This is a genomic window from Lachnoanaerobaculum sanguinis (assembly GCF_033242365.1).
Classification (GTDB): Bacteria; Bacillota; Clostridia; order Lachnospirales; family Lachnospiraceae; genus Lachnoanaerobaculum; species Lachnoanaerobaculum sanguinis.
On the sequence record NZ_BTHK01000019.1, the window covers coordinates 1 to 57671 of the forward strand.

42 protein-coding genes and 1 tRNA gene (1 of these 43 running past the window's edge) are annotated in these 57671 nt (G+C 36.6%); 26 read left to right on the forward strand and 17 right to left on the reverse strand.

Features of this window, described 5'->3' with window-relative positions; all coding sequences use genetic code 11:
- Positions 1-170: 170 nt before the first annotated feature.
- The 9 genes from SBH76_RS11350 to dnaA all read right to left on the reverse strand — a co-directional run bounded on the left by SBH76_RS11350 (position 171) and on the right by dnaA (position 12494).
- The gene (locus tag SBH76_RS11350; RefSeq protein WP_317977885.1) at positions 171-1829 is read right to left on the reverse strand and encodes a Na/Pi cotransporter family protein; all 1659 of its coding nucleotides are present in this window, start codon (positions 1827-1829) and stop codon (positions 171-173) included.
- A gap of 299 nt (positions 1830-2128) precedes the next feature.
- On the reverse strand, positions 2129-3400 hold the full coding sequence (locus tag SBH76_RS11355; RefSeq protein ID WP_317977886.1) for a diaminopimelate decarboxylase: 1272 nt from the start codon (positions 3398-3400) through the stop codon (positions 2129-2131).
- A gap of 12 nt (positions 3401-3412) precedes the next feature.
- On the reverse strand, positions 3413-5887 hold the full coding sequence (gyrA, locus tag SBH76_RS11360; protein ID WP_317977887.1) for a DNA gyrase subunit A: 2475 nt from the start codon (positions 5885-5887) through the stop codon (positions 3413-3415).
- 16 nt (positions 5888-5903) lie between these two features.
- On the reverse strand, positions 5904-7817 hold the full coding sequence (gene gyrB, locus SBH76_RS11365) for a DNA topoisomerase (ATP-hydrolyzing) subunit B (protein ID WP_009662016.1): 1914 nt from the start codon (positions 7815-7817) through the stop codon (positions 5904-5906).
- Between the two features lie 156 nt (positions 7818-7973).
- Positions 7974-8237 (reverse strand): SemiSWEET family transporter, encoded by a 264-nt coding sequence (locus SBH76_RS11370; protein WP_007594929.1) that lies wholly within the window; start codon positions 8235-8237, stop codon positions 7974-7976.
- Between the two features lie 278 nt (positions 8238-8515).
- Positions 8516-9607, reverse strand: a complete 1092-nt coding sequence (recF, locus tag SBH76_RS11375; RefSeq protein ID WP_315034418.1) for a DNA replication/repair protein RecF — start codon at positions 9605-9607, stop codon at positions 8516-8518.
- Complete coding sequence (locus tag SBH76_RS11380; RefSeq protein ID WP_007594926.1) at positions 9582-9794, reverse strand: RNA-binding S4 domain-containing protein; 213 nt, start codon at positions 9792-9794, stop codon at positions 9582-9584. The genes recF and SBH76_RS11380 overlap by 26 nt, the downstream gene beginning before the upstream one ends.
- A gap of 9 nt (positions 9795-9803) precedes the next feature.
- Entirely contained in the window at positions 9804-10913 is a 1110-nt protein-coding gene (dnaN, locus tag SBH76_RS11385) for a DNA polymerase III subunit beta (protein ID WP_317977888.1), read from the reverse strand.
- Between the two features lie 192 nt (positions 10914-11105).
- On the reverse strand, positions 11106-12494 hold the full coding sequence (dnaA, locus tag SBH76_RS11390) for a chromosomal replication initiator protein DnaA (protein WP_007594923.1): 1389 nt from the start codon (positions 12492-12494) through the stop codon (positions 11106-11108).
- Between the two features lie 520 nt (positions 12495-13014).
- Between dnaA and SBH76_RS11395 the strand changes: the two genes are divergently transcribed.
- The 13 genes from SBH76_RS11395 to SBH76_RS11455 all read left to right on the forward strand — a co-directional run bounded on the left by SBH76_RS11395 (position 13015) and on the right by SBH76_RS11455 (position 24716).
- On the forward strand, positions 13015-13644 hold the full coding sequence (locus SBH76_RS11395) for an ECF transporter S component (protein WP_007594922.1): 630 nt from the start codon (positions 13015-13017) through the stop codon (positions 13642-13644).
- Between the two features lie 118 nt (positions 13645-13762).
- Complete coding sequence (rpmH, locus tag SBH76_RS11400; protein ID WP_007594921.1) at positions 13763-13897, forward strand: 50S ribosomal protein L34; 135 nt, start codon at positions 13763-13765, stop codon at positions 13895-13897.
- Between the two features lie 166 nt (positions 13898-14063).
- On the forward strand, positions 14064-14417 hold the full coding sequence (gene rnpA / locus SBH76_RS11405; protein ID WP_315050727.1) for a ribonuclease P protein component: 354 nt from the start codon (positions 14064-14066) through the stop codon (positions 14415-14417).
- Positions 14398-14634 (forward strand): membrane protein insertion efficiency factor YidD, encoded by a 237-nt coding sequence (yidD, locus tag SBH76_RS11410; protein WP_317977889.1) that lies wholly within the window; start codon positions 14398-14400, stop codon positions 14632-14634. Before rnpA ends, yidD begins: the two co-directional genes overlap by 20 nt.
- A gap of 56 nt (positions 14635-14690) precedes the next feature.
- The gene (locus SBH76_RS11415; protein ID WP_317977890.1) at positions 14691-15947 is read left to right on the forward strand and encodes a YidC/Oxa1 family membrane protein insertase; all 1257 of its coding nucleotides are present in this window, start codon (positions 14691-14693) and stop codon (positions 15945-15947) included.
- A gap of 10 nt (positions 15948-15957) precedes the next feature.
- Complete coding sequence (gene jag, locus SBH76_RS11420; protein ID WP_317977891.1) at positions 15958-16890, forward strand: RNA-binding cell elongation regulator Jag/EloR; 933 nt, start codon at positions 15958-15960, stop codon at positions 16888-16890.
- 100 nt (positions 16891-16990) lie between these two features.
- On the forward strand, positions 16991-18361 hold the full coding sequence (mnmE, locus tag SBH76_RS11425; protein WP_317977892.1) for a tRNA uridine-5-carboxymethylaminomethyl(34) synthesis GTPase MnmE: 1371 nt from the start codon (positions 16991-16993) through the stop codon (positions 18359-18361).
- A gap of 32 nt (positions 18362-18393) precedes the next feature.
- Positions 18394-20283, forward strand: a complete 1890-nt coding sequence (mnmG, locus tag SBH76_RS11430) for a tRNA uridine-5-carboxymethylaminomethyl(34) synthesis enzyme MnmG (RefSeq protein WP_317977893.1) — start codon at positions 18394-18396, stop codon at positions 20281-20283.
- Positions 20276-21001, forward strand: a complete 726-nt coding sequence (gene rsmG / locus SBH76_RS11435) for a 16S rRNA (guanine(527)-N(7))-methyltransferase RsmG (protein WP_034211191.1) — start codon at positions 20276-20278, stop codon at positions 20999-21001. The genes mnmG and rsmG overlap by 8 nt, the downstream gene beginning before the upstream one ends.
- Positions 21002-21388: 387 nt before the next feature.
- Positions 21389-22333 (forward strand): alpha/beta fold hydrolase, encoded by a 945-nt coding sequence (locus tag SBH76_RS11440; RefSeq protein WP_317977894.1) that lies wholly within the window; start codon positions 21389-21391, stop codon positions 22331-22333.
- Positions 22334-22505: 172 nt separating this feature from the next.
- A complete protein-coding gene (locus tag SBH76_RS11445) occupies positions 22506-23276 on the forward strand; it encodes a ParA family protein (protein ID WP_317977895.1) in 771 nt (256 codons plus the stop codon).
- A gap of 2 nt (positions 23277-23278) precedes the next feature.
- Positions 23279-24208 carry a ParB/RepB/Spo0J family partition protein gene (locus tag SBH76_RS11450; protein ID WP_317977896.1) on the forward strand — a complete coding sequence of 310 codons (930 nt, stop codon included), beginning with the start codon at positions 23279-23281 and terminating at the stop codon, positions 24206-24208.
- A gap of 4 nt (positions 24209-24212) precedes the next feature.
- Positions 24213-24716: a DUF4446 family protein gene (locus SBH76_RS11455; RefSeq protein WP_007594907.1), complete on the forward strand. Its 504-nt coding sequence runs from the start codon at positions 24213-24215 to the stop codon at positions 24714-24716.
- Positions 24717-24754: 38 nt separating this feature from the next.
- Here the strand turns inward: SBH76_RS11455 and SBH76_RS11460 are convergent, their stop codons facing one another.
- The gene (locus SBH76_RS11460; RefSeq protein ID WP_007594905.1) at positions 24755-25297 is read right to left on the reverse strand and encodes a biotin transporter BioY; all 543 of its coding nucleotides are present in this window, start codon (positions 25295-25297) and stop codon (positions 24755-24757) included.
- 496 nt (positions 25298-25793) lie between these two features.
- On the opposite strand from SBH76_RS11460, the gene SBH76_RS11465 reads away from it, so the two are divergent.
- Positions 25794-32237, forward strand: a complete 6444-nt coding sequence (locus SBH76_RS11465; protein WP_317977897.1) for a MucBP domain-containing protein — start codon at positions 25794-25796, stop codon at positions 32235-32237.
- A 49-nt stretch (positions 32238-32286) separates the two neighbouring features.
- Here the strand turns inward: SBH76_RS11465 and SBH76_RS11470 are convergent, their stop codons facing one another.
- On the reverse strand, positions 32287-32559 hold the full coding sequence (locus SBH76_RS11470) for a type II toxin-antitoxin system YafQ family toxin (protein ID WP_317977898.1): 273 nt from the start codon (positions 32557-32559) through the stop codon (positions 32287-32289).
- Positions 32552-32812, reverse strand: a complete 261-nt coding sequence (locus SBH76_RS11475) for a hypothetical protein (RefSeq protein WP_317977899.1) — start codon at positions 32810-32812, stop codon at positions 32552-32554. Before SBH76_RS11475 ends, SBH76_RS11470 begins: the two co-directional genes overlap by 8 nt.
- Before the next feature lie 420 nt (positions 32813-33232).
- On the opposite strand from SBH76_RS11475, the gene SBH76_RS11480 reads away from it, so the two are divergent.
- From SBH76_RS11480 to tuf, 5 genes are all read left to right on the forward strand, one after another.
- The gene (locus tag SBH76_RS11480; protein ID WP_317977900.1) at positions 33233-39679 is read left to right on the forward strand and encodes a MucBP domain-containing protein; all 6447 of its coding nucleotides are present in this window, start codon (positions 33233-33235) and stop codon (positions 39677-39679) included.
- A 220-nt stretch (positions 39680-39899) separates the two neighbouring features.
- Positions 39900-40319 (forward strand): 30S ribosomal protein S12, encoded by a 420-nt coding sequence (gene rpsL / locus SBH76_RS11485; RefSeq protein WP_007594901.1) that lies wholly within the window; start codon positions 39900-39902, stop codon positions 40317-40319.
- Positions 40320-40459: 140 nt separating this feature from the next.
- The gene (rpsG, locus tag SBH76_RS11490; protein ID WP_007594900.1) at positions 40460-40930 is read left to right on the forward strand and encodes a 30S ribosomal protein S7; all 471 of its coding nucleotides are present in this window, start codon (positions 40460-40462) and stop codon (positions 40928-40930) included.
- Between the two features lie 14 nt (positions 40931-40944).
- A complete protein-coding gene (gene fusA, locus SBH76_RS11495) occupies positions 40945-43062 on the forward strand; it encodes an elongation factor G (protein ID WP_317977901.1) in 2118 nt (705 codons plus the stop codon).
- A gap of 106 nt (positions 43063-43168) precedes the next feature.
- Entirely contained in the window at positions 43169-44368 is a 1200-nt protein-coding gene (gene tuf, locus SBH76_RS11500; protein ID WP_290651068.1) for an elongation factor Tu, read from the forward strand.
- A gap of 116 nt (positions 44369-44484) precedes the next feature.
- On the opposite strand, the gene SBH76_RS11505 is transcribed toward tuf, so the two are convergent.
- The 4 genes from SBH76_RS11505 to SBH76_RS11520 all read right to left on the reverse strand — a co-directional run bounded on the left by SBH76_RS11505 (position 44485) and on the right by SBH76_RS11520 (position 47514).
- Entirely contained in the window at positions 44485-45348 is an 864-nt protein-coding gene (locus SBH76_RS11505; protein WP_007594896.1) for a DUF3881 family protein, read from the reverse strand.
- Entirely contained in the window at positions 45348-45884 is a 537-nt protein-coding gene (locus tag SBH76_RS11510) for an acyl-CoA thioesterase (RefSeq protein WP_007594886.1), read from the reverse strand. Before SBH76_RS11510 ends, SBH76_RS11505 begins: the two co-directional genes overlap by 1 nt.
- Before the next feature lie 75 nt (positions 45885-45959).
- A complete protein-coding gene (locus tag SBH76_RS11515; protein WP_317977902.1) occupies positions 45960-47261 on the reverse strand; it encodes a DUF1576 domain-containing protein in 1302 nt (433 codons plus the stop codon).
- Positions 47262-47434: 173 nt separating this feature from the next.
- Positions 47435-47514 (reverse strand) — tRNA-Leu (locus SBH76_RS11520).
- A 203-nt stretch (positions 47515-47717) separates the two neighbouring features.
- Between SBH76_RS11520 and SBH76_RS11525 the strand changes: the two genes are divergently transcribed.
- Entirely contained in the window at positions 47718-48332 is a 615-nt protein-coding gene (locus SBH76_RS11525) for a uracil-DNA glycosylase family protein (RefSeq protein WP_317977903.1), read from the forward strand.
- Positions 48333-48355: 23 nt separating this feature from the next.
- Here SBH76_RS11525 and SBH76_RS11530 read toward each other — a convergent pair whose 3' ends face one another.
- Positions 48356-48700 carry a choline-binding protein A gene (locus SBH76_RS11530; RefSeq protein WP_007594869.1) on the reverse strand — a complete coding sequence of 115 codons (345 nt, stop codon included), beginning with the start codon at positions 48698-48700 and terminating at the stop codon, positions 48356-48358.
- Positions 48701-49017: 317 nt separating this feature from the next.
- Between SBH76_RS11530 and SBH76_RS11535 the strand changes: the two genes are divergently transcribed.
- The 6 genes from SBH76_RS11535 to SBH76_RS11560 form a co-directional block, all read left to right on the forward strand.
- Positions 49018-50952, forward strand: a complete 1935-nt coding sequence (locus tag SBH76_RS11535; protein ID WP_317977904.1) for a thiamine pyrophosphate-binding protein — start codon at positions 49018-49020, stop codon at positions 50950-50952.
- Between the two features lie 3 nt (positions 50953-50955).
- A complete protein-coding gene (locus SBH76_RS11540) occupies positions 50956-51906 on the forward strand; it encodes an NAD-dependent epimerase/dehydratase family protein (protein ID WP_317977905.1) in 951 nt (316 codons plus the stop codon).
- A 21-nt stretch (positions 51907-51927) separates the two neighbouring features.
- Positions 51928-53052, forward strand: a complete 1125-nt coding sequence (locus tag SBH76_RS11545) for a class I SAM-dependent methyltransferase (RefSeq protein WP_317977906.1) — start codon at positions 51928-51930, stop codon at positions 53050-53052.
- A 25-nt stretch (positions 53053-53077) separates the two neighbouring features.
- Positions 53078-54013, forward strand: a complete 936-nt coding sequence (locus SBH76_RS11550) for an AEC family transporter (RefSeq protein WP_317977907.1) — start codon at positions 53078-53080, stop codon at positions 54011-54013.
- Positions 54014-54043: 30 nt separating this feature from the next.
- A complete protein-coding gene (locus SBH76_RS11555) occupies positions 54044-54424 on the forward strand; it encodes a DUF1304 domain-containing protein (protein ID WP_317977908.1) in 381 nt (126 codons plus the stop codon).
- A gap of 431 nt (positions 54425-54855) precedes the next feature.
- Positions 54856-57671, forward strand: part of the annotated coding region (locus SBH76_RS11560; RefSeq protein ID WP_317977909.1) for a hypothetical protein (this coding region is incomplete at its 3' end). 687 nt of the annotated region lie beyond the right edge of the window; 2816 of its 3503 annotated nt are in view.

The following is a 57671-nucleotide window of genomic DNA, read 5'->3' on the forward strand; positions in this document are numbered from 1 at the left end:
TACAAAAACAAAGCAAAGGAAAATAAAATACTATTTTTTTATTTTCAAAACGAAATAAAAATGCCCTGAAAGCCAGTAAAATACTGGGGTTCAAGGGCATTTTAACTTTTGAAACTGTCAAAGACAGGATTATAAACATAATTGCAAGTAAATCTTTAAAACTTCTTATTTTATATTTCGTTCTTTACATATCCCGCAATATTTGTTGCATGATCCGATACACGCTCCAAATTACTTATGATATCAAGGAAGGCAATTCCTGCCTGTGGATTACAATCTCCCTTTGATAATCTCTCGATATGCTTTTCTCTCATTTCATCCTCAAGCATATCCACTTCATCCTCAAGCTTATTGACCTTTCTCACAGCTCTAAGAGCATCACCGCTTCTTGCATTAAGTGCAATCTCAAAGGCTTCAATACTGTCTTTTGAAATTTCTGCAAGGTCTTCTTTACCTAGATCACTGAATTCAAGATTATTATCTATCATATACTTTGCATTTTCAGAAAGGTTGTCCGCATGATCACCGACTCTTTCTATATCTGTTACCATATTGAAGAGATTGTTAATATGCTTCTTCTGACTTTCACTCAGTGAAAGATTGTCTACCTTTATAAGAAATTCAGTCAAAGCTTCCTGCATATCATCAAGCTTCTTTTCACATTTTGCAACTGTTTCTATATCTTCAAGGCTTTTATTGTTGATGGCACTCATAGCCGCATTTAAACTTTTTAGAGCAATTTCTCCCATGCGGGCAACTTCATTATTTGCAGTCTGTACAGCAAAAGCCGGGCTTAGAAGAACTCTTTCATCAAGCTGTAGTACAGGCTCTTTTACCTCTTCCTCAACTTCATCATCCTTACCTCTTATAATCATTCCTGAAAGTTTTACAAGAAGTCCCGCAAAAGGATAAAGTAGTGTAGTCATTGTAAGATTAAAGAATGTATGAAATATTGAAATCTCTACAGCATTGATAGTATGATTTGCGAGTTTTACATTCACTTGAAATACAATAAATCCAAGTATACCGAAGACTATAGCACCTATTGTATTGAATAAAAGATGTATAGCTGCGGCTCTCTTTGCAGTTCTTGAGCTTCCCAAACTTGAAATAATAGCTGTAACACAGGAACCGATATTTTGTCCGAGAGTTATATATATAGCTGCTGCAGTATTTACCACACCGTTAAATGCAAGTGTCTGTAAAATACCTACAGATGCTGATGAGCTTTGCATAAGAGCTGTTACTACAATACCTACTATTATACCGAGTATCGGATTACCTCCAAGTACTCTGAACGCTTCCGAAAATATAGGAGCACTTGTGAAAGGTTTTATATTGCCTGCCATAAGATCAAGTCCCAAAAACAGCATTCCAAGTCCCAGAATTATTTCACCTATAGTTTTTTTCTTGTCGGATTTTGAAAACAGTATAAATATCGCACCTATACCAATCATTAAAGGTGCATAGAATCCCGGCTGAAAGAGCTTGAGTGAATCGCCTATTGTTCCAAGTGATACTACCCACGCTGTAATTGTAGTACCTATATTGGCACCCATGATTACACCTACAGCCTGGACAAGGCTTAACATTCCGGCACTAACAAAACCTACTACCATTACAGTGGTAGCACCTGAGCTTTGTATTATGGCTGTTATTACCGCACCCAGTAAGATGGCTGTAAACCTGTTATCCGTTATCTTACTGAGGAACTGTTGCATCTTCCCTCCGGCAGTCTTTTGCATACCGTCCGCCATGATATGCATTCCGTATAGGAAAAGTCCAAGACCGCCTAAGAATCCAAAGAGATATGATACATTATCAATCATTTTTGTTCTCCTCTTAAAACATACCTACTGATATAACCTCTGCAGGATCAAAATCCAAAAGCTACATCCTGTACATTCTATCAAGTTCTAATATTTTAAGCAATACAAGAATGATATTTCAACAAATTAAAAAAGCACCCTTTTTACGGGGTGCCTTCTTAAGGATTTCTATATATAGGATTCATTGTAAGTGCTTCGTTATGATGATGTAATATTATCATACTTCTTCGTAAAAGAATTGAAATACTGTTGAACTTATTATGAATTATTTCTTAAACCTGAAAAGAATGTTTTTCATTTTATTTCAAATATTTATCCATAATGTCACAGAAATCAAAGGTTGCAAAGTAATCCTTATCAGTCTCGGCTCTTCTTATAAGTTTTACATTTCCGTCTTCCTGTAATAAAAGCTCTGCCGACTTTAATTTTCCGTTATAATTATATCCCATTGCAAATCCATGTGCTCCTGTATCATGAATATAGATATAATCACCCTTGTCTATCTTTGGAAGTTTTCTGTCTATAGCAAACTTATCATTGTTTTCACACAGTGAACCTACAACATCATATGTATGATCTGAAATTTTTTCTTCCTTACCAAGTACGCTAAGGTGATGATATGCTCCATACATGGCAGGTCGCATAAGATTTACCGCACAGGCATCCACACCTATATATTCCTTATGTGTATGCTTTTCATGTATTGCCTCCGTTACCAAAGCTCCATATGGTGCAAGCATATATCTACCAAGTTCCGTAAAAATAGCCACATCTTTAATACCGTTTGCTACAAGTACTTCATCATAGACCTTTTTTACACCTTTGCCTATTTCAAATATATCATTAGGCTCCTGATCGGGTGTATACGGTATACCGACTCCACCTGACAGATTTATAAAGCTTACGCATATACCGCATTCATTCTTTATTCTTACGGCAAACTCAAACAGTTCCTTTGCAAGCTTAGGATAGTACTCATTTGTAACCGTATTACTTGCAAGAAATGCATGAATACCGAAGTACTTTACACCTTTTGACTTCATTATATTGAATGCTTCTATAATCTGATCGGGAGTCATGCCGTATTTGGCATCTCCCGGATTGTCCATTATACCGTTTGACATAGTAAAGAATCCACCCGGATTGTATCTGGCACTCATAGTCTCAGGCAATTTTCCACAAGCCTTTTCAACATATTCTATATGTGTGATATCATCCAAGTTTATTATTGCTCCGAGATCATTTGCAAACTTAAATTCTTCTATAGGAGTTTCATTTGAGGAAAACATTATATCTTTTCCGCTAAAACCGCATGCATCACTTAATTCAAGTTCTGTCATAGAAGAACAGTCCATACCGCAACCGCATTCTTTTAATATTTTCATTATAAAAGGGTTCGGAGTGGCTTTTACAGCAAAGTATTCTTTAAATCCCTTATTCCAACTGAACGCTTCATTTAATCTTTTTGCATTCTCTCTGATTCCTTTTTCGTCATATATATGCCATGGAGTCGGATATGTTTTTACAATTTCTCTTACTTTATCTAATGTCAAAAATGGTATTTTTTGCATTTTATTTCCCTTCTATGTATTGCTTTCTTCTTCAGATTCGGTGTTTTTCTCCTCTCTGACCTTAGCAATACTTGCAATCTTGGTATCGCTATCTCTGTCTATATTCATAAGCTTAACACCTGATGCGGCTCTTCCAAGCACTGATATTCCGCTTACTTCTATTCTGATAATGATTCCCTCTGTGGTTATAAGCAAAAGCTCTCTGTCTTCATTAACAAGTTTTGCTCCGACCAACTTTCCGGTCTTTTCATTATCTTTATAGCATATGATACCTTTACCGCCTCTGTTTTGGACTTTGAACTCGGATATCCTTGTTCTCTTTCCATACCCATACTCAGAAACAAGAAGCAAATACTCCCCTTGAGATGCCAGCTGCATTCCGATGACCTCATCATCTCTATTCAGTCTCATACCACGAACACCGGTAGCACCTCTACCCATAGCTCTTATATCCTTATCATTGATTCTTATACACATACCGTCTTTTGAAACTATGATAAGATCGTCATCACCATGAGTTACCTTAACCTCTATCAGCTCATCATCTTCTGTGAGATTTATGGCCGCAAGTCCGTTCTTTCTTATATTGTCAAACAGATTAATCTGACATTTCTTTATAGTACCTTTCTTGGTTACCATAAAGAGATATCCGTCCTTTGACTTTGCTTCACTTGGTATAATAGCCGAAATCTTCTCATCAGGCTGCAAATTCAATAAGTTTACTATTGCAACACCTCTTGCAGTCCTTGAAGCTTCCGGAATCTTATATCCCTTTATATTATATACTCTACCCTTATTTGTGAAGAAGTATATATCGTTGTGAGTAGTTGACATAACAATGTCTTCGATAAAGTCGTCATCAATGGTCTGCATTCCCTTGATGCCCTTACCTCCTCTGTTTTGGACATTAAAATTGTCAGGACTCATTCTCTTTATATATCCAAGCTTTGTCATTGCAATGATGATATCTTCTCTTTGGATAAGGTCCTCATCCTCCATATCATCATCCTGTATAAAGCCTGTTCTTCTGTCATCCTTATACTTATCTTCAACTACAAGGATTTCTTCTCTTATCACACCCAGAAGTTTCTTCTCGTCTGCCAATATTCCCTCAAAATATGAAATCTTAGCCAAAAGCTCATTGTACTCGGACTCAAGTCTTTCTCTTTCCAAACCTGTAAGAGCTCTAAGACGCATATCAACTATAGCCTGAGCCTGTACATCGGTAAGTCCGAATCTTTTTATAAGTTCTTCTTTTGCAACACTTACATTTGCACTGCCTCTGATAATCTTTATAATTTCATCAATATTATCAAGAGCTATAAGCAAACCTTCCAAAATATGAGCTCTCTCCTTAGCTTTATTGAGATCATACTTTGTTCTTCTTGTTACAACATCCTCCTGATGTGCAAGATAATACTCAAGCATCTGTAAAATATTAAGTACCTTAGGCTGATTATTTACAAGTGCCAGCATATTTACACCGAAAGTTTCCTGTAACTGTGTATGCTTATATAATCTGTTTAATATAACTCCGGCATTTACATCTCTTCTAAGTTCTATAACGACTCTCATTCCTTCACGGTTTGATTCGTCTCTAAGATCTGTAATACCGTCTATCCTTTTATCTTTTACAAGTTCGGCAATCTTTTCGATAAGCTTTGCTTTATTTACAAGATATGGAAGCTCGGTAACTATAATTCTGTTTTTGCCGTTTGGCATGGCTTCTATTTCAGATACCGCTCTTACCTTTATCTTTCCTCTACCTGTAGTATAGGCTTCTCTGATTCCTCTAAGTCCAAGTATATGTGCACCTGTAGGGAAATCAGGTCCCTTTATGATATCAAGCATCTCATCGATAGTAGATTCTTTTTCTTCTATCTTATTATCTATTATCCTTACTACAGCATCTATTACCTCGCTTAAATTGTGAGGTGGAATATTTGTGGCCATACCTACCGCAATACCTGTAGTACCGTTTACAAGCAGGTTCGGATATCTTGACGGCAATACTGTAGGCTCTTTTTCAGTCTCATCAAAGTTCGGAGCAAAGTCAACAGTGTCCTTATTTATATCGGCAAGCATCTCCATTGCGATTTTTGAGAGTCTTGCCTCTGTATATCTCATGGCAGCCGCGCCGTCTCCGTCCACAGATCCGAAGTTTCCATGTCCGTCCACAAGAGGATATCTCATGGACCAGTCCTGAGCCATATTTACCAATGATCCGTATATTGAAGAATCTCCGTGTGGGTGATATTTACCCATTGTATCTCCGACAATACGGGCACATTTTCTATGTGGCTTATCAGGACCGTTATTCAGTTCTATCATAGAAAAGAGCACTCTTCTTTGTACAGGCTTTAAACCGTCTCTTATATCAGGAAGCGCTCTTGCTGCAATAACACTCATTGCATAGTCAATATATGACTTTTCCATGGTTTTCTTTAAGTCGATCTCATTAAACTTGTCGAAAACATTTGGTTCCATATTTTAACCTACCTTTTTAAATATCCAAATTCGATACGTACTTCGCATTTGTCTCTATAAACTCTCTTCTCGGAGCAACCTGGTCTCCCATAAGAGTATTAAATGTTAAATCTGTTTCTGAAAGCATAGACTCGTCAAGTACCACTTTTTTAAGTACTCTTCGTTCAGGATCCATGGTTGTTTCCCAAAGTTGCTCGGCATCCATCTCTCCCAGACCTTTATATCTTTGTATCTTATTATTCTGATCTCTTCCGACTTCTTTTAAGATATTGTCAAGTTCTTCGTCAGAATATGCGTACCATACCTTTTTATTCTTCTCTAACTTATACAGTGGAGGCTGAGCCAGATATACATGACCTTCCTTTATAAGTTCAGGCATAAATCTGTATATAAATGTCAGCATCAAAGTATCAATATGAGCTCCGTCCACATCTGCATCAGTCATTATAATGATTTTATTATAGCGAAGCTTGCTGATATCAAAATCTTCCTGTATACCTGTACCGAATGCTGTAATCATTGACTTAATCTCGGCATTTGAATATACCTTATCAGGTCTTGCCTTCTCCACATTGAGTATCTTTCCTCTAAGAGGCAAAATAGCCTGTGTATCTCTCTTTCTTGCAGATTTTGCGGAACCTCCCGCAGAATCTCCCTCGACTATAAATATCTCACATTCTTCAGGATTCTTACTTGAACAGTCAGCCAATTTACCCGGTAAACTCATACCGTCAAGTGCAGACTTTCTTCTTGTAAGATCTCTTGCCTTTCTTGCCGCAGCTCTTGCTCTTTGTGCTGTAATAGCCTTATCACTTATAAGCTTTGCTATTCCGGGATTTTGCTCAAGGAAATAAGTAAGCTTCTCACTTACTATAGCATTAACTGCAGTCTGTGCCTCGGAGTTTCCAAGTTTTTGCTTTGTCTGACCTTCAAACTGTGGGTCCTGTATCTTCACAGAGATTATAGCTACAAGTCCTTCTCTTATGTCTTCTCCTGAAAGATTATCCTCATTTTCCTTCAGCAGTTTATTGTTTCTGGCATATTCATTAAATGTCTTTGTAAGTGCATTTTTAAATCCTGAAAGATGAGTTCCACCCTCAGGAGTATTTATATTATTTACAAAAGTATAAATTCCCTCTGTATAAGTGTCATTGTGCTGCATTGCAACTTCAACAACCACCTTTTCTTTCACACCCTCACAGTATATTACTTCATCGTATATAGGTGCCTTACCCTTATTGAGATAGGTAACAAATTCCTTGATACCACCCTCATAGTGGAAAGACATTTCTTTTTTTTCTACTCTGTCATCAATCAAAACAATTTTTAATGCCTTGGTAAGAAAAGCTGTCTCTCTCAATCTGACTTTCAATATATCAAAGTCATATACTGTTTCCTCAAATATAGTTGCATCCGGTAAGAAGCTTACCTCGGTACCGCTTTCACCGGGATCACATTCACCTATCACATGCATATTTTCTACGACTTTACCCTTTTCAAATCGCATATGATAAATTTTGCCTTCTTTATAAACCTTTACATCCAACCATGTAGATAATGCATTTACTACAGATGCACCTACTCCATGCAGTCCGCCTGAGGTCTTATATCCTCCGCCACCGAATTTTCCTCCTGCATGCAGTATTGTAAATACTACCTCAAGCGCCGGCTTTCCTGCCTTTTGCTGAATGTCTACCGGTATACCTCTACCATTATCTCTTACAGTGATTGAATTATCTTCATTTATTTTTACCTTTATCTCGGTACAAAATCCTGCAAGAGCCTCATCTACAGAGTTATCTACTATCTCATAAACAAGATGATGAAGACCCCTTGATGATATTGAACCAATATACATTCCGGGTCTTACTCTAACGGCCTCTAAACCTTCCAGTATTTGAATTTGGGATGCATCATACTCTGTACTCATACTATCTCCTTTAAATCATCTGAGAATACATTCTCAGGAAAATTTACTCTTAATGTCATATCGATATATTATAACATTTTTTTTGAAAATGTGGAATAAAATTACTACATATAAATAAGAAAAAAGGGGTGCCACGCACCCCTAAAATATACATTATTACAAAGCTGTTATAAAAGTCAAAAATCCGAAAACTACACCTGCCGCATTCGGTATAATAAGGATATAATCTATTTTATGTTCATTTGTTAAGCCATATATAACCCATAACAAACAAGATATTGCCGCTACAAGCGGCTGCAGCGGTTGAGATTTCTCACCACCTATATTTGCTATAATTTGCGGTATATAAGATAAGAATACTAAAACTCCGATAAATGCTCCTATAGATCCTATGAATGTATTAATTCTCTTTTTTGTCATTGAATATTACCTCCGAAATCAGTTTATAAATATACATGTGTGAATTTATGTGTGATAATATAACACACAATTTTGAAGGTTGCAAATTTTAACAGAGTTTTACGAAAATTTTAACATTATTTTTTTATATATTATCATTTTTGCATTCTATATTTTTATTAGTTTTTAACAAGGTGTAAATTTTTTATTTTTATTTACATCCAAATAACACCACAAAAAAGAAATTTTTTGATTACTCAAAATTTAAACAATTTTATAAAATACTTGTATACAATGAGTTAATTATATTCGCTTTCTTTTATTGTACCGTTTGTTACTTTAAATACCTTTCCAATATCCAAAGATTTATTCAAAAAATCTTCAACACCTGTACAGGTAATAAGAGTTTGAATATGTTTTATGGACTCCAAAAGGTGAGACTGTCTTTTTCCGTCAAGTTCGGATAATACATCATCAAGTAAAAGTACAGGAAATTCTCCGTATCTTGATTTTATAAGCTCTATCTCGGATAATTTTAATGATAAGGCAAGACTTCTTTGCTGCCCTTGAGATCCGAACTTTTTCAAATCCATTTCACCGTTTAGAAAAAATGAAAAATCATCTCTATGTGGTCCTACATTTGTAGTCTTATACCTTATATCACTTGTTCTTGATTTTTTCAGTTCTTCTTCAAAATCATCTTTTTCAACATTCTTTTCATATACTACATTTATCTTCTCACCACCTGAGAGTAAAGAATGTATACCGAAAATGACCTCATTTAATTCCTTTATAAAGGCTTCTCTGTAAGCAATCAAATCCTTACCGTATTTTACAAGCTGCATATCCCAGATATCCAAAGTATCCTCAACACCGCTCTTAAAACCGATTTCTTTTAAAAGCTTGTTTCTCTGATCAAGCACCTTATTGTAGGTAACCAAAGTGGAAACATAGAGCTTATTTAACTGACAAAGCTCCATGTCCACAAAATTTCTTCTTTCCTTAGGACTTCTCTTGATAATATTCAAATCTTCAGGAGAAAAAAATACAACATTACAAGTACCGAAAAGCTCACTAAGCTTTCTTATCGGAATACCGTTTATAGCAACTCCCTTAGACTTGCTCTTTTTCAAATGCATATCAAGCCTTACCGATGAGTTATTTTTTTCTATCATCAGCTTAATATGCGATTCATTGCTTCCGAATTTTATAATATCTTTATCTTTACTTCCTCTATGAGACTTTGAAGTGGTGGCAAGATATATTGACTCCAAAATATTTGTCTTTCCCTGCGCATTGTCACCGTAAAATATATTTACACCGCTTGAAAGCTGGATATTCAAACTCTCATAGTTTCTATAGTCCTTAAGCTCCAACGATTCTATAATCATTGTTCTCGTATGTAAATATATCGCCGTCTCTAAGCTTCTTACCTCTTCTAAGCTCCACCTCGGAATTTACCAAAACCTCTCCGGCCTGTATTACCATCTTGGCTTCCGAACCCATAGATACAGCACCTGCAAGCTTCATAGCCTGCTCCAGCTTTATATATTCATCTCTAATTTTAACTTCTTGCATATTTCACCTTTATCCTACAAAATTTACCGGCAATATCAGGTAAGTGTATGAATTTTTATCGTCTCTAATAAAGCATGGCGATTTTGCGTTTGTAAAATAAATATCTACAAAATCATCATCAATTACCTTTAATGCATCCACTAAGAACTTAGGGTTAAAGGCAATCTTTAAATCACTTCCGCTTTTTTCAATATTTACTTTGGCATCCATAAATCCAAGTGATGAATTTACGGACAATGTAAGTATTCCGTTTTCTATATTGAGAATCAAAGGCTTATGTTCATTTTCCCTGATAAGTATCATAGCCTGCTCTATAGCACTTTGAAATCTGTTTCTGCTGACGGTAACCTTGGTATCATAATCACTTGAGAGCATGGTCTCAATTCTGAAATATTCACCGTCAAGTATTCTTGACAATACAAGTGTTTTATCAAACTCAAAGAGTATATGATCCTTTGAAAAATAAATATTAACATCTTTTTGAGTATCGCTGTCAATTATCCTCATAACTTCCTGTAAGGACTTTATAGGAACCACACATCTTTGATTTTCAAAATTCCCGTTCAATTCAATATTTCTGATAGACATTCTATGTCCGTCAAGAGTAACGAATTTAGCCACATTGTCTTTAATATCTATAAGCTCTCCACCCATCATTCGGTTGATATCGCTTATAGCTGTTGAGAACTCGGTCTGTCTTATAACTTCTTTTAAACTGAACTGTGAAAGCTTGATAAAATCATCCCTGTCTACCTTCGGCATCGGTATAAACTCTACGGGATCAATTCCCATAATATTAAATACCGCCTGGTCACATCTGATAGTTGTCTTGAAATCCTTATCTACATCAAGCTCTATTAAAGAATCCGTATTTTCAAACTTTCTTACAATCTCTGAGAATAGTTTTGCATTTAAAACTACTCCACCCGGATTTACTATAATCGCATCCACTTCTGTTTGAATTGAAAGTTCCGTATCTGTAGCGTCTAAAACAACTCTGTTATCAGCTGCCGTTATAAGTATTGATTCTAAAATAACACTTGAAGTCTTGGTAGATATAGCCTTCATTACAATGCTTAAAGCATTTACCAATTGTGCTTTTTGAAATTTTAAATTCATTGTTCCTCCGGTTGGCGATTTTTTACTCAGGAAAGAGCTCGCTCGCCATGATAAATAATTAAATATATTTTAGTATTAGTATTATTATAGTGTGTGGATAAGTGCAAAAGTCTTAAAAGCCTTGTAAATACTTGCTTTTTAGCTTATTTTTGTAAACATCACCATGTTTGGGAAATACCCGTATAATTTGGATTACTGTGGAGAAATCTTCTTTTTGATAGTTTCAATTGTCTGATTCAGCTCACTGTCAGAGACGATTCTCTTAGTAATTACATCCTCGGAATTGACTATCGTGGAGTGATCTCTGTCACCTAAAAACTGACCTATTTTAGTTTGAGTATCATTGGTCATTTTTCTGCAAAGATAAACTGTAATATGTCTTGCAGTTGCTACCGGCTCTTTTCTTCCCTTGGCTTTTAATTCCGCCACGGTGATATTGAAATGATCGGCTACCACAGTTGCGATATATTCTGAAGTTATTTTTGTAGGAGCATCGGGAGTAATCATATCCTTCAGTACAGTTTTTGCCAGCTCTATATCAATTTCCTGATTTTTATTAAGTCTGCTCATAGCGTAAAGCTTATTTAGTGCTCCCTCAAGCATTCTGATATTACTCTTTATATTGGTAGCAATAAATTGAATAACTTCATTATCAATGTTTTTGCCGTCTCTTTCTTCCTTACTTCTAAGAATTGCCATTCTTGTTTCAAAGTCCGGAGAAAAAATCTCTACTGCCACACCCCAGGCAAACCTTGAACGAAGCCTCTCTTCAAGGTTTTTAAGCTCCATAGGAGGTCGGTCTGAAGAAAGTATTATCTGTTTTTTCTGCTCATACAATGCATTGAAAGTATGGAAAAGTTCTTCCTGTATTGCATCCTTACCGCCGATAAACTGAATATCATCAATAAGAAGTACATCTACATTACGATATTTTGAACGATATTCCTGTAAATTGCTGTTTTTTAGCGCATCAATATATTCATTAAGGAATTTCTCACTGCTGACATATAAAATGATTGCCTCCGGATTGTGTTCCAATATGTAATGTGCAATGGAATGCATCAAGTGAGTTTTTCCAAGACCAACGCCTCCATATATAAAGAAGGGATTGTAATGCTCCCCCGGATTTTGACTTCCCGGAGATTCCGCTACAGCTATAGCGGTTGCATGTGCCAGATCATTACTTTTGCCTACTACGAATGTATCAAAAGTATAAAGCGGATCCAGATTTGCACTTAAAAGCTTCAGGTTGTTTACCGGATGCCGCTTATTGTCTATCAGCGTATTTGGATATTTTTTTGTTTCCTGCTCCGACTTTTCTATAAAAACGACATTACATTTTATTAAGGTAACTTCCTCTATGGATACCGAAAGGTACAGGGAGTATTTTTTTGTAACATAAGTTTTAAAAGGTTGTGAAGGAACAGTGATGACCAAGGTATAAACTCCCTTTGAATCCTTATCGATTGATGTCGGAATCATGGGTTTTATCCATGTATTGTATGATACAGGTGAGAGCTCATAATCATCCCTTAAAAACGTGATTATTTCCTCCCAACTGGATTTTATCTTATCTATCATCCTTTTTACTCCTTTAGGATAAGTATAAACTAGGTAAAGTATATCAAAAAAAGGTATTCATATCAATGTAAAGAAAAAGTAAAAAAGAAAATTATCAACATAGATATTCACAAAGTTATGGACAACGTAGTTGATTAAAAATTGTAAAATAAATTATCCATATTAAAAAACGATAAAAATAGATGTAAAAAAGCCTTATACACAGAATGTTGATAACGATGTTGACAAAGAGAAACGGCTTAAAATAAAGCAAAATAAGAAATGTCAACATTGAGATAAAATAAAATATCCACACACTATCAACAAAATGTGGATAACTAAAATATAAACATTTAGATTTTAAACAATGAAAATATACAGGTGAATGTGGATAATTATGTTGATAAGAATTTTAACAGTCGAAAATCCGGGGAACAATATTCTTACTTTGAGATAATAAAAATATTGATAAAACGGAGTATTAAATATATAATATTAAGTGCATTATATCCAATAGGAGTAGTAGCGAGAGGAGAAAAAAATGAAGAGAGATTCTTATCAGAAGACAAAAAGAATGGTAATCATGGCTATCTTCATAGCTATAATTATTATTCAGACATTGGTACCTATTTTGGGATTTATACCGCTTGGTATAATGAACGCAACTATCATTCATGTAACGGTAGCCATTGGGGCAATTTTACTTGGGTGGAAAGAGGGAGCAGGACTGGGATTTGTATTCGGACTTGGCAGTATGTGGAAGAATACATTCATGCCGAACCCGACATCATTTTGTTTTTCACCGTTTGCACCGGCCATAGCAGGATACACAGGCGGAATAAGATCTGTAATAGTATGTTTTGTTCCGAGAATACTGGTAGGTATAGTGGCTGCACTTGTTTTCAGAGCAATAAGAAAAACAGGTAAGGTGAAAATAGCACTCCTGGTATCAGGTGCCATGGCGGCAGTAACAAACACCATATTGGTAATGAGCGGTATATACTTCCTGTTCGGAGAGCATTATGCAAGTGCAACAGGGAGAGAGTTGACACAGTTGCCTGTTGTAATAGTAGGTATAATAGGAACACAGGGAGTAGCAGAGGCGATAGTTTCTTCAATCCTTACTTTAGCTGTAGCAGGTACATTATTAAAAATCAGTGAAGAGCGATAAAGCTATTGACTTGTATACCTTCTTTATATATAATACTAGGGTGCGTTCTTTGGAAAAGTAAAGAACATAGACTTAAAAAAGACTGGACAAACGAAAAGAAATAAGGAGGTATCAGATCATGAAGATGACATTCCAACCTAAGAAGAGACAAAGATCTAAGGTTCATGGTTTTAGAGCAAGAATGAGTTCAGCAGGCGGTAGAAAAGTTTTAGCTGCCAGAAGAGCAAAAGGAAGAGCTAGATTATCAGCTTAAAAAAATAAGGCAACAAACAGCCGGAAAACAGATGAGTACTACATTATGTAGTAAAGAAATTATCTGTCGAAGATTACTTAGGGATAGTCTTATGACTATCCTTTTAGTTTATAGTAGTATTACATTTAATCTAATATAAGATGCGTTTTGCATTTGAGGAGTTTATGTGAAAAATTTTCCTTCTTTAAGAAGTAATGCTGATTTTCAAAGGGTATATAAGAACGGAAAGTCATATGCCAATAAAACTCTTGTTATGTATGTATATGGAAATAATTTGGATTACAACAGGATAGGGATATCGGTTTCAAAGAAAAACGGTAACAGTGTAGTCAGACATACATTTGCAAGAAAATTGAGAGAAATTTTCAGATTGAATAAGATAGAGAAAAAGGGATTAGATATAATAGTAGTAGTACGAGTAGGCGCAGATGTAGGGGATTACCATAAATTGGAGAGTGCCTATTTACATTTGTTGAAATCACATAGACTGGATAGAGAAAATGTTGAAGAAAATAAATAGCTTGGTATTAAAGGGTATGATTAAGCTTATTAGATTCTATCAAAAATATTTGTCACCGCTAAAGGTAAGAACACATTGTATTTATACTCCTACCTGTTCACAATATGCCATAGAGGCTTTAAAAAAGCATGGCATAATAAAGGGATCAGTACTTAGTATATGGAGAATACTCAGATGTAATCCTTTTGCAAAAGGTGGATACGATCCTGTGCCATAAGTATATTTATGGAATTTAGTAAGTTAGAAAATCTAATGAAATTTGGAGGAATTAGCTTGGACGTTGTACTGTTAACAAAGTCATCCACACCTATTATAGGTTGGTTTGCTGAAATACTTGGATTTATAATGAATCTGATATTTGATTTGGGAATTACAAATATCGGTGTCGCTATTATAATTTTTACACTTGTAATTAATATAATAATGATACCTTTGACTATAAATCAGCAGAAGTCACAAAAACTTATGGCTGTAATTCAACCTGAAATAAAGGCCATACAGGATAAATATAAAGGAAAAACAGATAATGAATCGGCAATGAAGATGAATGCTGAGACAAGAGCTGTATACAGTAAGTACGGTACAAGTATGACAGGCGGTTGTCTTCCGCTTCTTATACAGATGCCTATATTGTTCGGACTTTATCAGGTTATATACAGAATACCGGCATATGTAACAAGTGTTCGCAGCGTATTTGAGACTGTGGCTACTTCACTTATGCAACAGTCTGATTATATAAATAAGATAAGTGATTTGGCAAAAGCTGTAAGACTTCCTATAGAAAATAATGACTATACGGTTACAAATAAAGTAATAGATTTATTATATAAATTTACACCTGAAAAATGGGCTACATTGTCAGAGACATTCCCTAATATGAGTAATGTCTTGGAGACAAGTATTCCTCTTATTAAGCAGATGAATTCATTCCTCGGTATTGATTTATCGGTGTCACCATGGCAGGGAATGAACAATATAAATGTAGCATGGATAATACCGATATTGGCCGGAGTTACACAGTTTATATCAACCAAGGTAATGACAACAAACCAGCCGAAGAACGGAGAGCCTGAGAATGAGATGGCAAAACAGATGCAGAGTATGAATACTGTAATGCCTATCATGTCAGTAGTATTTTGTTTTACTCTCCCTGCAGGTATCGGTATATACTGGATAGCTTCAGCACTTGCAAGAACAGTCATTCAGTTACTTGTAAACTACAGACTTAAAGATCTTGATATTGATAAGCTTGTAGAGTCAAATCTTGCAAAGCAAAATGCAAAGAGAGCAAAGCAAGGACTTCCTGCATTAAGCGCAAATAAGAAAGTCATCGAAAATGCAAAGCATATGGATGAAATTGAAAAGCAGGAAAAAGAAGAAAGAGCAAAAAAATACGAAGTGAATGCCAAGAATTTAAAGGATTCAACAGAGTATTACAATAAGGATGCAAAACCGGGTTCACTTGCTTCAAAGGCTAATATGGTAGCCAAGTACAATGAGAAGCAGGCAAATTCTAAGAAAAATAAATAGGAGGAAAGAGATGGACAGTGCTAGAGTTTCAGCAAGAAATTATGATGAAGCTTTAACCAAGGCTTTGATAGAGCTTGGAACCACAAGTGATAATGTGGATGTAGAGATAATTGAAAGAGGCACTAATGGATTTTTGGGAGTTTTCGGTGTAAAGCCATGGACTCTTAAGGTTACAATAAAGAAATCTGCTGATACTGAGAAAAAGAATTCATCAGAAAAGAAATATGAAAAGCAGAAGGAACAAAAATCTCCTATTGAGAAAAAAGAAGTAGAGAAAAAGGAAACCGCACCGGAAAAGGTGGATACTGTTGTAGAGGAAGTTATAGTAGAAGAAAAAGAGGCTTCTGTAAAGTCTGAAGAATCTGTAGATGAATATGCACAGTTTTACGGTGAGGAAGAGCCTTCTTCTACAAGCAGACGAGTACTTACAAATGATGAGCTTGAGCAGATAAGAGACAGAGCTGATGCTTTCTTAAAGGATTTCTTTGCGGCAATGAACCTTCCTGCACATGCGGTATATAATTTCTCATTTAAGACAAATGAGCTTTCTATTGTAATAGAGAGTGAAGAAGACTTAGGCGTATTGATAGGAAAAAGAGGTCAGACTCTTGATTCACTTCAGTATATATTGAGCCTTGTAGTAAATAAGAGCAGCGAAAGCTATATAAGAATAAAGCTTGATACTGAAAACTACAGAAAAAAGAGAAAAGATAAACTTGAAATGCTTGCAAAGAATATAGCTGCAAAGGTAAAGAAAACAGGTAAGTTCACAGAGCTTGAACCTATGAATGCTTATGAGAGAAGAATCATACATGCGGCACTCCAGGGAGACAATATGGTATCTACAAAGAGTGTAGGTGAGGAACCTTTCAGACATATAACAGTTTATCCGAAAAAGAATTTTAAACAAAACAGAAGAAGCCCTAAAAGGGAAATACAATAAAAATTAGTCTTGTGAAAGAGGGCTGTTAATAACATAGTTATTGATAGTCCTCTTTTATTTTAGTAACAATATAAAGGTAATAAAATAGGATTATATAAATATGAAGAGAACAGATACTATTGCCGCTATAGCGACAGCACTTGGAGAAAGTGGAATAGGCATAATAAGAATAAGCGGAGAAGATGCCATAAGTATAGCAGATAAGATATATAGCGGAAAGAAAAGGCTTATTGAGGCGGACTCACATACTATCAACTACGGACATATATTTTTCGGTGAAGAGATAATAGATGAAGTCTTGGTAATGTTAATGAAAGCACCAAGAACATTCACAGGTGAAGATACAGTAGAGATAAACTGTCATGGTGGCATATTGATACTCGAAAAAGTATTGCATGCAGTACTGGAGTCGGGAGCAAGGATGGCACTTCCGGGAGAATTTACAAAGAGAGCCTTTTTAAACGGAAAGATGGATCTCAGTCAGGCGGAAGCGGTAATAGATATAATAGAGGCAAAGAATGAGTTGGCATTAAAAGCCGGAATCAGACAGCTAAACGGAGCTGTAACAGAGAATATAAAGACAATAAGGGCTCAGATACTGGAGCAGATAGCATTTATAGAAGCCGCACTTGACGATCCGGAGCATTATTCACTGGACGGATACAGTGATAAACTGAAAAAAATAGTAAAGAAATTATATACAAGAATAGAATACTTAAAGAAGTCATTTAAAGATGGAAGTATTATAAAGGAAGGTATAAATACGGTAATAATAGGAAAGCCGAATGCAGGAAAATCTTCGATTTTAAATCTTCTTTCAAGAACAGACAGGGCAATAGTTACCGATATAGCGGGAACAACAAGAGATACATTGACAGAGAATATAAAACTGTCAGGTATCAGTTTGAATATCACGGATACGGCAGGTATCAGGCAGACTGATAATGTGGTGGAAAGTATAGGAGTACAAAAGGCAATAGAAGCAAGCAATAATGCAGACTTGAATTTGGTGGTAATAGACGGACTTTTACCTTTAGATAAAGAAGATATAGAGCTACTTGAAAGTGTAAAGGATAAAAATGCAATAATACTGCTTAATAAGTCTGATAGAGAGCTGAAATTAAGTATTGAAGATATAAAGAAGTACAGTGATAAGGATGTTATAATATTCTCAGCCAAGGAAAATATAGGAGTAGATGAATTGGAGGATATGATCAAGGCTAAGTTTATTTCAAAAGAGATAAATTTCAATGATCAGGTAATTATAACAAATATAAGACATCAGGAAATAATAAATGAAGTATCGGAATCTTTGGAAATGTGTCTTTCAAGTATCGAAGAAGGATACGAAGAGGACTTCTTTACAATAGATCTTTTAAATGCCTATGAAGCATTGGGTGAGATAATAGGTGAAACAGTGGATGATGATGTTGTAAATGAAATATTCTCAAAGTTCTGCATGGGTAAGTAATATAATTGTATACAATTAAATAGAGGTTGTTGATGAATATAATAGAAAAAGTATATGATATTGTGGTAGTCGGAGCAGGTCATGCAGGATGTGAGGCGGCACTTGCAAGCGCAAGACTTGGACTGAAGACTGTAATATTTACAGTAAGCGTGGATTCCATAGCTTTGATGCCATGTAATCCAAATATAGGTGGGAGTTCTAAGGGACACCTTGTAAGAGAACTTGATGCACTTGGCGGAGAAATGGGAAAATGCATTGATAAGACATTTATACAGTCCAAGATGCTTAATGCATCAAAAGGTCCTGCAGTGCACTCTCTCAGAGCACAGGCCGACAAGCAGGAATATTCCAAAGAAATGAGGAAAACCTTGGAGAATACTCCAAATCTAAATATATGTCAAAAAGAGATAACAAAGCTTATAATAGAGGATAATGTATGTAAAGGTGTTGAAACCGTATCAGGAAGTAAGTACTTTGCTAAAGCGGTCATTTTGGCTACAGGTACATATTTGAATGCAAGATGTATATATGGAGAGGTGGCTGAATATACAGGACCGAACGGTCTAAAATCTGCAAATCATCTAACATCTTCTCTTTTGGAATACGGTATTGATTTAAACAGATTTAAAACAGGTACTCCTGCCAGAGTTGACGGAAGAACTATAGATTACAGTGTAATGCAGGAGCAATATGGAGATAATCCGGTAGTACCTTTCTCATTTGAAACCGATCCTGAGAGTATACAAAAAGAACAGGTAAAATGCTATCTTGCATATACAAGTGAAAAGACTCATGAAATAATAAGAGAAAATATAGACAGATCACCATTGTTTTCAGGTGCTATAAAAGGAACAGGTCCAAGATATTGCCCTTCTATAGAAGATAAAGTTGTAAAATTCCCTGATAAGGACAGACATCAGATTTTTGTAGAGCCTGAAGGACTTTATACAAATGAAATGTATCTGTCAGGACTTTCAAGCTCTTTGCCTGAGGATGTACAGTATGCAATGATCAGGAGTATAGAAGGTTTTGAAAATGCTGAAATAGTAAGAAACGGATATGCAATTGAATACGATTGCATAGATGCCAGACAGTTAAAAGACAGCTTGGAGTTCAGGGCTATTGAAGGTCTGTTTGCAGCAGGTCAGTTTAACGGTAGTTCAGGCTATGAAGAGGCTGCGGTTCAAGGACTTATGGCAGGTATAAATGCATCCATGAAAGTTATGGGAAAAGACCCGGTTGTAATAGGCAGAGATCAAGGATATATAGGTGTACTTATAGATGATTTGGTTACAAAAGAAAGTCATGAGCCATATAGAATGATGACTTCAAGATCTGAATACAGACTACTTCTCAGACAGGATAATGCGGATATCAGACTTTCAAAAATAGGCTATGAAGTAGGACTTATCTCAGAGGAAAGATATCAAAGGCTTCTTGAAAAAGAAAGACAAATAGATGAGGAAATTGATAGACTGAAAAATATCCATGTAGGGGCGAATGCTAAAGTACAGGAATTTTTAGTAAGAAACGGATCTACACCTCTTCAAACTTCAGCAAATCTGGCAGAAATTATAAGAAGACCTGAGTTAAATTACGATCTTACAAAAGAACTTGATGAAGACAGAAAAGAATTAAGGAAAGAAGTCAGAGATCAGGTAAATATAAATATAAAATATGAGGGCTATATAAAAAGGCAGGAATCACAGGTAAAGCAGTTTAAAAAACTCGAAAACAAGAAAATTCCTGTAGATATAGACTATAATAATGTAAACAGTCTTAGAATAGAGGCGGTACAAAAGTTAAGTAAAGTAAGACCAAGCTCTATCGGTCAGGCATCAAGAATATCGGGAGTGTCACCTGCAGATATAACCGTATTATTGGTATATCTAGAGACCTATAAGGAGAAAAAGAATGTATAATGATATGGTAAAATACTTATCGGAAAGCAATATTCTTGATGTTGATATATCTGATGAGAAAAAAGAAAAACTGTATAAATTCTATGAGATTTTGGTTGAGAAAAACAAGGTTATGAATCTTACTTCAATAACAGAAATCAAGGAGTTTACATATAAGCATTTTATAGACAGTATTGCTTTGGAAAAATCCGTAAAAGATCTCGGAAGCAAGAATTATAATATAGCGGACATGGGTACAGGTGCAGGTTTTCCGGGAATACCTTTGGCTATAGTATATCCGAATCTTAATATGACTTTAATAGACAGCCTTAATAAAAGGATAAAATTTATTAAAGAAACCTGTGAAATATTGGATATTAAAAATGTAAATGCAATACATTCAAGAGCTGAGGATATAGACAGAAATAAAGATTATAGAGAGAAATTTGATATATGTGTATCCAGAGCTGTTGCAAATCTGGCATCACTTTCAGAATATTGTTTACCTCTGGTAAAGATTGGCGGAAGTTTCATATCATATAAATCAAAGGGGTATGAAGTAGAAATTGCCGAGGCACAAAAGGCAATAAAAGTGCTGGGTGGAGAAACAGGAAATATTGAAAAGTTTGAGCTGGGTGAATACGGAGAAAGAATTTTACTTGATATAAAGAAAATAAAATCCACACCTGATAAATATCCCAGAAAAGCCGGTTTACCGACCAAGGAACCTATAAAGTAAATATATGTTTCACATGAAACATGTATTTTATCCATACAGTAATGTTTCATGTGAAACATTATACTGTATGGATTTTTTTATTGTATATATTATAGTCATAATGTATTTTTTAACATAGCAATATTTTAAGAAAGCACATATATCTCAATGATTTTAAGTTCGGTCCTTTTTAATAATATATAATTATAAATAATTGAATGATTTATAATGTGAAACAAAGTAATGTTTCATGTGAAACATTAAAAATAAAAATCTTATTTTAATGTTATCGCATTGATTAGAAAATACTAGTATGATAAAATATAAAAGTAATTATATATCGAATTAATATAAGTACAGAATTCAATTGTCGGCTTATATTATTCTATAAAATAAGGGGTTTAAAAAGTGAAAAAATACCTAAAAATTTTAACTGCTATGGTGATTTCATCCTCTACATTGATAGGTGTATCATTATTAAATAAAATTACAAAAATTCATGCAGTTTCAAAAAATCTTCTTGAGAAAGATAAAACAAAAGAGTTTGAATGGAGATTTGGAAATATAAAGTACAGAAAAAAAGGGCATGGTAATCCTATTCTGCTTGTACACTCTTTGGAGGTGGCATCATCATCCGAGGAATGGTTCAAGGTAATAGACAATCTTGCTAGAACACATACTGTATATACTATTGATTTGCTTGGTTGCGGCCTTTCTGAAAAGCCTTTTATGACATATACAAATCATATATTTTCCCAGTTAATCTCTGATTTTATAAAGGTTGTTATAGGCAAAAGGACAACGGTAATAACCAGTGGAAACAGCTCTTCTTTTGTTATTGCGGCATGTGATAATGACAGCACATTATTTGAGAAAATAATACTTGTCTCACCTGAAAAATTGTCAAACGGTCATCTTATACCGGGAAAAAGAGCCAGAACATATAAGGCAATACTCAGTACATCAATTTTAGGAACTCTACTATATAATATAGCGGTATACAAAATTAATATAAAACATAATATAAAACCGAACTTCTATAAAAAAGAAAAATTCACAGATGATATGTTGGATAAATGTTATGAAGCTGCACATAGAGGTTTATCACCAAAGTCACTATATTCAAGTATTGTATGTTTTTATACCAAGAAAAATATAAAGTTTGAACTTTCTCAAATAGATAACAGTATAATAATATTTGAGGGTAGATTTAATAGAGATTCTTCGGATATAACCAAAGAATATGTAAAGATAAATCCTGCTATTGAAACTGTGATAATAGATGGTTCCAACAAATATCCTCACATAGAGAACGAAAAGGAATTTTTAAAAGCTTTGAATATATATCTATAAAGAATGTTTCACGGGAAACATTTATTTAAAAAGATATTATATTGGAAATTCGAAAAAGGCAAGGAAATATGTAGCTCTTTTCGGACAAAATAAAGAACTAAAATAATAAGAATAAAAATGTTTCACGGGAAACATAAATATAGAAAGGACAAGCAATTGCTTGAAGGATATTATGACAAAAATTATTTCATTTGCAAATCAAAAAGGTGGTGTAGGTAAAACTACTACTGCTGTTAATCTTTCAGCTGCTTTAGCGGAGGCAGGACAAAGTGTTTTGGCAATAGATTTTGATCCACAGGGGAATTTATCAAGTGGACTTGGAATAGATAAATTAAATACGGAAAAGACTATATATGAAGTTATTATAGGTGATGAAGATATAAATGATGCCATAATGAATACCGAGGTGGAAAATCTTGATATTATTCCAAGTAATGTGGATTTATCCGGTGCGGAAATTGAGCTTTTGGAACTTGAAGACAGAGAAAGAACTTTGAGAAGAAAAATCAGTGAAATATATAAGCAGTATGATTATATATTAATTGACTGTCCACCAAGTTTGAGTCTTCTGACTATAAATGCTTTTATGGCATCTGACAGTGTGATTATTCCTATTCAATGTGAATATTACGCTCTTGAAGGATTAAATCAGATGCTTAGAACAGTAAATCTTATAAGAGAAAGACTGAATCCTACACTTGAAATTGAAGGCATTGTATTTACAATGTACGATGCAAGAAATAACTTAAGCGGACAGGTTATAGAAGGTGTTAAGAGCGTTATATCTGATGAGAATATTTTTGAAACTATAATACCGAGAAATGTTAAATTGGCGGAGGCTCCCAGCTTCGGTATGCCAATAACAGAATATGATACTACTTCAACCGGAGCACAGGCATATAGAATGTTGGCATCAGAAGTACTAAGTAAAAGCGGGAGGTAAAAATGGCAAAGAGAATGGCACTTGGAAAGGGAGCTGATGCTCTTCTTAGAAATATCAACGGAACCAAAGCGGCTATTGACGAAACAACCGACAGAAATATAGAAGAAGATGCAGGTAAAGGCTCCGGTGAGTTAATGGTGAAAATCTCATTGGTAGAGCCGAACAGAAATCAGCCCAGAAAGATGTTTGATAAGGAAAGCCTTGATGAACTTGCAAATTCGGTAAAACAATATGGAGTATTACAGCCTATATTGGTGAAAAAAGTAGGGAACAGATATGAAATAGTTGCCGGTGAAAGAAGGTGGAGAGCCGCACAGGCGGCAGGACTTTCAGAAGTTCCGGTAGTTGTCAGAGATTATGATGAGCAAAAAGCTAAGGAAATTGCTATTATAGAGAATATTCAGAGGACGGATTTGAACCCTATTGAAGAAGCTTTGGCATATAAAAGTTTGATTGAGGAATATAATTTAACTCAGGAAGAATTATCTGATAAGGTGGCAAAAAACCGCTCTACTATTACCAATTCTCTAAGACTTTTAAAACTCAGTAAAAATATACAGCAGTATATGATAGACGGGCAGATCTCTTCAGGACATGCAAGAGCTTTGTTAAGTCTTGAAGATGAAGGAAAAAGAGAATTGCTTGCTCTGGATATAATTAAGAGAAGTCTCAGTGTAAGAGATACTGAAAAAGCTGCAAAGGCTTTATCAAAAAAGAAAAAGGTGGATCTTGAAGAGTTAAGTAAGGGGGATGATGATACTGCAAGAGATTTATCTTTATTTTATAAGGAGTATGAAGACAGCATTCAGGGAGTTCTTGGAACAAAGGTGCATATAAACCAGAAAGATAAAAATAAAGGAAGAATAGAAATAGAATATTATTCTCAAGTAGAGCTTGATAGAATAATGGATATTTTTAAGACATTAGGATAAAAAGATGATAAATTTGACAATTGATAATAGAGTTTTGTTTGGCTTTATCCTGGTGGTGGCTATTTTTAACTTTATATTATTTATATCTATGGTAAAACATAGAGTAAAGTACAGAAGACTTTTCAAGAGTTATGATAATTTTATGGCGGGTAAATCTGCAAAGAATCTGGAGGATATTATAATTCTGCTTAGAAAAGATATCCGCAGTTTAAAAAGTGAAAGCAGATTAAACAGAGATGCCATAAGAGAGCTGAACAGACTTGAAAGAAACTGTCTGCAAAAAATGGGAATATTGAAATATGACGCATTTGAAGGGATGGGTGGTAAATTAAGTTTTGCACTCTGCCTTTTGGATTACAGAAATTCCGGATATATAATAAACAGTATTCACTCCAGAGAGACTACTTTTAATTATATAAAAATAGTTGAAAACGGTCAGACAGATCAGGTACTTACAGATGAAGAAAAAATAGTATTGGAGCAGGCTTTGGGCTATAGAGAAAGATAAAAATACGGCTATGAAAATCAAATTTCATAGCCGTATTTTTATATATTTAATTTATTTAATCTTTTACTTATCTCAGGTCCGATAATAGCTGCAACAGCAATTTTTATTGCATCTCCTATTAAGAACGGTACCACACATAATAATAGTGAAGCTATAAAGCCTTTTCCCTGTTGTAATGAAAACCACATTGTACCAAGGAAATAACAAATTCCAAGTCCGATTATCATCCCTATAATATCAAAGGCAATACCCTTCTTTAAATGAATAAAAACTGAACTTGCATATACTGTAAATAAAAATCCTATAATATACCCACCTGTAGGTCCAAGTACTTTTCCGATACCGCCTGAATATCCTGAAAATACAGGTAAACCGAATATACCAAGTAATAAAAATATAACTACCGATATAAGAGCTTCTACAGGTTCAAGTACATATGCGGTCAGATAGATTGCAAGTACGCCTAAAGAAATAGGTACCGGACTTATAAAAACAGGTACGGATATGGGTGATAAAATACATAGTATGGCTGTCATAAGCGATACTATGGCCATTTTCTTTATTGTAATAGTCTTTGCCATAAAAATCTCCTACTATAAAAATAAAATACAAGAAAATAATATTATAAAAGCAAACAATTGTCAACCTAAAATATAATAAAGTTAACAATTTAAACAAAACCTATTTAATAAAATGATTAATATTGAAAAAATGTTCAGTTACACCAAAGTAAAGATGAATACTGATTTGATAAAAACTTTCAGTATTCTACAAATGCAATAATAGAAAATCATCACAAAAACAGTATATGATTATTTGTAAAAACTCAAGATGAAAAATATCTGTAGTTTTTCATATAAATAATGCTATTTGCCAAAATTTATGAATTGGAACGAAAAGCATAGAATTCATTTCTTTAAAATGTTATGCTATATAAGTAAAGAAGTGTTTTAAAGAGTTACATATTATATACATATTTATGGAAATGTAGCTCTTTATTTAATGCAAAAGACTCGGTATTTAGACTTGAAACCCGGCAAATATAGGGTGATAAAATAAAAATTATGGAGGTGTATTTTGTTTAGAATTAGTAAAAAAGTAAATATTCTATTATTTATTCTAGTAACGATTCTGTTTTTGATGTCGAAATTCTTCGCTATAGAAACATTGGCTATGGGTGGTGGAACTTCAGCTACTACGAATATATCGTATGTTGAAGGAACTCAGACCACTTCTCTTCCGGGAAAGCCGGAATCATATTATTTGAATGTAACGGTATCAAGTGACACTTATACGGAACCGTATTCGATAATATATTTAAAAAGAAGTGAGTTCAATCAGCCAAGACCTGCTGATGTCTCAGGCTCTCCCACTATAAAGAATGTAGCTGTAACATGGGATGCTACATATTGGAAGATAAAAGTTACATATAATGTACTTGCACCGGGACCGATGGTATCAAATCCTTTTAGAGCAACTATGACAAGTCGTAAGTTTGCAAATGGCGAGACAGCTACTATAGAGACCAGGCTTTTTACAAAGGATGGTGTGGAGCTTGCAAACAATACAAAGCAAGTTACTGCAGAAACCTATGTTATGGGTGTAAACAGCCCTGATGATGGAACTATTAGAGGCTGGAGTAGAGGTGGAGCGAATACAAATGTAATCATATCTGATGATGAAACAGATGCAAACCACTCACATATAAAGAACGGATTTACAGATACGTGGTATACATATGCACAAAACGGTACAAAGCATGTAAATGATACAGAAATAACAGCTAGTAACTACGGTGCAGACAGAAGAAAGACAAGAACAATCCTTACTTTGCCATCAAGTATTATATGGGATCCGAGTCTACCGGATAATGCAGACTGGACATATGACCCTGTAGCGCATACCATAACAAAAGATATTGATATGCCGCCGGGTGCAATAAGCTATTTTACAAATTTTACAGCAAAACATGATGGCACTCAAAGTGTAAATGCATCCGGTTATTCAACTATTTATATACCACAGACCAATTATCTTATAAATGATGACGGTAGCGTGGATATGAGTACAGAAAGAAAATCAAGAGTTTATAAATCCTATAGATATGCTCAAAAGATTTATCTTTTTAAGTGGAATATATTACCTGAAACAGATGGAAACGGACAGAATAATGCAGGTGACAGATATGTACACTTAGGTGCTAATGACGGTAAAGATAAATGGATGATAAATGTATCACAGTATTGGGGTGCTACTCCTGTTACAGGATCAACAGTAAAGTTTAAATCAATACTTGATACACCTAATGACAGAGTGGATTTTACCGGTTATGGTTTCAGAGTCTGGGAATCAATGTTTGATGCGGCAAACCTTGCTAAGTTAAATCAAAATAAGTTGATAGGAATAAATGATGACGGTAGTGAAGAAGTTATTGCTACAAATATTAATTACACTCCTGTAACAAACAATGTTGATTACTTTAAGTGGGATACCGATCATTCCATGACAGCAAAGCATTATAAGGCAGTAAGACTTGATTTCAATGATGAGATAACTATTTCAGGTTATGCAGAAAACGCTGTCGGTTTATTCTTAGAAACTAAACTTACTCCTCAGGCAGTAACAACTATTGAAAACAGACTTGCAGCGGGACAGAACTATACAGCATATAATATAGGAAGGGTTCTTTCAAATACCGGAGACAGTATGAGAGAGGCTATAATAAGAAGACATTATCAAAGAGATTTTGCAAAAATCAGAATGGATAAGCACTCACAGAATATCAATGGTAATTCTTCGCTTACAAATGTTCAATTAGGTGATAATATAAATTATCATGTATATGCAGTTTACGATTCATTTGTCGGTGCTGATAGAACTGTGCAAAATGCAAAGGTTATATTCCTTGTCGATCCGGAGTTGGAGTTTGATAGTGCTCTGCACCATAATTATCAGGCTCAATATAGATTTACTCTAAATACCACACCACAGAGAGTGGATAATTATAAGGGTACCGGAAAAACGGCCTATGTGTTTGATTTAGATAATTTTACACTGCCAAAGAGAACAAGTACTTTCAGCGGTGTAGATAGATTGTATTTTAACTTCAAGCCTACTACCAGTCTTGAAGAGGGTGAACACACTGTAGAAGCATTTATGACATGGGATAATAACTCAACCGATGCAAGCGGATATGCTCCAAATACAGTATATTCATCTTCAACAGTGGACTTCCTTGATAAGTACGATGCTAATAACAATGGAAGTACGACTGACAGACTTTCATACCAGAGCTTTAAGTTTAACTTTATTCCGCCAAGGGCAGTTATCTTAACAAAGAAGCAAAAGCTTACTACAGAGACAAATTATAACAGTGCTATCAATGCGGAAAGCGGCGATATAGTAGAGTATAAATTATCAGCATGGAATAACTCCATTGACAATGCCAGAGAACTCAATGTAATGGATATATTCCCATATGAAAACGATAAGGAAATAGTAAAAGACGAGCACGGTAACTATGTAGCCAGAGGCTCAAAGATGTATCCTATCTTGCAAGGTCCGGTAACTGCACCTGCAGGATATACAGTTTACTATTCTACAGACGCTCCGTCAGGAACAATAGAAGCAAATGCGGCCGCCAACTGGGTGCAGGCAGGAGCAATCACAGACTGGTCAAGCGTTACTATGTTTAAGGCTGTGATGAATAATTCTTATCAGTTGGTTCCGGGAAGTACAGATGTATTCACTTATAGAGTGAAGATACCTGAGACAAAGGAACTTGAAGCAGGTTCAAGTGCAAACAACTCGGTAGCTTCATGGTATGGAAACAATCTAAACGGTGCGTCCGAGTCACTTATCTCAAAGGTTACTATAAATAAATACATCATAGCCGGTAAGGCATACTATGATGTAGATGAAAACGGAAGCTTTAATACAGGAGATATTGTAGCGGCAAACAGACCTGTAAGACTTGTAAAGGTAGACGGCGGTGTTGAGACCGTTATAGATACAATACTTACAGACAATGACGGAAACTATACATTTAAAGATAAGATAAGTACTGAAGGTGATTATAAGGTATATATCGAGACTTTAGCCGGAGATATTATCAGACCTTTAAATGCAAGTACGGCAACAATGATAGGAAATGACTTTACAAATACAGTAAGTCTTCCGTCAAAAATGAAGGAAAATCAGGTACCTGTACCGAATGTAAACTGGGTAGAACTTGATGTTCCTCTTAGAAGAACAAATACAAATAAAATAAAGAACTTGGGACTTAAGTCGGTATACACAAATCTTGTTGTAAAGCATATAAAGAGGGATGACAATACCGAACTTTCACCGACAGTAACAACAAGACAGCCAAACGGCACACCATATACAACAGCCCCTGTAACAGATAACTTCTATGAGGCGGAGACTCCTCTTCCGACAAATGCAAACGGAGAGTATGGACTTACAGATACCACAGTAACTTACTACTATGTAAGAAAGGCTGCAGGAGATGTGACAGTGCATCACTATGAGGAGAACTCTACAACAGAGCTTGCAACCACGGTAGTACAGCCCGGAGCAAATAAGCTGGGACTGGCATATACTACAAATGAGGAAACCATAAATAATTATGAGTTGGTAGCCCAACCGGCAAATAAGAACGGAACCTTCACAGCAGCAGCTCAGACAGTGGATTACTACTATAGAAGAAAGAATGCAGGAAATATAACAGTTAAGTACTTAGAATCAGGAACAAATACTCAGTTACATGCAGATAAGATACTTGACGGAACAAAGAAGCTTGGACTTACGTATTCGGAGAGTGCCGAGACAATAGCAAACTTTGACCTTGATACAACAAATCTTCCGACAAATGATAACGGAGTATATACTACAGCACCTATAACAATCACTTATTACTATAAGAGACAGGATGCGGGAAATGTAGTGGCAAAGTATTTAGAGGATACAACAAATACGGTACTTGCAACTGAAGAGACCCAAAACGGAGCAGGAAAGCTTGGACTCCCATATACTACAGTAGCAAAAACGGTAGCAAACTATGAGTTGACAGCAAATCCTGCAAATGCGACAGGAACCTTTACTACAACAGAGCAGACAGTAACCTATGTATATAGAAGAAAGAATGCTGCAAATGTAATAGTAAAGCATCTGGAGCAGGGAACTAATGCGGTGCTTTATCCTAATGAGTTGTTGGACGGAACAGGAAAACTTGGATTACCGTACACAACACAGGCAAGAACAACGGCACAGCTTCCAAACTATGAATTGGTAGCGGGAGTTCCTGCATCGGTAACGGGAAGCTATATAGAGCAGGCAACCCCTGTAGAGATAATATATCTTTATAAGAGACAGGATGCAGGTGATGTAACGGCAACCTATGTAGATGATATAACAGGTGATGTACTTCACGCCCCTGAGGTACAAAGCGGTACAAATAAGCTTGGTCTTGCTTATGATACAGATCAAAAGAGCTTTGCAAACTATGATTTAATAGCAGTACCTACAAACAAGAGTGGAACATTTACTACAACACCGGTATTGGTAGAGTACAAATATAAGCGTGGAGATGCTGCAAATGTAAGAGTAAAGCATATAAATGCAATAACAGGAGCAAGTCTTGCACCTGATGAAGTATTAAGCGGAACCGGAAGACTTGGACTTACTTATACAACAGCAGCAAAGACGGTTGCAGATTTGCCAAACTATGAGCTTGTAGGCGGTATGCCTGCAAATGCAACAGGAACATACCAAACAGGAGCGGAAATAGTAGTAACCTATCGTTATCAGAGAGAGAATGCAGGAAATGTAATAGCAACATATACTGATGAAGCTGACGGAAGCGCACTTCATGCCCCTGTAGGACAAAGCGGAGACGGAATGCTCGGACTCCCATATGATACGGAGGTAAAGACATTTGCAGACTATGACTTGGTAGCTCTACCTACAAACAAAGCAGGCACCTTCTCAAATACAAATGTAACGGTATCATATGTATACAGAAGAAGAGATGCCGGAGATGTAACTGTAAATCATATAGAGGTTGGAACAGGTGATGTATTATATGCCTCTACAATACTTAACGGTACAAGAAAGCTTGGCTTACCATACAGTACAAACAGTGAAAACATAAATCTATACGATCTTATAACAGTACCTGCAAATGCAACAGGAGTATTTAGTGTAGGAGCCCAGACAGTAAACTACGAGTATGCAAGAAAGAATGCGGGAGATGTAACAGTACATCATATATCAAAGTATGACGGAAGTGATCTTATAGCAAATGAAGTACTTGACGGAAGCAGAAAGCTTGGTCTTGCCTACAGCACAAGTATGGCTACAATACCTGACTATGAGATATTTAGCCTACCTGCAAATGCGAACGGAGTATATACAACTTCAAGCCAGAATGTAACTTATGTATATAAGAGAAAGGATGGAGGAGAAGTAAAAGCCGTATATGTAGATGAGGCGGGAGTAGAGCTTGCAAATGCTGAGAATATATCAGGAGTGGAAAATGCAGGTCTACCATATACAACAACAGCAAAAGCAATAGCTCACTATGAACTTATAAGTATGCCTGCAAATGCAAGCGGAGTAATAACATCAAGTCCACAGACAGTAACTTATACATATAGAAGAAAGAACGGAGGAAACATAAAAGTATTCTATGTGGATGAGGAAAGCGGAGAAGACTTGGTTTCACCAAAGGTAATAGAGGGAGCAGGAAAGCTTGGCCTTAACTATACAACAGATGTAGAAACAATAGAAAATCTTGATCTAATCAGTATGCCTGCAAATGCAAGCGGAGTATTTACTGAGGATGAGCAAACAGTAGTGTATGTATATAGAAGAAAGAATGCCGGAAATGTAACAATTCATTATGTAGATCCTGCAGGAAGAAGCTTAAGTGCGGATGATGTATTAAACGGAAGCAGAAAGCTCGGCTTACCATACAGTACAAGTGCAATAGAGATAAACGGCTATCACTTCTTAAGATCGGAAGGAAATACGGACGGAATCTTTAGAGTGGATGATCAGGAAGTAACCTATGTATACTTAAAGGATCCAAGTGTAATCATAATACCGAACCCTCTGATACCTGCAACCCCAAGCAATGTAACAATACCGGGAGACAGAAACAATGATTACATCATAAGACCGAACAGAGCGACACCGTCAACAGCAACAAGATCAAATGCAGGAAGAGGCGGAAGCGGAAGTTCCGGAGGATCTTCAAATGCAAATATAAGAGCTGAAAGAGTGGTACAGCTTATAGACTCAGGAATAAAGAAAGAGAATCCTGAAGCTAAACCTATAGAAACTCCAAATGCACAGCCTGCAACCGTAGACAGACAGGTTGTTGCAAAAGGAAGTGCAGTAGGAAGAGAGAAGCTGCCTGTACCGAAGACCGAAGACAGAAACAATATATATATTTATCTGTTGATGCTTACATTATCTTTGACGGCCTTTGCAAGAGTAAAAAATAAGGAAGACTAAATCAAAAAATGAGTCCCGATGGAAACATCGAGACTCTATTTTTTTAATGTCAGAATAAATCACTATGAGTTCCTGTTCTTGTAAGATATAAAATCAACTCATCATCTAATATTTCATAAATTAAAAGCCAATCAGGAGTTATATGACATTCTCTGCATCCTTTATAATTTCCGCTCAAATAATGGTCTTTATATTTTGGCGGAAGAGATTCCCCATTTGCCAAAATATTAAGAACAGTTGTTAAAAGAGAAATGTCGTAGCCTCGTTTTTGAGCTTTCTTTAAGTCTTTTTGAAATTTTGTAGATGGCCTTATCTTATACATCAAGCAAATCCCTCATCATTTCATCAACAGTGTTATAAGTTTTTCCGATTTTGGGATCCGACTTCATTTTTTGAACTTCTTCAATTGCCGCAATTGTTTCCGCATTTGGTATGCCATAATCAATAACACTCTGCATATATCTGACTATATTCCCTTTTACATTTTCACCGTTTCCGGTAATGATACTTTTAAAGGCATTATAAACATCTCGATCCATGGAAAAGGAACAAGTAACGGTATTATTATTCTTCATAGTCAAAAACTCCTTTAAATTACTTAGTAAGTATACTTAGTAATCTAAGTATATAATTATAAAATCAAATGTCAATATGAATACTGATTTGATAAAAACTTTCAGTATTATAGAACTCCGAGAATAGAAAATCATCACAAAAAAGAATATATGATTATTTGTAAAAACTTCGGATAAAAAATATTTGAGGTTTTTTATATAAATAATGCTATTTGTCAAAATTTATGAATGGGAACGAAAAGCATAGAAATCATTTCTTTAAAATGTTATACTACATAAGTAAAGAAGTGTTTTAAAGAGTTACATATTATATGCATATTTATGGAAATGTAGCTCTTTATTTAATGCAAAAGACTCGGTATTTAGACTTGGTGATCGGAAAATATAGAGTGATAAAACAAAAACTTATGGAGGTGTATTTTGTTTAGAATTAGTAAAAGAGTAAATATTCTATTGTTTACACTGGTAACAATTCTGTTTTTGATGTCGAAATTTTTCGCCATTGAAACATTGGCAACAGGTGGTGGAACTTCCGCTACTACGAATATATCGTATGTTGAAGGAACTCAGACCACTTCTCTTCCGGGAAAGCCGGAATCATATTATTTGAATGTAACCGTGTCAAGTGACACTTATACGGAACCGTATTCAATAATAACTTTAAAAAGAAGTGAGTTTAATCAGCCAAGCGTTGCGGATGTCTCAGGCTCTCCTACTATAAAGAATGTGTCTGTGACATGGGATGCTACATATTGGAAGATAAAGGTGACATATAATATACTTGCACCGGGGCCGATGGTATCTAACCCTTTCAGAGCAACCATGATAAATGGTAAGTTTGCAAAGGGCGAGACCGCCACTATAGAGACCAGACTTTATACAAAGGATGGTGTAGAACTTGCAAATGATACAAAGCAAGTTACTGCAGAAACCTATGTTATGGGTATAAACAGTCCGGATAACGGTACAATCAATGGATGGAGCAGGGGTGGTACAGATGCCAATGTAGCAGTATCAGATGATGAGACGGATGCAAGCCATACACATATAAAGAACGGATTTACAGATACATGGTATTCATATGCACAAAACGGTACAAAGCATATACATGATACAGAGATAAACGGTAATAACTATGGTGTGGATAGAAGAAAGAAAAGAACTGTTTTGACTTTGCCATCAAGCATAGTATGGGATCCAAGTCTACCTGATAATGCAAACTGGACCTATGATCCGGTAAATCATACCATTACACAGGATGTAACTATGAATGTAGGTGCATTAAGCTATTTATTAAAGTTTACTGCAAAGCATAACGGTACACAGAGTGTAAACGGAACAAATTATACCACGGTTAATATACCGCAGACTACATATCTTATAAATGATAACGGTACTGTGGATATGAGTACAGAGAGAAAGTCATTTGTTTATAAAACTTACAGGTATGTACCTAAGCTTTATATTTATAAGAGAAATATATTCCCTGAGACAACAGAGAACGGTCAGACAAAGGCAGTTGTTACAGGTGATAGATATGTACATTTAGGTGATAATGGCGGTAAGGATAAGTGGATAATCAATGTGGCACAGTACTGGGGTACTACGCCGGTAACAGGTTCTACAACAAAGTTTAAGTCTATAAAAGATGTACCAAATGAAAAAGTAGAGTTTACAGGCTATGGTATCAGAGTTTGGGAAGACAGATTTGATGCGGCAAATTTGGCAAAGCTAAATCATAATAAACTTATAGGAATAAATGATGACGGTAGTGAAGAAGTAATTGCTACAAATATAAACTATACTCCTGTAACAGATACAAATGAATTTTTTGCATGGAATACAGAGCATAGTATGACAGCCAAGTATTATAAAGCTATAAGACTTGACTTTGATGATGAAATAACCATATCAGGTTATGCTGAAAATGCTATCGGACTTTTCGTAGAGTCCAAGCTTACAGCACCTGTTGTTACAACTATAGAAAACAAGTTGGCAATAGGACAGAATTATACTGTGTACAATAGGGCATATGCTTTATCAAATACAGGTTCTGTAATAAGAGAAAATCTTATCAGAAGACATTATAAGAATGATACGGCACAGTTGAGATTGGATAAGCATTCTCAAAACATTCAGGGAAATCCGTCAGTTACAAACGCACAACTGGGAGATACCATACGTTATCATGTGGTACCTACATATTATTCATCTCTTGGGACAGAGAGAACCGTACAAAACGGTAAACTTATATTCCTGGTAGATCCTGAGTTGGAGTTTGAAAGTGCATTGCACCATCCATATCAGGCTCAATATAGATTTACCCTAAATACCACACCACAGAGAGTGGATAATTATAAGGGTACCGGAAAAACTGCCTATGTGTTTGATTTGGATAATTTTACTTATCCAAAAGGTGAGGCTTGGGGAGTGGATAGATTATATATAGATTTTAAACCTACCACAAGTCTTGAAGAGGGTGAGCATACTGTAGAAGCATTCCTTAGTTGGGATAATAACTCAACCGATGCAAGCGGATATGCTCCAAATACAGTATATTCCAGTGCAACTGTGGATTTCCTTGATAAGTATGATGCTAATAATAACGGAAGTACCACAGATAGACTTTCATACCAGAGTTTTAAGTTTAACTTTATACCACCAAGGGCAGTTATCTTAACAAAGAGGCAAAAGCTTACTACAGAAACAAACTATAGTGCAGCTATCAATGCAGAGAGCGGCGATATAGTAGAATATAAATTATCAGCTTGGAATAACTCCATAGATAATGCGAGAGCTCTCAATGTAATGGATATATTCCCATATGAAAATGATAAGGAAATAGTAAAGGATGAGCATGGAAACTATATAGCCAGAGGCTCAAAGATGTATCCTATATTGCAAGGGCCTGTGACTGCACCTGCAGGCTATACAGTTTACTATTCTACTGATGCACCTGCAGGAACTATTGAAGCGAATGTGGCAGCCAACTGGGTGCAGGCAGGAGCTATCACAGACTGGTCAAGTGTTACTATGTTTAAGGCTGTGATGAATAATTCTTATCAGTTGATTCCGGGAAGTACAGATGTATTCACTTATAGAGTGAAGATACCTGAGACTAAGGAACTTGAAGCAGGTTCAAGTGCAAACAACTCAGTAGCATCATGGTATGGAAACAATCTAAACGGTGCTTCAGAGTCACTTATCTCAAAGGTAACTATAAACAAATATATCATAGCCGGTAAGGCATACTATGATGTAGATGAAAACGGTAGCTTTAATACCGGAGATATTGTAGCAGCAAACAGACCTGTAAGACTTGTAAAGGTAGACGGCGGTGTTGAGACTGTTATAGATACAATACTTACAGACAATGACGGAAACTATACATTTAAAGATAAGATAAGTACAGAGGGTGATTATAAGGTATATATCGAGACTTTAGCAGGAGATATTATCAGACCTTTAAATGCAAGTACGGCAACAACGATAGGAAATGACTTTACAAATACAGTAAGTCTTCCGTCAAAGATGAAGGAAAATCAGGTTCCTGTACCGAATGTAAACTGGGTAGAACTTGAAGTTCCTCTTACAAGAACAAATACAAGTAAAATAAAGAATCTGGGACTTAAGTCTGTATATACAAATCTTGTTGTAAAGCATATAAAGAGGGAGGACAATACCGAACTTTCACCGACAGTAACAACAAGACAGCCAAACGGCACACCATATACAACAGCCCCTGTAACAGATAACTTCTATGAGGCGGAGACTCCACTTCCGACAAATGCAACCGGAGAGTATGGACTTACAGATACCACAGTAACTTACTACTATGTAAGAAAGGCTGCGGGAGATGTGACAGTACATCACTATGAGGAGAACTCTACGACAGAGCTTGCAACAACAGTGGTACAGCCCGGAGCAAATAAGCTTGGTTTAGCATACACTACAAGTGAAGAGACCATAAATAATTATGAGTTGGTAGCCCAGCCGGCAAATAAGAACGGAACCTTCACAGCAGCAGCTCAGACAGTGGATTACTACTATAGAAGAAAGAATGCAGGAAATATAACAGTTAAGTACTTAGAAGTAGGTAGCAATGCCCAGCTACATGCGGATAAGATACTGGACGGAACAAAGAAGCTTGGACTCCCATATTCAGAGAGTGCAGAAACTATAGCAAACTTTGACCTTGATACTACAAATCTTCCGACAAATGATAACGGAGTATATACTACAGCACCGATAACCATAACTTATTACTATAAGAGAAAGGATGCGGGAAATGTAGTAGCAAAGTATCTGGAGCAGGGAACAAATGTAGCCCTAACAGCAGATGAGACACAAAACGGAGCAGGAAAGCTTGGACTCCCATATACTACAGTAGCAAAAACGGTAGCAAACTATGAGTTAACAGCAAATCCTGCAAATGCTACAGGAACCTTTACTACAACAGAGCAGACAGTAACCTATGTATACAGAAGAAAGAATGCGGCAAATGTAATAGTAAAGCATCTTGAGCAGGGAACAAACGCAGTGCTTTATCCTGATGAGGTGTTGGACGGAACAGGAAAACTTGGATTACCGTACACAACACAGGCAAGAACAACGGCACAGCTTCCAAACTATGAATTGGTAGCGGGAGTTCCTGCATCGGTAACGGGAAGCTATATAGAGCAGGCAACCCCTGTAGAGATAATATATCTTTATAAGAGACAGGATGCAGGTGATGTAACGGCAACCTATGTAGATGATATAACCGGAGCTGTACTACATGCCCCTGTAGTACAGTCAGGAACAAATAAGCTTGGATTAGCATATGATACAGATCAAAAGAGCTTTGCAAACTATAATTTAATAGCAGTACCTACAAACAAGAGTGGAACATTTACTACAACACCGGTATTGGTAGAGTACAAATATAAGCGTGGAGATGCTGCAAATGTAAGAGTAAAGCATATAAATGCAATAACAGGAGCAAGCCTTGCACCTGATGAAGTATTAAGCGGAACCGGAAGACTTGGACTTACTTATACAACAGCAGCAAAGACAGCCGCAGATTTGCCAAACTATGAGCTTGTAGGCGGTATGCCTGCAAATGCAACAGGAACATACAGTTCAGGAGCGGAAATAGTAGTAACCTATCGTTATCAGAGAGAGAATGCAGGAAATGTAATAGCAACATATACTGATGAAGCTGACGGAAGTGCACTACATGCCCCTGTAGGACAAAGCGGAGACGGAATGCTTGGACTCCCATATGATACGGAGGTAAAGAGCTTTGCAGACTATGACTTGGTAGCTCTACCTGCAAATAAGTCAGGCACCTTCTCAAATACAAATGTAACGGTATCATATGTATACAGAAGAAGAGATGCCGGAGATGTAACTGTAAATCATATAGAGGTTGGAACAGGTGATGTATTATATGCATCTACAATACTTAACGGTACAAGAAAACTTGGCTTACCATACAGTACAAACAGTGAAAACATAAATCTATACGATCTTATAACAGTACCTGCAAATGCAACGGGAGTGTTTAGTGTGGGAGCCCAGACAGTAAACTACGAGTATGCAAGAAAGAATGCGGGAGATGTAACAGTCCATCATATATCAAAGTATGACGGAAGTGATCTTATAGCAAATGAAGTACTTGACGGAAGCAGAAAGCTTGGTCTTGCCTACAGCACGAGTATGGCTACAATACCTGACTATGAGATATTTACTTTACCTGCAAATGCGAACGGAGTATATACAACTTCAACTCAGAATGTAACTTATGTATATAAGAGAAAGGATGGAGGTGAAGTAAAAGCCGTATATGTAGATGAGGCGGGAGTAGAGCTTGCAAATGCTGAGAATATATCAGGAGTGGAAAACGCAGGCCTCCCATATACAACAACAGCAAAGACAATAGCTCACTATGACCTTATAAGTATGCCTGCAAATGCAAGCGGAGTAATAACATCAAGTCCACAGACAGTAACTTATACATATAGAAGAAAGAACGGAGGAAACGTCAAAGTATTCTATGTGGATGAGGAAAGCGGAGAAGACTTGGTTTCACCAAAGGTAATAGACGGAGCAGGAAAGCTGGGACTTAACTATACAACAGATGTAGAAACAATAGAAAACCTTGATCTAATCAGTATGCCTGCAAATGCAAGCGGAGTATTTGTAGAAGATGAGCAGACAGTAGTGTATGTATATAGAAGAAAGAATGCAGGAAATGTAACAATCCATTATGTAGATCCTGCAGGAAGAAGCTTAAGTGCGGATGATGTATTAAACGGAAGCAGAAAGCTCGGATTACCATACAGTACAAGTGCAATAGAGATAAACGGCTATCACTTCTTAAGATCGGAAGGAGATACGGACGGAATCTTTAGAGTTGATGATCAGGAAGTAAGATATGTATACTTAAAGGATCCAAGTGTGATCATAATACCGAACCCTTTGATACCTGCAACCCCAAGCAATGTAACAATACCGGGTGACAGAAACAATGATTACATCATAAGACCGAACAGAGCGACACCGTCAACAGCAACAAGATCAAATGCAGGAAGAGGCGGAAGCGGAAGTTCCGGAGGATCTTCAAATGCAAATATAAGAGCTGAAAGAGTGGTACAGCTTATAGACTCAGGAATAAAGAAAGAGAATCCTGAAGCTAAACCTATAGAAACTCCAAATGCACAGCCTGCAACCGTAGACAGACAGGTTGTTGCAAAAGGAAGTGCGGTAGGAAGAGAGAAGCTGCCTGTACCGAAGACAGAAGACAGAAACAATATATATATTTATCTGTTGATGCTTACATTATCTTTGACGGCATTTGCAAAGGTAAAGAATAAGGAAGACTAAATCTTTTAAATAAGTCTCGGCTGAAAGGTCGGGACTTATTGTTACATTGTAAGAAAATAGTCAGATTTATCACCGGTAAATACAATTGACAATACAGATTTATTTTAGTAGAATTAAATACTGTGTAAGTAGGCGATGATATTTGCACATACAGTGAATAGGCGATGATGTTCACTAAAACAAAAATGTAAAGCAACCAATAAAAAAGGAGGAAAAAGGAATGCCAACATTTAACCAGTTAGTTAGAAAAGGCAGACAGACTTCAGTTAAAAAGTCTACAGCTCCTGCTCTTCAGAAGGGATTCAACTCACTTCACAAGAAGTCAACCGATATCTCTTCACCACAGAAAAGAGGAGTTTGTACAGCTGTTAAGACTGCAACACCTAAGAAGCCTAACTCAGCGCTTCGTAAGATTGCCAGAGTTCGTCTTTCTAACGGAATCGAAGTAACAAGCTATATCCCGGGAGAGGGACATAACCTTCAGGAGCATAGCGTTGTGCTTATCCGTGGAGGTAGAGTAAAGGACTTGCCTGGTACAAGATACCATATTATTCGTGGTACTTTAGATACTGCAGGTGTCGCTAACAGAAAACAGGCCCGTTCAAAGTACGGTGCCAAGAGACCAAAAGATAAGAAATAAGAAAAAAGCTAGTCTTTAAAAAGGAAGCAAAGCTTTCAAATTAGATAGTGCCGATTTTTTGTTGGTTGCAAAAAATATAGGCACGAGGACGCAAAAAGCGAGTACCTGAGATCTAATTAAATATTAAGGAGGGAAGAAACGTGCCACGTAAAGGACATACACTAAAAAGAGATGTATTAGCAGATCCTTTATACAATAACAAGGTAGTTACAAAGCTTGTAAATACTATCATGTTAGACGGTAAAAAGGGTGTTGCACAGAAGATTGTGTACGGAGCATTTGATAAGGTTTCCGATAAGACAGGAAAGGATCCTGTAGAGGTTTTCGAGGAAGCTATGAACAATATCATGCCTGTACTTGAGGTAAAAGCGAGAAGAATCGGTGGAGCTACATATCAGGTTCCTATCGAGGTAAGACCTGAGAGAAGACAAGCTCTTGCTCTTAGATGGCTTACATTCTTTTCAAGAAAAAGAGGCGAGAAGACACAGATCGATCGTCTTGCAAATGAGATAATGGATGCAGCAAACAACACAGGTGCTGCAGTGAAGAGAAAAGAAGATATGCATAAGATGGCAGAGGCTAATAAGGCATTTGCTCATTATAGATTCTAATAGGAGGAAACCAATTGGCTGGAAGAGAATATCCTTTAGAGAGAACCAGAAATATTGGTATCATGGCTCATATAGATGCCGGTAAAACCACACTTACTGAGCGTATCCTATATTATACTGGTGTAAATTATAAGATCGGTGATACCCATGAGGGTACCGCTACAATGGACTGGATGGAGCAGGAAGCAGAGAGAGGTATTACAATTACTTCAGCTGCTACAACTTGCCACTGGACATTACAGGAATTTAACAAAGTAAAGCCGGGTGAGAAGGAAAATCGTATAAATATTATCGATACTCCGGGACACGTTGACTTTACAGTAGAGGTAGAGAGATCACTTCGTGTACTCGACGGTGCTGTAGGTGTATTCTCTGCAAAAGAAGGTGTTGAGCCACAGTCTGAGAATGTATGGAGACAGGCGGATACATATCATGTACCTAGAATGGCATTTATCAATAAGATGGACGTTATGGGTGCTGATTATTATGCAGCTGTAGAGCAGATTCATACAAGACTTGGTAAAAACACAATCATGCTTCAGATTCCTATCGGAAAAGAAGATGATTTCAAGGGAATTGTAGATCTTTTCGAAATGAAAGCTTATATTTACAATGACGACAAGGGTGATGACATATCTATCATCGATATACCTGAAGAGGTAAAGGATGAAGCTGAGTTATACCATGGGGAACTTGTTGAAAAGATTTGTGAGCTTGATGACGAACTTACTATGATGTACCTTGAGGGTGAGGAGCCTTCAGTAGAACAGCTTAAGGCTGCACTTAGAAAGGGAACTTGTGAGAACAGGGCAATCCCTGTATGTTGCGGTACAGCTTATCGTAACAAAGGTATTCAGAAGCTTATTGATGCTATAGTTGAATTCATGCCTGCACCGACAGACATCCCTGCAATCAAGGGTGTTGACCTTGACGGTAATGAAATTGAGAGACATTCATCAGATGATGAGCCTTTCTCAGCTTTGGCATTTAAGATTATGACAGATCCTTTCGTAGGAAAGTTGGCATATTTCAGAGTTTACTCAGGAACACTTAACGGTGGTTCATATGTACTCAACGCTACAAAGGGTAAGAAGGAGAGAGTCGGTCGTATCCTTCAGATGCATGCAAACAAGAGAACAGAAATTGACAAGGTTTACTCAGGAGATATCGCAGCTGCTGTAGGATTTAAGCTTACAACAACAGGTGATACAATCTGTGACGAACAGCATCCTGTAATCCTTGAGTCAATGGAATTCCCTGAGCCGGTTATCGATATCGCTATCGAGCCTAAGACAAAGGCAGGTCAGGCAAAGATGATCGATGCACTTGCTAAGCTTGCTGAGGAAGATCCAACATTCAGAGTTAAGACAGATACTGAAACAGGACAGACCATTATATCAGGTATGGGTGAGCTTCACCTTGAGATTATCGTAGACAGACTTCTTAGAGAGTTTAATGTAGAAGCAAATGTAGGTGCACCACAGGTTGCTTATAAGGAAACATTTACTAAGGCTGTTGACGTTGATTCCAAGTACGCAAGACAGTCAGGTGGACGTGGTCAGTACGGTCACTGTAAAGTTAAGTTTGAACCGATGGATCCGAACGGAGAAGAGACATTCAAGTTCGAATCAACCGTTGTCGGTGGTGCTATTCCTAAGGAATATATACCTGCAGTCGGCGAAGGTATCGAGGAGGCTACAAAGTCAGGTATCCTTGGAGGATTCCCGGTACTCGGTGTACATGCAAATGTATATGACGGTTCATACCATGAAGTCGATTCATCAGAAATGGCATTCCATATAGCAGGTTCTATGGCATTTAAGGATGCTATGAGCAAGGCGGGTGCTGTACTTCTTGAGCCTATCATGAAGGTCGAAGTAACAATGCCTGAGGAGTACATGGGTGATGTTATCGGTGATATCAACTCAAGAAGAGGTCGTATAGAGGGTATGGAGGATATCCCAAGCGGTAAGCAGGTAAACGCATTTGTTCCGCTTTCAGAGATGTTCGGTTACTCAACAGACCTTCGTTCAAGAACTCAGGGTCGTGGAAACTACTCTATGTTCTTTGAAAAATATGAGCAGGTTCCAAAGTCTGTTCAAGAAAAAGTTCTTAATGATAAGAAATCTTAAAAACCCCGGTTGAGTAAGTTTATTAACTTGCTAAATCTTGGTTAATACTATATAATAAAACAAAATTTACTATTAATTTTAGGTTTAATTCAAGGAGGAATTAACAATGGCAAAGTCAAAATTTGATAGAACAAAGCCTCATGCTAACATTGGTACAATCGGACACGTAGACCACGGTAAAACAACTCTTACAGCAGCTATCTCAAAGGTTCTTGCTACAAGATTACCTTCAGAGACAAACAAGATCGTTGATTTCGATAAGATCGACAAGGCTCCTGAGGAGAAAGAGAGAGGTATCACAATCTCAACATCTCATATCGAGTATGAGACAGAGAAGAGACACTATGCACACGTTGACTGTCCTGGACACGCTGACTATGTAAAGAACATGATCACAGGTGCTGCACAGATGGACGGAGCTATCCTTGTAGTTGCTGCTACAGACGGTGTTATGGCTCAGACAAGAGAGCATATCCTTCTTTCAAGACAGGTAGGTGTTCCATATATCGTTGTATTCATGAACAAGTGTGATATGGTTGACGATGAGGAGCTTCTTGAGCTCGTAGAGATGGAGATTAGAGATCTTCTTAACGAGTATGAGTTCCCTGGTGATGATACACCTATCGTTCAGGGTTCAGCTCTTAAGGCTCTTGAGGATCCAAACGGTGAGTGGGGTGATAAGATCATGACACTTATGGATGCTGTTGACAGCTACATTCCTGATCCTGAGAGAGAGACAGATAAGCCATTCCTTATGCCTGTTGAGGACGTATTTACAATCACAGGTCGTGGTACAGTTGCTACAGGTAGAGTAGAGAGAGGTACACTTAACCTTAACGATACTGTAGAGATTCTTGGTATCCATGAGGATAAGAAGTCAACTGTTGTTACAGGTATCGAGATGTTCAGAAAGCTTCTTGATCAGGCTCAGGCCGGAGATAACATCGGTGCACTTCTTAGAGGTGTTCAGAGAACAGAGATCGAAAGAGGTCAGGTTCTTGCTAAGCCGGGTTCAGTAACTTGCCATAAGAAGTTTACAGCTCAGGTTTACGTTCTTACAAAGGACGAGGGTGGACGTCATACACCATTCTTCAACAACTATCGTCCACAGTTCTACTTCAGAACAACAGATATTACAGGTGTTTGTAACCTTCCTGCAGGTACAGAAATGTGCATGCCTGGTGACAACGTAGAGATGACTATCGAGCTTATCCATCCTGTTGCTTGTGAGCAGGGTCTTAGATTCGCTATCCGTGAGGGTGGTAGAACAGTAGGTTCAGGTAGAGTTGCATCTATCATCGAGTAATTTAAAATAAAACAAAGGGTATTATATCGGTTATACAGTGATGTATCAGGGATGGTACTAGGTAATCTATAATACCTGCGTATAAAAAAGGGACTCTCGAAGGAGTCCTTTTTTGTTTAAATATTTATTTTACCATGCAACCATACATTGCCTTTAAAACGTCGTCCTATTCGGGCTTCGCCTTGTAAATCATCCTTTTTTATAGCTACCGTAAATATAATATCACCGGATTCTATTTTAAGAAGCAAAACACTTTCTCCGGTAATGGAATTTTCTTCCTGACTTATATCCAAAATATTGCCTATAATACTGTACATATCGGTTTCCATACCGAAGGGCATAAAGAGAGTATCCACTATACTGTAGAGGTCTTCATTTTGTATTCTTGTATTTAAAGTGGTGTATGTAATCAAATCATCGGTGGATAGAGTATCTATAGCGGCTTCATCACCCAGTTTTGCTGCTTCTATAAGCATATTTCTGTTCATAAGTTTCTGCTTTGAGATTTCCATCTGTGCCAAGGTCTTTTTTATCGGTAATAATATTTTTCCGTCTGCGCAGAATCCGTAAAGAACGGTTGACTTTATTCTTGTACTTATATTGTCCAGATAGTCAAAACTGTTTGAAAGTCTGAATATCAAAGACATACCGAGTCTGTTATCATCAATCATACCTGAATAAAAGGTACTGTCTATATGTCTTTCAATGCTGCATTTGGCAGTAGAACTGACAGCAGTATCTTTGATATAGGGAAAATAACCTTCTCTGACAAAGATACCCAGATTTTCGAGATAACCGAATATACAAAGTCCGAGTGAAGGAGAGATATTCTTTCGTATCTCCCAGAGTCTTTCTTTTTCAGTAGTGACTATAATCTTTGCGGATGCTATATTTTCTCTCTGAATCTTATCCAGAAGTTCCCTGACTTCCGTCTTCTTTTTATACATTGAGAAACCTATGCTTCTTATATAATTTTGCATTATATTCCCTCTTTTCTACGGGATTTTCTTATTTCGTTTCTTTTTTCACCTGCAAACCATTCACGTTTTTCTATATCGGTTTCAGGTATAAGTCTCGGTACTCTTGAAGGTTTTTCATCTTTTAATGCCACATACACCAGATATGCCGTATTTACAAGCGATCTGTGGCCGGTGGCAAGATCCTCAACATAGCTGTTTACTCTGACTTCCATGGTGCTGTTACCTACATGAGTTACATTGGAAATAAGAATGGCAATATCGCCAAGATGCAAGGGCTTGGCAAAATGTATATTATCTATGGCAACTGTGGAAACAGGCATATTGCAATGTCTCTTTGCTGCAAGAGCGCCTGTAAGATCTATCCATGAGAGCAGATCTCCTCCAAAAAGTCTGCCTGCCGCATTTAAATACCTTGGACTGACTTGATAGGCCTGTTCACATGCCGATTCTTTTACGGTTTTTGTAATATCTCCGGGTTTTATACCGTCATTCCATGGTGAAAGATTTTGAATCATATCATCAGTTATATTTTCCATATTTACTCCTGTCTAAAATTTATAGGCTTTTAATTTATAATAAATTTATTATAAACTAAAGCCTATACTTAATAACTACGATTTATTTAATTTTTTTTCTTTATCATTTTTTCTTTTTTCAATAATCGACTCTATGACAGGAACCATGAAAATAGCTACGATACCGCCTGCAAAGCCGTTATTGTAAAGATTCAATCCCTTATAAACAATACCTACATTTAAAGCTACCGATGAATGTATAAAACCTGCTATAAGCCCTGCTATAATACCGAACTCTCCTGCAATAGGCGCCAGAGTGGTGGAAAGAAGGAGGGTAAGTGTAGGTGCCGGATCGTTAATATACCATTGTTTTAAGAATGCCGAGAAGCATACACCCACCATTACAGGTAGGATATTTCTCATATGCTTACCTGCCGGAGAAAATCCTACTATTGTAAATATAGATCCGATAGTAGGTCCGTTTAAATCACCTTTTGTAAACAAGACAAATAAAGTAGCAATTATTCCGTTTGCAGCCATATTAAAGATATATACGGCATCTGAATATTCGTGTTTATAAGTTCCATGCACTCCGGTTTCTTTTAGAAGATTAAAGTATGAAGGTATTAATTTTTTGCCGTCAAGTATTATTGCAAGTATAATCATATATGAAAACAGTACAAACAGTGCAACCGCAAAAAGCGGAGTATGTGATCTGTCCCAGATAAGTCTTGTTTCAATATCTATACCGAAAGAGCGGAATATGGATACAAGCACTGTAGCTATAATACCTGATGAAAATCCTACATTGTAAAGAGAATATCCCTTATGTGAAGATTTTACATGAATGGATATAGGAAGCAATACATATCCTATAAGAAGTCCGGTAATACTTGCAATAATGATTTCAATTACAGGATTACTATGCAAGGTCTGCATTACCAAAGTAATTGCAGGTGAAAGGCTGGTTCCGTATAAGCCGTAATAGATATATTTCTTAAGTGAATATCCATGCAGTCTGGAATAAATAAAGAAGCCGAAGAGTATCAGCCATATATTTACCACGTTCTTGCCAAAGAGTGAGAAACCGAAAATAAGGTAGGAACTCACTACAATATGTCTGTCAAACTCTACCTTAAAATGGTGTAAAAGGAAAAGTAAAATAAGTGTGAGCGTTCCTGCATTAAAAAATGCCGCACCTATTCCTCCGACAACAATATAATCTGTAATCAAAAGGTCGGGTTGTATGATTATCTGCCATAATCCCGGTAAGATTTCATCTACCGGGGAAAAAATCAATGCAAAAACCATAAAATAAATAGGTACTGTAGAGATGAGCAAAAATCTCTGATTATAAGATAATGTTTTGGTGGCTCTGTAATGATCCAAAAACGCCATAAGAAACTCCCGTTTCAGGATTGCAATTAGTTATTTTTGTATGCTATCCTCTATCTTTTTTATTATAATTATAATTAATACAGGATAGTTTAGTCAAATGTTTTAGTCGGTATAAAGAAAAATATAAGAAATTTACAATATTAAAAAAGCTGCTACATAAGTAACAGCTTTACTGCGGGTGACAGGACTTGAACCTGCACGGTCGCCCACAAGAACCTAAATCTTGCGTGTCTGCCAATTCCACCACACCCGCATACTTGAAAAATTATACTTTAAAACAAAATTGATGTCAATAATAATGTAGAATATCAATCTGTATTTTTTTTAGAATTACGAATTTATTTTCAGTTTGAAAATCTCTATTTTATGGCATATCATATATGAAGATGTGTACGGGAGTATATGCACTGCAAGACAAATGTTGATAGTCATTTTTAAATGTGGATAAGGAGACTTATGTTTTCAGGAAATGTTCAAAAGATATTTGATGAGATAATGTCGGACAAGGAAAATGAAAAGTTTACAAAAGCCGGAATAGAGCCGCTGTTTTCGGCACCTGAGAATGCCAGAGTAATGATTGTAGGTCAGGCTCCGGGAATCAAAGCACAGGAGGCCGGAAAGTACTGGTTTGATAAAAGCGGTGACAGGCTAAGAGAATGGATGGGGGTAGATGAAAAGACTTTTTATGAATCTGATATCTTCGCCATTGTACCGATGGACTTTTATTATCCGGGAAAAGGTAAAAGCGGAGATTTACCTCCAAGAAAAGATTTTGCAGCCAAGTGGCATCCAAAAATATTAAAAGAATTATCTAAAGTTGATCTAATTATTCTAATAGGACAATACGCTCAGAAATACTATTTGGGCGATAAAGAAAAGTCCAATCTGACAGAGACCGTAAAAGCATATAATGAATACTTACCGAAGTATTTACCTATAGTACATCCTTCACCAAGGAATATGATATGGCTGAAGAAAAATCCGTGGTTTGAAGAAGATGTAGTACCGATTCTAAAAAATAAAATCAAAGAATATTGTAAAGCTGTAAAACCACTAAGAGGCATTGAATAAATCAATGCCTCTTTATCTTTATCCTACTGTATTTTGGTCATTTTACCGGTGGAGTCCACATAGTAATTGTCAATCCACTGATCCACAGCTAATGTTCCATTGTCATTTAAGTAATACCAAGAGCCTGAAGACTTAATCCAACCTGTCTTCATGATGCCGTTCTTATCTAAAAAATAAGTCTGATCATTGTAACTGATAAAGCCTGTAGCGGGTTTACCTGAACCATCAACAACTTTCCACTCACTGCCTGTCTGACTCCATTTAAAGGAGTTAGCGTCTGTAATTTTCATGGCAGCATAGCCGGGTACAGCAACAGTCATGGAAATAGTGGCAGTAAGCAATAGCATAGATATAGTTTTCTTAAACATAACTGACCTCATTTTCCATCAATATATTCAAACTACATTTTTGTAGCTTGTTCTATCATTATAGCAATATTTTTTCGATTGAAAAGGGAATAAATATAATGGTAAGAAACTGTAAGAAAAAAGAAAGAGATTTCAGGAGAATTTCCATTTGTGAATTGAAAAGAACGGATAAAATTTGTAATAAAATCAAAAGGCTTTGTGAAAAGCTATAATACTTATAAATCTTATGGTATAATCGAATTGATATTTTATAAATATTTTGGTCGTGATTTTGACTTGATATAAAATTTAAGTACTTAGAATTCAGGGAGAATACTATGAAAATTAAATTGAGCAATTATATTGCTAAAAGACTTGTAGAACTTGGAATAAGCCATGGCTTCAGTGTGACAGGCGGAGGAGCAATGCATCTGAATGACGGACTGGGACATCAGGAGGGGCTTACCATTACATATAATCACCACGAACAGGCCTGTGCAATGGCGGCTGAGGCATATGCAAGAATAAATAACCAAATGGCGGTGCTATGTGTTACCACAGGTCCGGGGGGAACAAATGCAATAACAGGCGTGCTTGGTGCATGGCTTGATTCGATACCGATGTTTGTTATTTCAGGACAGGTAAGATATGATTGGACTGCCAGATACTCACGAACAGGCATCAGAGCTATGGGAGATCAGGAGTTTGATATTTGTAAATCAATAGAGTGTATGAGTAAGTACAGTGAAATGATAACGGAACCTATGAGAATCAGGTATCTGGTTGAAAAATGTGCCTATCTTGCAACACATGGCAGACCGGGACCGGTTTGGCTTGATATACCGCTTGATGTACAGGGAAGTTTTATAGAAGAAGATGAACTGATCGGTTTTGATATCGGAAATTATGAGTCAGGTGGTGACGGTTGGGCAAAGCCCTCACCATATAAGGTTGATGTTGATGACAGAACAAAGTTAGACCTCGGTAATGAGCCGAAACCTTTATCAAGGGATTTGCTTATAGAAATTATTGACAGGATAAGAAAAGCCAAGAGACCTGTATTTAATGCCGGAAACGGTATCAGAATAGGAAATGCACATAAAGAGTTCATGGAGCTGGCAGAACTTTTAAATATTCCGGTTGTGGTAGGGTGGAACTCGGAGGACTGTATAGAAGTAGACCATCCCCTATACGCCGGAAGACCGGGAAATTTCGGAGACAGACCGGGAAACTTTACTGTGCAAAACTCGGACCTTTTATTGTCGGTAGGATCAAGACTGAGCCTCAGACAGGTGGGATTTAACTATAAAGGCTGGGCAAGAGAGGCCTTTACCATAGTAAATGATATTGATAAAGAAGAATTAAAAAAGCCTACCGTACATATTGATATACCTGTTCATGCAGACTGTAAGGTATTTATGCGACAGCTTATAGATGTATTAAAAGAGCAAAAGACGCCTGTATTTGAAGGCGGTGAAGGTCTTAAAGGAATGAGCTGGAATGAAACGGTTAAGTATTGGTTAAAGAAATATCCGGTGTGCAGGAAAGAATTCCTTGAAAAGGATGACAGTAAAAAAGCTAATGTATATGCCTTTATAAAAGAGATAGGTGACAGGGCAAAAGAAAATCAGATTACAGTGGTAGGAAACGGATCTGCCTGTGTGGTTGGCGGACATTCATACATTATAAAAAAAGGCCAAAGATTTATATCAAACTCTGCAGTGGCATCTATGGGATATGATTTGCCGGCCGCAATAGGAGCATATATGGCAAATCTTGACGGAAAGAGATTTGATAAAGAGCTGATACTTATTACAGGTGACGGAAGTATACAGATGAATTTGCAGGAGTTGCAGACAATAGTGCATCATAATGCGGATATAAAAATATTCCTAATTAATAATGAAGGATATCACAGTATCAGACAGACTCAAAATAAGTTTTTTGGTGACAAGCCTTTGGTTGGAATCGGACCTGACAGTGGAGACCTCTCATTCCCAAGTATGGAAAAAATAGCAAATGCTTACGGTATAAAATATATCAGTGCAAAGACAAATTCGGAAATTGCGGATGCAGTTAAAAATACGTTTAAAGTCGAGGGACCTGTAATCTGTGAGGCCTTTGTAACTACGGATCAAAACTTTGAACCTAAGTCATCAGGTAAGCAAATGCCTGACGGAAGAATGGTGAGTCCTCCGCTTGAAGATTTGGTGCCTTTCCTTTCAGATGAGGAAATGGACGAGAATATGATAGTACCGAGGATGCCGGAGTAAACTATGAGAGTACTTATCACAGGAGCGGCTTCGTTTTTGGGGAGACATTTGGTGGAATACTTCCTTTCAAAAGACGAAGAAGTGCTTGCTTTAATCAGAGAAAACGCAAGGGGCAAAGATGAGCTTTTAAAGTATGAAGTAAACAACAAATTCAAGCTTATAGTTCTTGATATGAAGGATATAGAAAAACTGGATACAGATTTTGATATATGCATACATCTGGCGTGGGGCGGAATAGGCAAGACAGGAAGAATGGATAAAGCCGTTCAGTCTGATAATATAGATTTCGCAAAAAGGCTTATGAAAGTATGTAAGGAGAAGAATGCAAAAAGAATGCTCTTTGCAGGATCTCAGGCAGAATACGGACAGACTCTGGAAGATATACAAAAAGTATACGGTAAGGATTTTGACATCAAACAAATACCTTTACAGTATGAAAACTCATCCTGCTCACCAAAGTCGGAGTATGGCAAGGCAAAGCTCGAATTAAAAAAAGAGCTTAAAAAACTTGGAGATAATTTAGGCATAGAATATGCGCATATGCGTATTTTCTCAGTGTTTGGAAAAGGAGATCATGAGACCTCTTTAATATCTTCCTGTATCAATAATTTTAGAGAAAATATTGATGTACATACCGGGGAATGTTTACAGTCTTGGAATTATATATATATTAAAGACCTTTGTAATGCGATTTACCTGCTTTCAACGAAGAATTTAAACGGGAATTATGTGTTCAATATAGCAGGTGAAGATAATAAGCGGCTTATGGACTATGTAAAGGATATGAAGAGGATATTGAAAAGCAACAGCAATATCATAGTTGAAAAAAGAGAGGCTGCAAGTGAGGGCACACCTTTTTTAAATCCGAGTATCGGTTTATTAAAGGAAATCGGCTTTAAAGAAGTTTACGGCTTTGACGGCGGTATCATGGATATGTGCGATATCAAAGATTAAAAGCTATAGAGGAGAATATTTTTGAAAAAATGTATCAGTTGTAAAGGTTCATTACATGAACTTATGAAAATAGAAAATATGCCGGCAAGTGCACAGGATATTCCGACAAAGGAAGAGCTTGATAAAGACAGCGGTATAGAAGTATCACTATGTGTCTGTGAGGATTGCGGTCTTGTGCAGTTAAAAAATGATGCGGTTTATTATTATAGAGATGTTATAAGAGCCGGCGGCTATTCCACAACAATGGAAGGCCTAAGAAAAAGCCAGTATAAACATTTTATAGAGTTTGCATCATTGGAAGGAAAGAAGATAATAGAGGTAGGCTGCGGCAGAGGAGAATTCCTCGGCATGCTCTCAGACTTTCCGGTGGAAGGGTACGGCACCGAGCACAAAAAGGATCTTGTACAGATTGCAAAAGAAGCAGGACTCAGAGTGGATGAGGATTTCCCGGAGAGTGAAGATCATATATTTAAGAACGGTCCTTTTGATGCTTTTATGTCTTTTAACTTCCTTGAGCATCAGCCGCATCCTAGAACATATTTAAAAGCAATATATAATAATCTATGTGATGAGGGTTATGGACTCATTACGGTGCCAAGCTTTGAATATATCATGGAGCAAAACAGTTTCTATGAAATAATTCCTGATCATATAGCTTATTACAGCTTTGAAAGTCTTACACATCTTTTAAATATATGCGGATTTGAAGTACTTGAAAAAGAAATGGTAAATAGAGACACCATATCAATGATTGTAAAGAAAAGAAAACTTCCGGATATTTGCGGTATCATTTCAAAGAAAAACGATATTGCAACAGAGGTGCTTGAAACTGTAAAAAAATATGCAAAAGCGAGTAAAATAGCAATATGGGGAGCGTCACATCAGGGATTTACCCTCTGTGCAACCACAGGTATTGCAGATTATGTAGACTGTATAATAGATTCCGCACCTTTTAAGCAGGGAAAATATGCACCGGCATCACATATTCCGATTATTTCACCGGATGAGGCAAGGAAGAGAAAACTTGAGGCTATAATAATAGTTGCACCGGGATATACAAATGAAATTGCAAATATTATAAAGACAACTTTTGAAAACGGAATAGATATATATACTTTGATGACTGACAGGCTGAGCAGAATTTAACAGTAAAACGATAGAAGGAGTTTTAATGAAAGCTGTTGAAGTATTATTTCCGGTTTTCTTTATGATGTTTTTGGGATTTTTATCCCGAAAGTATTCGTGGATAAAGCCGGAACAAAATGAAGGGGCCAAGAAAATAGTATTTAATATATTGTTTCCATTACTGGTATATCATGTACTTGCAGAATCAAAGATTTCAGAAAGCTTTGTACCACAGATAATATATGTGGATGCATTATGGATAATAATATATATAGTAGGAAAGCTTATTGTGGGTAAAGGAGGAAAATATGCAAAGATTTCGCCATTCCTCTTACTTACCTGTGAAGGTGGAAATGTAGCATTGCCTCTATACCTAAGCATGGTGGCAAAGTCGAATGCGGTAAATATATTAACCTTTGATGTGGCAGGTATTTTAATAAACTTCGGATTGCTTCCTATACTTGTTACGAGGGATCTTTCAGAAAAAGCTGATATAAGGGTATTATTAAAGAGAATAATCTTAAGTCCGTTTATGCTGGCGGTTATATTCGGAATAGTCTCCAATATGACAGGTGTTCAAGGCCATTTGATGAACAGCGAACTTGGAAGTGTTTATACATCTACAATAGATATGGTGATTACACCGATTACCGGAATAATCCTCTTTACATTGGGTTATGAGTTGAAGATGGAAAAATCTCTACTGCTTCCGCTTTTGAAGCTTGGTATAATAAGGATATGCGGATGTGTAGTTATAATTATAGGATTTTTTATTTTCTTCCCGACATATATGGCGGATAATATATTTAAAGCCGGAGTATTATTATACTTTATGTGTCCGACAGGATTTCCGGTGCCGCTACAGATAAAGCCGCTTGTAAAAAGTGAAGACGAAGAGAACTTTATATCGGCATTTATATCATTGTTTATGATAACAGCTTTAGTGGCATACAGTGTTATTACATTAATATATATAAAATAAAAAACTCAAAAATATTGTATAGGAGGATTTATGTTAAAAGCGGCAAAGATTTTAGCTGTATTGGCGGCAATTGAATGTTTTGGAATAATGGTTTTGGAAATGTTTTTCTGGCAGCAGTCCGGAACGAAAATCGATCCGAATATGACTGCGGATTTTGTTTCTCAGACAGCAACCATGGCTGCAAATCAGGGCCTGTATAACGGTTTTTTGGGTTTGGGTATTATCTTCGGTATGATAAGGAAAAATAAAGAAATGATACTTTTGTCACTTTTTTGTATTATAGCGGCTGCAGCATATGGAGCTTACAGTGTGGACTTTGCTATAATATTTAAGCAGGGAATTATACCGGCAGCGGCATTCATATTTAACCTTATAGCTAAGGAAAAACACGATACATTGCACTTTAGATAGTATAAAAACATAGAATAATATCAGAGTCGGGATAAAATAATCCCGGCTTTTTTCAGCTTTAAGACCGTTTAAATATTTTAAATTTTACATTTAAAATGTGTTATTGTTTTTTAAAAAACTGTATAAATTTATTAATGATTTTTTATAAAACATATGCTATGATAGTCGAGCACTGTTGATAAATGGATGATTTAAGAAGATATCGGAGAGCTTTAATGATATGGAAAACATGATAAACCTAAGTGTTTTCAAAGCCCTTTGAAAAGTCTTAAGCGACATTTTGATTGTAGAGTAAGGGGAGGTAGTTATGAAATGCACACATAAATGGTAAAGTATTGAACAGGATATGAATAGCGGAGCCATCAAAAAGAAGGCTCAACAATTTTACAGTTTTAATATTTTTACTAAATTATAATTATATAGGAGGAATAATGAATAATTTTAGAAAGCGACTGTTGGCCGCTCTTTTATCATTTGTAATGGTTTTTCTGTCAATGAGTGAATTCTTTACAGCTTATGCGGGTCCGCCCGGCATAGTAAATGATCCGGATATTATGGCGGAGGTTACATACGACAGAAATGTTGTCAACAGCAGAGGAAACAGTGATTTCTACGTAGGAGAAGAGGTTTCGTTCTATGCAAATATTACGATATCATCTATTACAAGAAGTATCCCGGGAGCATATGGAGTGCTTTATATTCCAAAGAAAGTATTCCCGTACATAAGCTCAAGTAATATTTCTACATGGATAAACAGACCGGCAAGCAACTTTTTGAGCATTGACAGCTCAGACAGTGAGTTTCACAAGGTTAAACTAAAGTTTATAACACTTGGAGGCGGTACTACACAGACAGTACCTTTTAAGGGAACATTAAAAGATCGTTCATTGGCAAATGATGAGACCTATGTTATCCCTTATCAGGTATATGATGCAAATGATACTTTGCTTGAGAGTACCAATAATACCTTTTCTGCAAAGACATATCCGGTAGGATATACAGATGAAAACAACAATATCAGAAGAGATTACTACTATGCAGAGGGTACAAGCAGTTTACAAAACAGTACAACTCTGGCAAATGATTTATCTACATTTATTCAGTTTAATACCAGAAGAACAAATTGGCCGGCAGCAGGTACATATCATGGTACGGAGACAAAGATTGTAGGTGGTGACAGAAGAAAGACAAGAGTTACTGTACAGCTTCCTGCAAATGAAAACTTTGATACTACAGATACCAGAAACAGCAGTTGGACATATAATGCAGCAAACCATACTATAAGTAAGGATGTAGAGTTTCAAAGTAACTTAAACTATACCAATGACGGTTTCAATATCAGATATAATAATCAGACTGTAGGTACACAGGCGTCTCCTGTGACAGTGGAATTTCCTATTACTTGGCAGTATGTAAACGATGACGGCTCACTGGATACAGCATCTATTGAGAAGTCAAAGAGTTCTGTAAGATATTGGTCTTTCCCCAGAGTTCCGGCAGCTGATAGAGGTATCTCTGCATATAAAAGTATCAGTCCGTGGAGATTTACTTTTACAGACAGAGATAAGACAGAGCATGTTTATAACATGGGATTTAACTGGAACTGGTATGTAGGTAATCCTGAAGAGTATCCTACTATGGGAGCATATCATACAAGAGTAAGTTCTGTAGTCGATACACCGGTTACAGATATGGAACTTGTGGGATATCAGATAAGAACTCTTAATCCTACAGGTAAAGTTGTAGATGCCTCAGGAACTATACAGACTATACCGGCACTTGATAATACACAGCTTGCAGCTCTTTCAAACAACAAGCTTATAGGTATAAAGGATGACGGTAGTGAGGAAGTAATTGCTACAAATATTCAAATCACAAGTACTGCAGATGAGGTCAGACTTCCGACTCCTAAATTCTATAAGAAGATAGAGCTTAGGTTTACAAATCCTATAGAGATTCAGGCTCCTACAGGAAGAGTTGTGGATATAAGATATAGATTCCGCTTTGAAGAAAATGCATATAATACTGCAAAAGCAGAGTTGGCGGCAAAGCCAAACAGTGCAAGCAGTTATATTCAGACAAGAAATGGTGTAACAGTAACCGGAGATAACGGTGCCGGAAGAACATGGACAGCCAGCGGAACTGACTATGCTACCTGGACAAAGGCTTTTGCGGCAGAGTATGAGCATGATACACAAAATCAGAATCTTGGAACAAAGTATCTGAACGAAGAGTTCAATATGACCGACAATGTAAGATTCCAATACTTTTTACCACCGGGTGGTAGAAAAATAAAAAATCCTAAGTTCTTCGTACTTGCAGATCCTGCACTTGAGTTTAAGGGCATATATACCAGTACAGGCTATACTCCTGAACTTACACCTGATGTTATGAGTAACTACAGAGTTGAGTATAACTTCAAGAATACAGGAAAGACAGCTTATATATGGGATCTTCCGGATATAAATATTCCTGAGGGAAATGACAGATATAATAATGTATATTTCAATACAAAATTTAAGACTACAAGAAATATGGCAGGCGGTCAGAATACTATCGACACATATTTGTCATGGGATAATAATGAAGAAGCTACTTCTAATGAAGTACTCGGTAAGTACGAAGATGTACTTGACCTTGATAATGACGGAAACACAACAGAGAAGTTTAGTAGCAAAAAGGCTACATATCTTTACTCACCTCCGTTAGAGTTGATCCTTACAAAGAGATCAAAGAGAGCGGATTCAAGTGTTGCTCAATATTCATCGCTTACAACACCTGACAGTGAGCAGATAGTAGACTATAAGTTAAACATTTTCAATAACTCTATAACAGGAGTTAGCGGATTTACATTCTTTGATATCCTGCCACATGTGGGTGATAAGGCAATAGCACCGGATCAGCAGGGTAATTATGCTAATAGAGGTTCAACATACAGACTTGGACTTACAGGTCCTCTTGATCCTAATCCGAACTATACATATGAATACAGTACAACCCCTGTTACAGAAGGAAATATAGCTGCCAACTATGCAGGCGCTACATGGTCTTCATCAGTTTCAGACTGGTCAGCGGTTACTATGTTCAGAATAAAAATGAAGCCGGGATATACACTGGCAAGCGGTTCATCGGATGATATTACATTCAGAGCAAAGATGCCTGATACCACTCCTCTTGATGCTACAAACAAAGCGGTAAATACCTTTGCGGGATTTTCCGGAGACAACTATACAGGTGCATTTGAGGC

Coding starts and splice junctions, on each gene's coding strand:
- SBH76_RS11535 (WP_317977904.1), top strand. CDS start 49,018: ATGAAAATTAAATTGAGCAATTATATTGCTAAAAGACTTGTAGAACTT.
- SBH76_RS11525 (WP_317977903.1), top strand. CDS start 47,718: ATGTTTTCAGGAAATGTTCAAAAGATATTTGATGAGATAATGTCGGAC.
- SBH76_RS11395 (WP_007594922.1), top strand. CDS start 13,015: ATGAAGAGAGATTCTTATCAGAAGACAAAAAGAATGGTAATCATGGCT.
- SBH76_RS11475 (WP_317977899.1), bottom strand. CDS start 32,812: ATGAAGAATAATAATACCGTTACTTGTTCCTTTTCCATGGATCGAGAT.
- rsmG (WP_034211191.1), top strand. CDS start 20,276: ATGTATAATGATATGGTAAAATACTTATCGGAAAGCAATATTCTTGAT.
- rpmH (WP_007594921.1), top strand. CDS start 13,763: ATGAAGATGACATTCCAACCTAAGAAGAGACAAAGATCTAAGGTTCAT.
- SBH76_RS11530 (WP_007594869.1), bottom strand. CDS start 48,700: ATGTTTAAGAAAACTATATCTATGCTATTGCTTACTGCCACTATTTCC.
- SBH76_RS11380 (WP_007594926.1), bottom strand. CDS start 9,794: ATGCAAGAAGTTAAAATTAGAGATGAATATATAAAGCTGGAGCAGGCT.
- SBH76_RS11460 (WP_007594905.1), bottom strand. CDS start 25,297: ATGGCAAAGACTATTACAATAAAGAAAATGGCCATAGTATCGCTTATG.
- SBH76_RS11350 (WP_317977885.1), bottom strand. CDS start 1,829: ATGATTGATAATGTATCATATCTCTTTGGATTCTTAGGCGGTCTTGGA.
- dnaA (WP_007594923.1), bottom strand. CDS start 12,494: ATGATAGATAAGATAAAATCCAGTTGGGAGGAAATAATCACGTTTTTA.
- dnaN (WP_317977888.1), bottom strand. CDS start 10,913: ATGAATTTAAAATTTCAAAAAGCACAATTGGTAAATGCTTTAAGCATT.
- SBH76_RS11355 (WP_317977886.1), bottom strand. CDS start 3,400: ATGCAAAAAATACCATTTTTGACATTAGATAAAGTAAGAGAAATTGTA.
- jag (WP_317977891.1), top strand. CDS start 15,958: ATGGACAGTGCTAGAGTTTCAGCAAGAAATTATGATGAAGCTTTAACC.
- gyrB (WP_009662016.1), bottom strand. CDS start 7,817: ATGAGTACAGAGTATGATGCATCCCAAATTCAAATACTGGAAGGTTTA.
- SBH76_RS11505 (WP_007594896.1), bottom strand. CDS start 45,348: ATGCAAAATTATATAAGAAGCATAGGTTTCTCAATGTATAAAAAGAAG.
- SBH76_RS11555 (WP_317977908.1), top strand. CDS start 54,044: ATGTTAAAAGCGGCAAAGATTTTAGCTGTATTGGCGGCAATTGAATGT.
- mnmG (WP_317977893.1), top strand. CDS start 18,394: ATGAATATAATAGAAAAAGTATATGATATTGTGGTAGTCGGAGCAGGT.
- rpsL (WP_007594901.1), top strand. CDS start 39,900: ATGCCAACATTTAACCAGTTAGTTAGAAAAGGCAGACAGACTTCAGTT.
- SBH76_RS11550 (WP_317977907.1), top strand. CDS start 53,078: ATGAAAGCTGTTGAAGTATTATTTCCGGTTTTCTTTATGATGTTTTTG.
- SBH76_RS11370 (WP_007594929.1), bottom strand. CDS start 8,237: ATGACAAAAAAGAGAATTAATACATTCATAGGATCTATAGGAGCATTT.
- SBH76_RS11470 (WP_317977898.1), bottom strand. CDS start 32,559: ATGTATAAGATAAGGCCATCTACAAAATTTCAAAAAGACTTAAAGAAA.
- tuf (WP_290651068.1), top strand. CDS start 43,169: ATGGCAAAGTCAAAATTTGATAGAACAAAGCCTCATGCTAACATTGGT.
- SBH76_RS11455 (WP_007594907.1), top strand. CDS start 24,213: ATGATAAATTTGACAATTGATAATAGAGTTTTGTTTGGCTTTATCCTG.
- SBH76_RS11510 (WP_007594886.1), bottom strand. CDS start 45,884: ATGGAAAATATAACTGATGATATGATTCAAAATCTTTCACCATGGAAT.
- SBH76_RS11540 (WP_317977905.1), top strand. CDS start 50,956: ATGAGAGTACTTATCACAGGAGCGGCTTCGTTTTTGGGGAGACATTTG.
- SBH76_RS11450 (WP_317977896.1), top strand. CDS start 23,279: ATGGCAAAGAGAATGGCACTTGGAAAGGGAGCTGATGCTCTTCTTAGA.
- SBH76_RS11515 (WP_317977902.1), bottom strand. CDS start 47,261: ATGGCGTTTTTGGATCATTACAGAGCCACCAAAACATTATCTTATAAT.
- recF (WP_315034418.1), bottom strand. CDS start 9,607: ATGATTATAGAATCGTTGGAGCTTAAGGACTATAGAAACTATGAGAGT.
- gyrA (WP_317977887.1), bottom strand. CDS start 5,887: ATGGAACCAAATGTTTTCGACAAGTTTAATGAGATCGACTTAAAGAAA.
- mnmE (WP_317977892.1), top strand. CDS start 16,991: ATGAAGAGAACAGATACTATTGCCGCTATAGCGACAGCACTTGGAGAA.
- yidD (WP_317977889.1), top strand. CDS start 14,398: ATGTTGAAGAAAATAAATAGCTTGGTATTAAAGGGTATGATTAAGCTT.
- SBH76_RS11445 (WP_317977895.1), top strand. CDS start 22,506: ATGACAAAAATTATTTCATTTGCAAATCAAAAAGGTGGTGTAGGTAAA.